Genomic DNA, 57671 nt, shown 5'->3' with positions numbered 1-57671 from the left:
GGGCATGACAGCGCACACTTCCGTCCTGTACCGAATCAACTTCTACTCGGTCGCCATGTTGCTGGTGGGCCTCGCCGTGCTCGCGCCGATGGGCGGCAGCGTCGGGGCTGCTGCTGCGGCATCGCTCGCCATTGCCGTGAACGGCGCGCTCGCGGCTTGGGCGGCGCACCGGCTGCTGGGCGTGTTGCCACTTGCGCTGCTCGGGCGATGTGCACTCGGGCGCGTGCCGGAACGCAGCGCGGAGCAAGACGGAAAACAGGACGCCTAGATCGTCGCGATTTCAACGGCGCCGGCTTCAACTGCTTGCGCCTGCAACGACTCATCGTTCCGGCGCGAATAAGCGTCGACGAGCGCAGGCGGCACGGCGATTGCGGAATTCATGGTCAGGCAGGCGGCGATCGTCTGCATCGATACCCAGTCTCAAGGAGGTACGGATCATGACCAAGGCAACCAGCACCCTTATCGCGGCCGCCGCCCTGTTCGCACTGTCGGGCGGTGCATATGCACAAACGGCGCCGGCGGGCGCAGGCATGGGCGGCAGCGGTTCATCGAACCCTGGCACGGCGCCCGGAGCGACGACGAACCAGATGAACGACACGTCGAGCGGCTACGGCATGCCTGGCGCCACGAACTCCGATAGCGGCATGGGTATGGCCCCGCCGAACTCACCCCAGCAGCAGGGCATGAACCCTGACGTGGCGCCTCACACCAGCGGGCCGAAGAGCAACAATTCGCTCGCGACCCCGAGCGTCGTGTCCCCGGCCGACCAGCAATAACGCAATATCGGCACGCCAGGACGACAGCGAGGCGCAAGCGAGCGCCGCGGCCCGCGACATGCTGCGCGCCCCAGAGGCGCGCAGCATTGCTGATATCATGAAAAGAACCCCCGACCCCTCTGGGCTAAAAACCGCTTTACGCCGATGGCGGGACGGTGCGGCGGGTGCGACGCGATGCGGTGCCACATTGCTCCTGGCAGCGCTGCATCATAATTGGGAAAACTAAGCGTTTCACTCGTCGCGAGGAGAAAAGCCGTCATGAAACGACGCTGCCTGCTGAAGGGGGTTGTCGCGTTGCCGTGCCTCACCGCCACCTCGAGTTTCGTCGGCGCGCAACCCGATGCGGCTCCTGCGGGCCGCATCCGGCCCGGCGATCCCGCGTGGCCGAAAGCGCCGGAATGGGAGGCGTTGAGCCAGGCAGTCGGCGGAAATTTGCTGCAACCCACCACGATCTGGCAGACCTGCGCGCAAGCGCCCCACGCGCCAGAGTGCCTCGCGAGAATCAAGGAAGCGCGCAATCCGTTCGCGCTCGGCGACGATCCCGGCGCCACCCAGATCTCCGGCTGGCTCGATGCATGGACGGCGCACGCAAGCGCGTACGCAGTGGCGGCCCGCTCGACCGCGGACGTCGTCGCGGGCGTCAATTTCGCGCGCCGACACAACTTGCGCCTGGTGGTAAAAGGCGGCGGCCACAGCTACCTTGGCGGCTCGAACGCGCCGGATTCCCTGCTGATCTGGACGCGCGGGATGAACCGCATCGCACTCCATGACACGTTCGTGCCGGCCGGCTGCCCGACGCCGCCACAGCCGGCTGTGACGGTGGACGCAGGCTGCATGTGGATCGACGTCTATACCGCCGTCACGACGCAGGCGGGACGCTATGTTCAGGGCGGCGGATGTACGACCGTGGGTGTCGCCGGCCTCGTTCTGGGCGGCGGCTTCGGGTCCTGGTCGAAGCGCTACGGACTCGCCGCCGCGAGTCTGCTCCAGGCGGAGATCGTCACCGCCGATGGCGTTGTCCGCACGGTCAACGCATGCCAGGAGCCCGATCTTTTCTGGGCGCTCAAAGGAGGCGGCGGCGGCAGTTTCGGTGTGGTGACGAGGCTCACGCTGCAGACCCATGACCTGCCCGACAACTTCGGCTGGGCCAGGTTCAAGGTCAAGACTTCATCGCCCGAGGCTTACCGGCGGCTCGCTGCGCGACTGGTCGATCACTACGCAGAGCATCTGTTCAACCCGGCATGGGGCGAGCGCTTCATCTTTCACAGCGACGAGATCGAGGTGGCGATGGTGTGCCAGGGCCTCGACGACCATCAGGTCAAGTCGGTCTGGGCGCCAGTCATCGATTGGGTGCGCGCCTCGCCGGCCGATTTCACTCTCAACGAGGGACCTCGCGTCGGCGCCGGTCCATCGCGCCGCTGGTGGGACGTCGAAGCCAACCCGGGACTCGTGCCCGACCCGCGCGCGGGCGCCACGCACAACCACGGCTGGTGGCAAGGCGATGGCGAGCAGGCCTCCGCCTTCCTGCACGCCTACGAATCGCAATGGCTGCCAGCGGCCCTTCTCGAACCGGCGCAGCGCGGCCGGCTCGTTGACGCCTTCGTGGCGGCGGCCCAGTTTCAGGCCGTCGAGCTGCATTTCAACAAGGGACTCGCGGGTGCGCCGCCGGAGGTGAACGAGCAGGCGCGCCAGTGCGCGACGAATCCGAAAGTCGCCGACGCCTTCGGCCTGATGATCGTCGCCACCGGCGGCCCGCCGCCGTTTCCCGGCCTGCCCATCCCCGCGCCTGACATGGCGCAGGCACATCGCAACGCCGAAAATATCGGCAGGGCCGCGACGATTCTCAAGGCGCTGTCGCCGCAAAGCGGCTCCTATATTTCGGAGACCGATTTTTTTCGCAACGATTGGCGCGAAGCGTTTTGGGGCGTCAACTACACGCGGCTGAAAACGATCAAGGATCGCTACGACCCGGAAGGTTTCTTTTACGTCCATCACGGCGTGGGCAGCGAGGACTGGAGTCCCGACGGCTTTACGCCCGCGCAATCGTGAACGTTGCGGCGGCGGGTGCGTATCTTCACGACACCCCGGCGGCCCCAAGCCAAACGCGGACCGCCGGCGCGCTCACGGCTACTGCTGCGAATTGCCGCCCGAGTCGTCGTCTCCCGTGGTCTGCAGGCCCGGAAGGACCTGGGTGCCTTCACGCTGAACGGCAACCAGCTTGTGCGGGTCGAGACCGAGCGCCTTCAGGATGGTCGGCGCCACCTGCATGTTGGTCACCGGCGTATTGACGACATTCTTCCGCAGCTTCGGGTTGGAGACCACCAGCAGCGTGTTCGTATCGTCGGTGTAGAGTCCGCCGTGCTCCGCCAGCTTCGCCGCGCTCTTGCTGTAGATCGTTCCGGGTATCGGCTGAATGATGAGGTCGGGCACCCGGCCCTGGGCAGGGTCGCCCCAGATCGCCTTCAGCGCTGCGTCGTGATAGAGCGTCTGGATGTGAGTGGAATTGCCGCTCGCCACGTCAGCGTCAAGGAGCGAGACCGCCTTTGCCGCATCGCCGTGGTTCTTGAGCCAGATGAGCGACACGTCGTCGGCCGTTTCCTGGGCGACCGGCACGCCACCATTGCCGAGCACGGTGGCGACATCGCTCACGTCAGCGGTGGCATACGCGTTCTTCGAACCGCTCAGCATGTGAAGCTTCTTCAGGTCGATCGGCGACTGGCCATGTTTGCCGCCGACGATGAACAGCGTCGAATGCAGGAGATGGCCCGCTTTGAGCGCGTCGTACATCTGGCCCAGCGAGGCATCGACGAAGTCGAGCGACTGTTCGAGCGGCACGGTCGGCGTCCCGGCGGCGTCGAGATAGCCGCCGCGCGTCGTGGTCGTGCCTTCCATCGCGGACGTGACCTTCTGCCCGACGCTCACCGCCTGGAAGTTCATGCCGAAGATTGCGGGGACGCCCACCTGCTTCGCGCCGGTCTGATCGAGCCCATGAATCCAGTTCAATACGACCTTGACCTTGAAGCCGTCATAAGCCCGGGTATATATCGGGTCGGCGGTCCAGTCGACAGTCGCGGGCGCGCTCGGGAAGCCATTGGCTTGCAGCGAGGTCGAGTTGATCTCGGGCGCGTAGAGTTCGTCGAGGCCCAGCCCCGAAGGCCCGTTCACGATCTCGTAGGCCGGGTGCTTGTCCGACCAGGCGGTGCGCATGCCGGCCTGATGAATGATCTCGAAGATCGTATTCGTGCCGTTCTTCATGTACAGATGCGGCCAGACCTGCACGCAGGCGCCGCCGGCCGTCTTGCGCAGTGGAAGCTTCGCGGGATTGATGTGCGGATTGCGCTTGTCGTACGCGGCCCCCGCAGGCGGCGATCCGCCGTCGAGCTGGGTGAGATCCCAGTCGAGCGCCTCGAAATTGGTCACCTCGGTGCCGGGCGTGCCCGTGCAATTGCTGCCCGGCGGGTACAGGGTCGCGTCGTAGGTGTCGTCATAGAAGACGCCGTGGCTCAGCGGGCTGCCGCCGGTTGCGAATGCAAGGAGCCCGGGATACGAGTCGGAGGGCCGGGACGTCGAGGCATGGGTGTACTCGACACCATGTTTGACGAGCTTCGCGAAGGTGGATTGCGGGTGCGTCTTGATGTAGTTTTCCAGGTCGGCCTCGTGCATCCCGTCCACACTGATCAGCAAAACGTGCGTGTATTGCTGGTTGTGATCGCCATCCTGATCCTGCGCTGCCGCGGCCATGCTCGCAAACGCCAGCACGCTCGCACTAACGATTGCCCTGACTCCAAACCATTTTCCGATCGCGTTCATTCTTCGCCTCTTGATATGAATTATGAATTGGGCGCGAAAGCGCCCAAGAGGAGATAAGTCGCGGAATGAGAAAATGCCGTGAAAGATTACTTTCGGTTGTCTTCCACAGGAGCGCGGGAGGCTTGAGGGCCGTGCGTTTGACTCAATGTAACAGGTTGTATCAGGGCAGCGCGGCTATTCCATGAGGTTGTGAATGCAGCGATCCCTTTCAACCGATTAATCCATTTCCGATGTCAATCTGGAATCTTGATGATAATATTTATCATTTATTGCGTTAATCGTCTAACCAGTCGAGTCCGCCCCGTTCAGATCGATGTCATTGCCCTTTTCACGCTCGAGCATGTCGAGCGCGAGCACACGCCCGACATCGCGCACGAACGCTTCCATGACCGCGAATGATTCCGGGCTGCCCGGCACACAGTCTTCGGGATTCCGCCTTCCCTGTGCCCGTCTGATCGCGCGGATGCTGGCTTCCAGCGCCCGTGCTTCTGCCCAGATCGGATCGTCTTGCGGTGGTTTGGGTTGTTCGTGCGCCATGCTGGGATTTTCGGCGGCCGGCACACAAACTTTAGCGTCTGGGCGTGACTCGTTGATCGGCTAGGGCGCGGCCTTCGCAATGAGATCCTGCAGCCGGGCCATCGAGCGCTGATCCAGCGGGTGCATCTCGCAACCCACGCGGCTCCACCCTCTGTCCTGATCCTCGGAGATCCAGCGAACATCGAGCGCGACGGCCAGGACGATCTCGTCTTCGTCGTCGATCGGCGCCGACTGCAGCCACCCCGAGACCGTCTCTCCGCGGAACAGCAGACCATTGCGCGCGTGCAGGAGCGCCCCGCGCGAGCTGAGGTCGGCGACCTGGGCGAGAGCCTTGCCGTCCTTGTTCAAAAGCAGCGGGGCGAACAACATCGGCGTACGGACCTCCCGACGCATATCCAGTCCACTTCGCATACGCATGGCACCTGTTTTCAACGTTTCATTTTTATTGAGCGTCGGGATTTTAACGTGACTGCGCACAATTAAGCGCCTGAACAGTTCGGCCGCTCTTCACGTGTCCCCAATCCGCCCTGGCGAAATAGCGATTGCCTGCCCTCAAGTTGCGCGGATCTTTGTCGATATGTCAATTGCATTGATTGTGGGCGCAGGGTGACGAGTATGCAGCGTGAGGACAGCAAGATGGCGGATAGCGCACGAAATCCGGCCGCGCGGCCGGCGCTCAGCGGGCTATGGCGCGTGCTGCACGTATGGCGCGCACATAAAACACGCCTGGTTGCGCCGCTGGCGCTCGTTGCAATCCTGTCGGCCATCGCCCTGAATACCGTCATCGCCCTGCGGCAATCTCATGAGCAGCGCTATGCGCTCGCGCAGCAGCGTGCCGTGGAATCGGCCAAGCGCGATCTCGACGAACTGCAGAACGCGCTTCTCGATGAGCATGAGCAGCTCTACACGGTCATCGGCACGCGGCCGTTCTACCGGCGCGCCGCCTACATTTATCCGCTTCCGGCGCTGATCGACAACGCCAACGCGGCGCAGCGGACCTGCGAAGGCCGCGAGCGCTGCATCGCCCTGCTCGACGAGTTGAAGGACATGATTCGCCATCTGGGCGCCCTGAGCAACCGGCTCGCGATGCTGTCCATGCTCAAGCCGGGCAGCGTGACGGTGGCTACGCCGTCGCTGGGCGAACTCGACGCGCGCTTTTTCCAGACGATGCAGAAGATCGGCGAGATCCGCATGGACGAAGACGCGCATCTCGACCGGTCGGTCACCAGGGCGTCGCGTGATTCGCAAATGGCCTCGGCGCTCCTGCTCGGCTCGGGACTGGCGGCGGCTTTCCTGCTCCTGGCCTTTCTGCGCCGCAACGCGCGCATCACGAAATCGTTGCGCAAAGCGCTCCAGACGGCGGACGTGAACCGCAAGAAGTACCAGCGCCTCTTTCAGCTCAACCCGCTGCCGATCTGGATCGTCGACGACGCGTCCATGCGGCTCGTCGCCGTCAACGACATGGCGGCAAAAGCCCTGGGCTATCGCGCGAGCGAGATGCTCTCGCTGACGCTTGCCGATCTGCGCATGAACAAGACCGCGCTGCACGGGGCCTCGTTCGCGCACGCGCGCGCCCAGGACGACGGCACGGCCATCTGGGAACATCGGACGAAAAGCGGCGAGCTGCGCTCGATGAACGTGTTCCAGCTGCAAACGGATTTCGACGGCCGCAGCGCGACCCTTTGCGTGATGGAGGACGTCACGACGCAACTCGCCGCCCAGGCCGAACTCAGGCACCGGGCCGAATACGACGCGCTCACCGGCCTCACGAACCGCAAGTATTTCGACGAGCGCGCGACCCGCGAGCTGCAACTGGCGAGCCGGACGGGCAAGACGCTGGCGATGATCTTCCTCGATCTCGACAATTTCAAGGAGGTCAACGACTCGCTCGGCCACCGCATCGGCGACGCGCTGCTGGCCCAGATCGCGCGGCGCATCGAGCGCGTCGTCGGCGAACGCGGGACGGTGGCGCGCTATGGCGGCGACGAGTTCATGGTCATCGCCGACGGCGCCGCCCCGTTGCTCGAACCGCTGCTCGACGCGCTGCTCGCCGCGATGACGGAACCGATCCGGGTGGCGGGCCACGAACTCTTCATCGAGGCCAGCATCGGCATCAGCCTCTACCCCGCAGACGGCGACGACGCCGACGCCCTGGTGCGCAACGCCGACGCCGCGATGTATCTGGCCAAGCAGAACGGCCGCAACCAGTACCAGTTCTATCGCCCGGAACTGAGCGAGGCCGCGACCTCGCGCTTGCGCATTTCGACGCGCCTGCGCCAGGCGTTCCGCAACGGCGCGTTGACCGTGCTGTATCAGCCGCAAATCGATATGGCGACAGGCACGATGATCGGCGCCGAGGCGCTGCTGCGCTGGACCGACGCGGAACTCGGCAGCGTGTCGCCGGCCGTGTTCATCCCGGTCGCCGAGGAAACCGGCCTGATTCGCGGCATCGGCGAATGGGTGCTGCGCGAAGCATGCCGGGAAGCGGCACGCTGGAATCTGGACCCGGCGCGGCCGATCCGCGTCTCCGTCAACGTCTCGCCGTTGCAGTTCGAGCATGGCGACCTGATGGGGCAGGTGCGGGAGGCACTGCGCGATTCGGGTCTGCCGCCGGCGCTGCTCGAACTCGAGGTGACCGAGGGCGCGCTCATGCGCACGCCCGATCTCGCCGCGCGCACGCTGGCCGGTCTGCGGGAGATGGGCGTGCGCGTCGCCATCGACGATTTCGGCACGGGTTATTCGAGCCTCGGGTATCTCAAGCGCTTTCGCGTCGATCGCCTCAAGATCGACCGCGAATTCGTGCGCGAGATCGGCCAGGACACGGAAACGGAAGCGATCACGCTCGCCGTCATCGCCGTGGCGAAGGCACTCCATTTCGAACTGATCGCGGAAGGCGTCGAAACCAGCGGACACCGCGATTTCCTGCTGCAAAACGGCTGCACGCATGCCCAGGGATTCCTGTACAGCCACGCCGTGAGCGCCGATGCAATTGCCGACATCGCGGCGAATGCGGCGGCACGTCCGGCGCCGCTGCCCGCGTGAACCGTGCTACGGCGCGCTCGCGCGGCGCGACGATTAGCCGCGTCACAAAAAATTCACTCAACGTTTCAGTCGATCCGCCGTAAAAAGACGCGCCGCCCTCGCGGCTGCCCGTTCATTTCCGATTGTTGCCCGCTCACTTCACTGGGCGCGCCCTCGCGAGTTTTTCATGCGCAAGCTCACTATCAAAGCCCGGCTCATTCTCTTGAGCACGGCGGTCGTTCTGGTTTCGCTGTGTATCGGCGCAGTGGGTCTGTTCGGCGTGTCGACGTCGATCGGCACGCTCCAGAACATGTTCGAGGGCCGCGTGCAGGCGCTCCAGGCGATCTCGACAATCGACGAACTGGTCACCGAAGCGAGCTTTTCGGTGAGCGACGCCATCCTCGATCCCTCCGCGCAAAAAACCCAGCTCGTGGTCGAAGGCACGACGAGCCGCATTGCGCGCATCGACGCGCTCATGCAAGCCTGGTTGTCGCACACGGATTCAGGCGACGGCCGCCGCCGCGCCGAGGCGTTTTCCGCGAACTGGAGCACGCTGCGCGACAAGGGGCTGCGCCCCGCCGTGCAACTGCTCGGGGCGAACAATCTCTCTGAAGCGCAGTGGGTGCAGACGCAGACCATCGATCCGCTCTCGAAGACCGTGAAAACACAGGGCGCGCAGCTGCGCGCGCTCGAACTCGCCGATGCGCACTCGGAATACGAACGCGCGCGCAAGACGGGGCAAGTGGTCGAATGGCTCGTGGTCGGGCTCATCGTCGTCGGGCTCGCCGGGGTCGCCGCCCTGTGCGCCTCGATGGCGCGCAGCCTGTTTCGCGACCTCGGCTCGGAGCCGTTCGTGGCCGCGCAGCTCGCCAATCGCGTCGCGGCGGGCGACCTCTCGGTCGAGGTCGTGGTCAAACCGGGCGACACGCGCAGCGTGCTCTACGCCATGAAGGCCATGCAGCAGCGGCTCGCCGCGATTATCGGCGGCATCCGCGATTCGGCTGAAACCATCGCGGAGGCGACCGCGCAACTCGCGTCGGGCAACGGCACGCTGGCCCAGCGCACCGAAGAACACGCGGCCAGCATTCAGCAGACCTCGTCGAGCATGGCGCAACTCTCCACCATGGTGCGCTCGAACGCGGGTCATGCGACGCAGGCCCGCACGCTCGCCGGCATCGCGTCGACCAAAGCCGGCGACGGCGACCGTGCCGCGCGCGACGCGGGTGAGCGCATGCGGGCGCTCGCGCAGCGCTCGGCGCGCATTCAGGAAATTACCTCGGTGATCGACGGCATCTCGTTCCAGACGAATCTGCTGGCGCTGAACGCCGCCGTGGAAGCGGCGCGCGCCGGAAGCCAGGGACGAGGCTTCGCGGTCGTCGCGCAGGAAGTGCGCGCGCTTGCGGAACGCAGCTCGGGCGCGGCCAAGGAAATCGACACGCTCATCAAGGAAATGACGGCGGAGGTGGATCAGAGCAATCACGCCGTCGAAGCCGCCGCCGCCACCATCGTCGATCTGCTTGGCGCGGTGCGAGGAGTCGCCCAGCTGGTCGATTCGATCGCCGATGCGTCAGAAGAACAAAGCACCGGCATCGAGCAGGTGAACGCGGCCGTCACGGTGATGGATCGTGTCACCCAGCAAAACGCCGCCTTCGTGCAGGACGGCGTTCAAGCAGCCGGCGCACTGCGGGCACAGGCAGAAACGTTGCGCTCGGCGGTGCGCGCATTTCAGCTGTGAGGCGCGACGGCGGACCCGGCTGAATGCGCGACTGGAAGCGGCGTTCGCGCGCCTACGCCATGATGTGAACGCCGCCGTCCACATAAAGCGTTTCGCCAGACAGGCGCCGCGCGTAGGGCGTCGCGAGGTACGCGCAGGTGAAGCCGACGTCCATGATGTCGACCAGTTCGCCGAGCGGCGCCCGCTCGGCCGCCTGGGTGAGCAGCACGTCGAAGTCCTTCAGGCCCGATGCCGCGCGTGTTTTCAGCGGCCCGGGCGATACGGCGTGCACGCGGATCTGCTGCGGACCCAGTTCATACGCCAGATAGCGTGCGCACGCTTCCAGCGCCGCCTTGACCGGACCCATGACGTTGTAGTTGGGGACCACCTTGTTCGCGCCGTAATAGCTCATCGCGAACATGGTGCCGCCCTGCTTCATCAGTGGCGCGGCGAGCCGGGCCATGCGCACGAACGAATGGCATGAAATGTCCATGGCCGCCGCAAAGCCCTCGGCGGAGCAGTTGAGCAGCCCGCCCTGCAAATCGTTCTTCGGCGCCCATGCGACGGAATGCACGAGGATGTCGAGTTCGCCCCATTCGCTCGCGATCCGCTCGAATAGCGCCTCCAGCTCCTCCTGCTTCGAGACGTTGAACGGCATGAATATTGGCGCTCCGAGGTCTTTTGCCAGCGGCTCCACGTATGGCCTGGCATTCTCGTCGGCATAGGTGATCGCGAGATCGGCGCCCACTTCATGGAACGCCTTCGCGCAGCCGTAGGCGATCGAATGCTCGTTGGCGATACCCGTCACCAACGCCTTTTTTCCGGTCAGCACCGGGTGTTGAACGCTCTGGCTCATCAGACTCTCCAAGGCAAGCGCGCAGATTCACGCAATGCCCGTCACGTCACGCGTGTGGCGGGCGATCATGAGTTCTTCGTTGGTCGGTATCACCCAGACCGAGACCTTGCTCGACGCCGTGCTGATGCAGAGACCGCCCGCTTCGTTCGCCCTGCCGTCGATTTCCACCCCGCACCAGCGAGCCTGTGCGCAGGCCCGCCGCCGGATCTCCGGCGAGTGCTCGCCGATGCCCGCCGTGAAAACCAGCGCGTCGAGCCCCTGCAGCGCGGCGGCGAGCGATCCCAGTTCGCGTCCGATGCGATACGCGTACAGCTCGACCGCGAAGGCCGCGCGCGCGTCGTGGCTCGCCAGCAGCGTACGCATGTCGCCCGAAATACCCGAGACCCCCAGCAGCCCCGAGCGGCGGTACAGCAGGTCTTCGACGCCGCGCGTATCCATCTTCAGTTCGTCGAGCAGATAAAGAATCGCGCCCGGATCGAGATTGCCGCTGCGCGTGCCCATCGGCAGCCCGTCGAGCGCGGTGAAGCCCATCGTGCTCGCCACACTCCTGCCCGCGTCCATCGCACACATGCTCGCGCCATTGCCGAGATGCGCGACGACGGTGCGGCCTTTCGCGGCGTCGGGAGCCACATCGGGCAGCGTGCTGGCGATGTACTCATAAGACAGGCCGTGGAAGCCGTAGCGCCGCACGCCTCGCTCCGTCAACGCTGCCGGCAGCGCGAACGTCGAGGCAAGCGCAGGCTGCGTCGCATGAAACGCCGTGTCGAAACACGCGACTTGCGGCAACTCCGGGTTGCGCTCGGCGATGACGCGAATCGGCTTCAGGTTGTGAGGCTGATGGAGCGGCGCGAGCGGCGTGAGCTTGTCGAGGTCGTCCAGCACAGCGCGCGTAACGGCCACGGGCTTCGAGAATCCCTGGCCGCCATGCACCACGCGATGCCCGACGGCGACCAGGCGGTTGCCGTCGCGATGACTGCGCAGGAACAGGGCGATGTGAGCAACGGCCTCATCATGCCCAAGGGGTTGAGTGCCCCAATCCTGACTCCCGGTCAGCACGCCTTTGCCATCGAACGCGACGAAACGCGGCGCCGACAGCAGCCCTTCGATCTGGCCGTGCATGATAAGCGGCAGATCGTCCGGCTGCGCATTGAACGCGCTGAACTTGATGCTCGACGAACCGGCATTGAGAACGAGGATGACGTCGGCCATGGTGCTACCCTGCCGCTCGCGCGCCGGCGAGCAACGACGGACCGCTGGCAAGCCGCTCAAACTTTTCGTGTTCGCGCTTCACGACGCCTCCTTGAGATCGGGTGCCACGCGGGTGGTCGGGGCCTCGGGGACTTGATGCATCGTTGCCGCGGACCGGACTGCCGGCGCACGTTCCAGCGGCAGGGACGAACGGATCTTGTCGAGCATGCTGAGCTGCGTGGCGGTCGGCCCGGCGTCCTGAACGCGCCGGTCCGCCAGCAGCTTTTCGGCCAGTCCGAGCAGTTTCTCCCGGTCCTTCGGGTCTTCCAGCAGATGCGGCAGCGTGGCGAGCGCCTGTTCCGGCTCGTAACGCACGATGATTTCCTGCTCGCCGCGCACGCGCCTCCACTGGTCGCCCGGAAGCTGGGGCAAATACGCGGCATAGTCCTTCGCGAGTTCGCTGCGCAGCGCAAGCCGCGCGAGCGGGAGCGGCTCGCCCCGGCGCGCGAGCAGGCAAGCGGCGCGAGCCAGCGCCTCCGTGTAGCCGCCTTCGGTCATCGACGCCAACGCGTCCCTCACGTAGGGCAGATCGCGGTGGTCTCCGGCCGCCGCAGCGGGTCGGGCTCGCGCCTCTTCGCCGTGTTCGACGGCGTACATGTTGCCGTAGAAGGAAAAGAACGCGCTCTCCGTCATGGCGTCGCGCATCGCGCGATAGAAGTCGAGCGACGCACTGATCATCTCCGAGCCATAGTGTTCGAATTCCCGCAACCGGGTGTCCTCACGGGCTTCGGCATGCCGCTTTGCCCGGACTGCCTCGGCAGCCGGCCCAAGCCATGCGAGCCACGGATTCAGGTCCGAAAGCGCCCAGCGTTGCGCGCGAAGCGGATGAAACTGCCGCTGCAGGTTCGCCGTCGTTTCGTTCGACCACGCCCGTACCCACGGCTGCAGGAATAGCTCGTACGCGCGCTGGTTCAACTCCGATACGCGCTTGACGGCCTCGAACGGTTGCTCATCGCTACGCTCGAACCGGTTCAGGCGCACGGCGATATCTTCGAGCCGGTACTCGCGGAACGACACGTCGTATTCCGTCTTACCGTCTTCGCCCCGGCGCTCGGCGATCTCCATGCCGTAGAGACCGGGCGGGAAGGCTTCGATCGCTTCGAGCACGGAGGCGATCTGCTGATGCTCCTTCTTCGCCACCTTGCCCGAAACGAAGATGCCGAGATGGCCGATGCTCTGGTGCACGAGCCCCACGATCACCTGACCGCGCGCCTTGATTTCCTCCGTGCTGCCGTAAATATCGGCGACCCAGTTGAATGCCTGCTGCGGCGGCGTGATGTTGTCGCCCAGTGACGCGAACAGGATGATCGGCGACTTGATTTCCCGCAGATCGAACGCCGTCCCGTCGAGACCCCGAACCTCGCCCGACCAGAGTGTGTTGCCGACGAACAGATTGCGCGTGATCCACTCGATCTCCTCGCGGTTCATCAGGTAGTAGCCGCCCCACCAGCGCTCGAAGTCGAGGAAGCGCGGCGGCTCGGTGTCGGCGTTGTCGAACAGGTGGTAGTACTTGTCCCACAGGCTGTTGGCGGGATTGAGGTTCTCGAAGTTCTGCACGAGATGGGCGCCGTCGAACTTGCCGTTGCCGAGATCGGCCGTCAGCGACGCGAGCCAGGTGCCGCCCAGCATGCCGCCCGAGTAGCGCATGGGATTGTCGCCCTCGCCTTCGCTCCACGCGCCGCTCCAGTACGACATCGGCGCGCCGTTGATGACGAGCGGCCCCGTATGGTCCGGATCGGAACTCGCGAGCATCATGGCGGCCCAGCCGCCCTGACAGTTGCCGACGATCGCCGGTTTCGGGCTGTCCGGGTGCAGTTCGCACACCTTCTTGACGAACTGCGCTTCCGCCGCACAGACATCGAGCAGGGTCTGGCCGGGCTCCGGATCGCGAAAGAAGATCACGAAATACACGGAGTGGCCGGCCTTGAGCGCAACGCCGGCCTGCGAATCGTCCTTGAACCCGCCGATGCCGGGACCGTGGCCCGCACGCGGGTCGATGATCACGTAAGGACGCTTGCTAACGTCGATGACCACACCGTCGGGCGGCAGCAGGCGCACGAGCGCGTAGTTGACCGGCCGCGCCAACTTGCGGCCGTCGATCACGAGTTCGTGGCCGAAATGGAGGACGGGTTGCAGACCGTTGCGCGCCTGCTCGACGAAACCATTGCCGCGCTGACGCAAGGTGTCCCAGAACAGCACGGAACGCTCGGCGACGTCCACCGCGTAGCGGTAACCGGCCCAGGGGTCCAGCGCAGTTGCCCATGCGGGGCTCGCCGAAGCGGGTTGCTCGCTCTCGCCCAGGCGCTCAGCCGCATCCGCTAAACGCTGACTGAATTGGGTTTGCGCGACTTGCGATCGCTTTGCGAGGACCCGGGCAACTTTGCCGCCTGTTTCCTGGCAACGCGCATATTGATTGGCTAGGTCGGTCATGGCATCACCTTCTGGTCCGCGAGCGGGTGGCTAACGCGACGTCCGCCGCCTCGATTGAATGAAAGGAATGCTTACGAATATGCCGGGCAGTCACGCGCGTAGCCCCGAAGGCGGACATGGCTGCTGTCTCTGTAGACACTGGCAGACGCACGTGACAGGTTCGTTACGGGCCGCGCCGGGCCGGCGACGATGTCGCCTGCACGAACTGAATCGTGCAACCGCTCGCGAGCTTTCTCTATAGGACCATCGGCCCATACCCTGCCGTTACGATTGCCCCCGGCCGCAGTAGGACCAAAGTCCGATTGACGCTTGATCCACAACATGGGATTCGTCAAATTTCCGCTTCGGCACGTTGAATGCAGTAGCCCACGGGAAGGCAGCGGTGAGACATTCGACGTCGATGTGCGTCGGTAGTGTTTCTGTTCCTGGAGGCCACAGCATCATGCGCGATCAGTCCGCGTCGCACCGCAAATCCAGCTTTCGTCTTCCCGTGCTCGAATGGGTACGCGACTACCGGACAGCGTGGATCAAACCCGACATCGTCGCGGGCGTCACGGCGGCGGCTGTCGTGTTGCCGAAAGCGATGGCTTACGCGACCGTTGCCGGACTGCCGGTCGAGACCGGGCTCTACACGGCGTTCGTGCCGATGGTGATCTACGCGCTCTTCGGTACGTCAAGGCCACTGAGCGTCAGCACCAGCGCGACGCTGGCCATCCTGAGCGCGGCCGCGCTCGGTCAGGTTGCGCCCGATGGCAACACCGCCCAACTGGTCGTCGCGACCGCCACGCTCACGCTGCTCGTCGGCCTCTTCCTCGCGCTCGCTGCCTTGCTCAGGCTGGGGTTTGTCGCGAACTTCATTTCCGAGCCGGTGCTGACGGGCTTCAAGGCCGGCATCGCCATCGTCATCGTGCTCGATCAACTGCCGAAACTGATTGGCATTCACGTCGTGAAAGGATCGTTCTTTCATAACGTGTATGCGCTCGCTGCAGGGCTTCCCCATGCGTCGATGGCGACGGTTGCCATGGGCGCGCTGACGATCGTCGTGCTGGTCGCGCTCGAACACTGGTATCCGAAGTCCCCGGCCCCGCTCATTGCGGTGGCGCTCGGGATTGCGTGCGTCGCTTTTGCCGGCGTGCAGCGGTACGGCGTGGAGGTCGTCGGCGAGATCCCGACCGGACTGCCGTCGTTCGTGATGCCGGATCTTTCGCTGATCGGCGCGCTCTGGCCGGCGGCGGTGGGCATTGCCTTGATGAGTTTTACCGAAACGATTGCTTCAGGGCGCGCATTCGCGCTCAGCGGGGAACCCGTTCCGCTGCCGAACCGCGAACTGCTGGCGACGGGCCTGGGCAATGCGCTGGGCGCGCTGTTCGGCTCGATGCCCGCGGGCGGCGGGACGACCCAGACGGCCGTCAACCGGCTGGCCGGTGCGCATTCGCAACTGGCCGAACTCGCCACCGCGGCCGTGACGCTCGGCACCATGGTGCTGCTCGCGCCCGTCATCGGCCTCATGCCGCACGCCACGCTCGCTGCCGTGGTGATCGTCTATTCGATCGGCCTGCTCAATCCGGCGGACTTCCGCGCGATCCTCGCCATCCGGCGGACCGAGTTCGTCTGGGCGGTCGTGGCGCTGGTGGGCGTCGTGCTGCTCGGCACGCTGCAAGGCATTCTGATCGCCATCGTCGTCTCACTCGTCGCACTCGCCCATCAGGTCTCCGATCCCCCTGTGTACGTGCTGCGGCGCAAGCCCGGCACGAACGTATTCCGCCCGGTATCGGACGAGCATCCAGACGACGAGGACTTTCCCGGACTGCTGCTCCTGCGTCCCGAGGGACGCATTTTCTTTCTCAACGCCGCCAACATCGTGCACAAGATCATGCCGCTGCTCGCCCAGACGCGCCCCAGGGTCATGGCGCTCGATATGCGGGCCGTTTTCGATGTGGAGTACACAGCATTGAAGATGCTGACCGAGGCCGAGAAGCAATGTCGCGAGAGCGGGATCGAAGTCTGGGTGGTGGGCCTCAATCCCGAAGTCTTCGCCGTGGTCGAGAAGGCGCCGCTCGGCAGCGTGCTTGGACACGAGCGCATGTTCCTCAATCTCGAACAGGCGCTAGCCGCGTGGTGGGAAGCGCAGCATGCCATTTCGCGCGATGGCATATCGTCTGCCAGTCGCCATCCCGAACAGAGAACGCCATGACCGCTCATCTCCTCCTGTACGAGGCCATATGAATACCGCTACCCCGACACAGCAGACCACGTCTGAAAAGCGCGAGCCCATACTCAATACGGTCGAGCGCGTGACCGAACTGTGCTTTGGCCTGTTCATGGCGTTGACGTTCGTCGGCGCGGTCAAGGCGGTCACGGCGGGCGAGGACGCCGGCAGCAAACTGTTCTTCGCCGCCCTCGGCTGCAATCTCGCCTGGGGCCTCGCCGACGCCGTGATGTATCTGGTCCGCACGCTCGCGGATCGCGGACAGCGCCTGACGCTCGCCCTGACCGTGAAGCGCGAATCGGACCGCGCCGCAGCCGTGCGGGCGTTGCGCGCCGCGTTGCCGAGGGCGCTGGAGCCGCTCGTCGACGACGATGAACTCGAGCTGATTCGTGCGCGCCTCGCTGCAGAGCCTACGCTGCCGCCTCGCGCGCATTTCAGGCGCGACGACTTTCTTGGGGCACTGGGCGTTTTTCTGCTCGTCGTCATATCGACGTTCCCCGTTGCGCTGCCGTTTATCCTCGTGAGGGATCACACAGTGGCGCTCGTCGTCTCCCGCGTACTCACGCTCGCGATGCTGTTCACTGCCGGTTTCGCGCTCGGACGCTACACCGGCGCGGGCGCGATGAAAGCGGGCTTCGCGATGACGCTGCTTGGGATCGTGCTGACGATGGCGATCATTGCGCTCGGCGGCTAGCCGTCAGGCAGCACGGATTCGTTATCCGCGGTCATCGGCAACCCGCACTGCGGTTGCCGATGACCGTCACCCCTGCTTTAGAAGTGGATTTCGGCCACGAACATCGGCACGGATGTCTGCGTCGTGCCCGGCTGTTCGGAAGCCGGCGTGCCGTACATGTTGTGCCAGTATTCGTAGCCAAGACCCATGTACGCCGTGCGCGGATGGCCGGCGAACGATCCGACGTCCGCCAGCAGATACGCGCGGGTCAGGAACTCCGTCGTGGTATCGACTCCGGCGCCATCCTTCCCTTTCGGCCCGGTGACGCTTGCGAAGCCCTTGAAGACCAGAGGCACAGGACCGATACGGAAGTTATAGAGCCAGGAACTCTCGAGGTGCACGGCGGGGTTGAAATGCACATCCACGTTCGTGATGCCGTCGTGATTGCTCTCGGTGCGAACGCCGAGCGTGATGTTCCAGAACCCGTTCGGTATGGCAAGGTCGATGGTGGGCCCGACAACCAGCATGCGGGCCCGTTGGCCAAAGGCATCGTTCTTGGTGCCGAATTCATAGCCGACCGTCAGGCCGAAGTCCCGCATGAAGCCATAGGAAAACGATCGGCCGAAAATCTTGCCGGCGCTGAAGGAGACACGGCCGACACTGTAGAGCTCCTGCGCGCCGCCCGGCCCCGGCGTGGGATAACCGTATTGATTGGTCGGACCCGCTTCGGGGTTCGCCATGCTCGATACGAGGTAATCGACGTTGAACGCGTAGCTGCCGAACCTGAAGCCGCCCGTGGTCGTCAGATAGCCGATGTTCTGCGTGATTTTGGCGGGTGCGCCGGCCTCGGTTCGCACACCGGGGTAGTAGAAATTGGTGCCGACGCGATAGCCGATATACGTGTCGTTCCACGAGGTCGGCGGCGTGTACAGTCCGGGCGGCGGCGAGAGCGGCGCAGTCACGGTGCTGGCCTGCGACAGCGTCAGCGGCGCGGCGGCCGAAACCGGCGTGGTGCTGGATGCCTTGCTGTCCGTCTGGGCAACCTGTGCCGGCTGAGCCCCGCCCTCTGCAGTCTGTGAGGGATCCGCTGCGTGTGCCGCACCGGCGAAGCAGCTGAGGACGGCAACACTTAACAGCGGCGTGCGGATAGCGATCGTTTTTTTCATGTCTCCTTCCATATTTTGTCGATATGCAAGATGCGGTCGATTGGCGACTCTCGATTTTTCGCACCGTCGGCAAAGCCTTGCGTTGGTCAACGTGGCAAAGCCTGCTGCGGTGGAGTGGAATGTATGCGATACCCGCGTGTATGCCTTTACACAAAAGTGATTTTCGCTGGCACTTTTTACTGAGAGCGGGTGAATATCCGGGTAAATCTCGACTCGCGCGGGACTCGAAAGTACCGGACATTGAATCGCGCGATTTCATTGATCAGTACTGCCATGCGAATCCTGGTTGCGAGCAGCCGCAATAAAAAAAGGCACCGCGCCTGAGCGCGGTGCCTTTGTCGATTAAACCTGCGGAGGGGCTTACTGTTTGGGAATATAAAGCGGCATCGAATCTTCCCAAAGCGTGTCGGTAATCGCACGCCGGTCGCTGCCGTCCGCATTCATCACCCAGTTCTGGCCGTCGGGCTGGAACGTGTCGTCGTAAAGCGATAGCTCGTCGCGGAAGCCGTACTCGCCTGAGCTGTACGCAATGCGGCCGTCCCATGTCCAGGTTGCGTGGGCCTGATTCGAACCCGGCGGCGTGACGCGCTGCACATCCGTGCCGTCCGGGTGGATCGTGTACACGTCATAGTGGAACTTGTTGGGGTCAGTCGGGTTGACCTCCTTGCGCGTGAACACGATGCGCTTGCCGTCCGGCGACCAGCCTGGCAGGTTGTCCGGCTCGGTGGTCAGCACGGTGGTCTTGTGCGTCTCCAGGTCGAGGACGCGCAGGCCCTTGTCCGTGTCGCTCCACACGCGGTAGACGACCCGGGTGCCGTCCGGCGAATAGCTCGGGAAGCCTGCGTTCTCTTTCCCGTCGGTCAGCACCTCCGGCTTGCCGTTCATGCTGCCATCGGCCTTGATGCGCATGATGCGGCCCGGCATGTGAGCGCGCGTGAAGAACCAGCCGCCCACGCCGAAGGCCACCCACTGCTTGTCCGGCGACCAGGTCGGCTCGAACGCGCCCGCCAGCCCCATCTTGATCATCTTCGGATCGAGGCCGCTGGTCGCGGGATCGTAGATATGGCGGGCGTCGGTGAAGTCGGCATTCGCAACGACGATCGACGAGCCGACCGCCTTCTCCGTGTACACGAGCGATTTGCCGTCGCGCGAGAGTTGCGGGAACACATCGACGAAACGGTAGTTCCATGCGGGATCGAAGCTGTAGAGCGGCGTGCCGTTTGGATGGAACGGCTTGTTGTACACCACCTTCTCGTAGACGACCTGCTTGCCGTCAGCCGAATAATGCGGCGAGCGGATGCCACTTCCCGCCGTCGCGCGCGATTGGCCGCCCGTCGTATAGAGCCCTTCCTGAGCGCCATTCTTGATGTGATACGCGACGTCGGTTGCACCCACGTATTGCGGGAACACCTTGAATCCCGGCGTGTTCGTCAGTTCCTTGCGCTCGCCCGTCGCCACGTCGACCTGAACGATCTGCGTGTCGACCTTGCCGATGGCCTCGGGACGGTGCGCGCCCCAGGTCGATTCGACCGGCGTCTCATAGAACACCACGTGCTTGCCGTCCGCCGACCACGACGGCGAGCCTTCGGCGAAGCCAGCGCGGGAGGTGATCTGCCTGAAGCCCGTGCCGTCCGGATGGATCTCGTAGATGCTGCTTTCCTGGGTACGCTCCCAGCCGACCGGCAGGTTGTGGCCGCGCCAGTCGCTGCCGATATCCGACGACAGCGCGATCCACTTGCCGTCCGGCGACCACGAAGGCCGGAAGAAGCTGTGCGGCTTGTCCGGGTCGAACTTGATATCGCCGGTCACGTTATGCAACGCACCCGTCTTGAGGTTGAGCGTCCAGATGTTCGTCGTGCCCCAGCTGTCCTTGCCGCGACGCGACGACACGAACGCGATCAGATCCGGATCGGCCGGGTTGTAGACCGCCGCGTCGCTCACCCCGATCCAGTCGGTCAGGCGCTGCAGGCCCGTGCCGTCCACGCGCACGCGATAGAGGCTGGCATGGCCGAGACCGTCGCGCTCCGAGCTGAACACGATCCATTTGCCGTCCGGCGAAAAGGAGCCGTGATAATCGAACCCGTCGGACTGGATCAGACGGTGTTCGTCGCTGCCGTCGGCATTGGCGACGTAGAGCTCCGAGGTGCTCGGGCCGATGCGGTAAATCAGCAAGTCGCCCTTGGTGGCCGTCGCGGCGTCCGCGCCCGGAACGAGCGCCGCAGCGGCGGCAAGGGCGAGGCACGTCAGGATTTCATTTTTCATCTGAAGCGAAGAACGCACAGTACTAGTCTCCATTTTTTATCAGCGTCACAGCCACCCGTAAACCGCTGGACATCGGATTCGCTGGCAGAAAGATAGGTCCTGGGCGCGAAGCTGTCCCTACACAATTTTCAGATTCGCTGGCACTTTTTGGGAGCCGGGCAGCCGTAGCGGAAGCCGGACGAAGCGATGGCCGAGGCCGCGGATGCTGGCGCTTGCGGCCTGGCAGGCGGGCGTGCCGTAGACATCGCCCGGATGGCAATTCAGGTTTTCGCCTGGTTCGCCGGGGGATAGACGATCGACCCATCAGGACGAACGACCGCCCCCGCCGTCAGTTGCGCGGGTTCGTGCCGTTGCGCACTCATGATGTGTAAAACCGTTTCACCGCGCGCGATCAGATAGTCGGCGATGATGCGTCGGTGACACCGCCACCAGACGGCTTCCGAGCACATCACGGCACAGCGCCTGGCGCGCCCCTGTTCGATCAGATGATCGATGCCCGCGTGAAACGCCTCGGAAAGCGCGTAATCGGCGTAATGATGGAAGCTGCTGTTGATCCAGAAGCCATTGACGTCCGCGGAGACGGTTCGCGATTTTCCGCGCAGACCGCCGAGAACGGATTCGTGCTCGTATGAGATCTCGCAGGCCGCAAGCGCTGCGGGCAAGGTTTCCTCGTTGAATTGCGGGTTGGTTCTCGACCTCGGCATTTTTCTGACGTCGACGAGCATGCCGATGTCCGCACCCCTCAACAGCCCGATAAATTCATCGAGGGTGCGGTCGGAATGGCCGATCGTGAAGAATGGGAGATTCACTTCCCGCCTGCGCGTGAACAATAGCTGGATGACTCGCCGAGCGCTTATTATGCGCCTCCACGAAAGAGGCGCACGCTCGTGATTCCGCTCGCTGTGCAGCGGCTAGCCCTTCGTCGCTCGTCATGCGTGGGCGCTAGCCGTGCGAACCTTGCTCGGCCGGTCGCGCAGCAGCAATGGCATCAACCGCCGGTTGGCGGTCTGCGCCGCCCACTCGCAGTATGCCGCGCTACCGAGCACCCAGCCTTCGAGCGTCGCCCGCATCAGGTTGTTGACCTCGGCTTCGTCCAGAGGCTGCACGCCCAGATCGCGGTAGGACTCGTGGCGCTCGAACGGCGTATCGCCGAGCGCCCGGTAGAGCGGATGGTCCTTGATGAACCTGTCGACACGCAACCCGACGTGGTGCGTGTAGCTCGACCACGGATAGTTGCCCGGCTCGGCCACGAGGTGGTTGCGCACCGGCGCATGATCGATGACCTGGCTCGCGAGCAGAAAATAGCGGTCGGGTTCGATCACGGTTGCCCGGTACTCGCCACGCCACATCGCACCGCGGCGGCCATGGCGGCGGTTGAAAGTCTCGACATAGCGACGGCAAACCGCCTGCATCGCCATGGCCACGCTCGACTCGTAGGAAGGCGTGACGAGGAACTGCACCGCGTCGGGCATGAGCACCCACGCGTGGACTGCCAGATCGGCGACGCGCGCGGCGTCCGCGAGGCAGGCGAGGAAGTAGAGGTAGTCTCCTTCGTCGAGGAATGCGGGCCCTTTGAGCCCCTGCAAGATAACGTGCTGCGGTTGTTCTGGGACGTAGTGCCGTGCAAGCCGTGTCATGCTGAATTAACCGGAAATCCGATGTGGGGAAGCGATCCGACAGGTATCGATCGCCTGACGCTGCGTGAGTGGATCTACGCTCAAATTCTATGGGGCGCGCGCGTGCGTCTGCGTCGCGAACAGGCCTTTTTTATGGCCTCAATTCGCTGATTTGCCGATTTGAGCGCATGCTTTTTTATGCCGCCGCTGAATAGCCGTCGCGTCGCGATCCGGCACCACAAAGGCGTCGCAACATGAGGGTACGATGGTCGAAGCGGCTGCGGTTGCCGAATGTTGTTTGCAGGAGTCCGAACGATAACGGCAAGCCGAAGCCCGAGACTCCGGCGAACCGAAACCCGGACTAACCCGACCGGTTCAGTCGGCGCGCGATGCCGCCGCCACGAACGCTTCGGCCTGCAGCGCGACGCGCCACGGCGTCCACGTCATGTCAAACGCCTGTTCCGCGCGGCGCGCGTCGAGCCGGATGTCCTGTTGCCACAGCCGCGCGAGCGAAGGCGGCATCGGCGGCGGCACCTTCACGCCACCCAGTTTCCGTCCGGCGATCCCGGCAATCTTCAGTGCGGGCGCCCACAGCTTCGTTTCGAGCGCAAGACGCCGCGCACCGATCCGCTCCACCGGCGTCGCCCCCAGAATGCGTGCGTATGCGACGAAGTACTCGTTCCAGCGCGGCGCCTGGGCCATCGCCAGGTTGTAGGCCTGAGCGCCCGAAGCCGGCGTGCGCAGCGCGGCCAGCGCCGCCCGCACGACGTCATCGATGTGAACGAGATTGCTGCAACCGTCGCCGGCAGCGCCGAGGTCGCCCAGGCGCCGCGCGCGCAGCAGTTGCGCAATGCGCGCCGACCACTGCGGACTGCCGCCTCCGTAGATGCACCCCGGGCGCAATATCGTCAGCGCGGGCAGCGAAGCGAGCAGTCGTTCCGACTCGACCTTCGCATGGCCATAGGGGCTCACGGCGTCGAGCGCCGCCGCTTCGTCGATACGGCCTTCGGCGGCGCCGTACACCGCCATCGAACTGAAGTGGACCACTGGCAGCGGCGCACCGCGTGACGCCAGCGCGGCAGCCAGCGCGCGCGCATTCGCGACGATCGTCGCCGGCGCACCCGCCACGCAGTTGACCACGCCGTCCACGTCGGCCAGCGCGGCGGCGAGCGACGCGGGGTCCGCGGCATCGACACGGCGCAGGCCGCTTCCTTGCCGGCGCGAGGCGGCCACCGGCTCGGCCCACCCGGTACTGTTCAACGCTTTCACCAGATGGCGGCCGACGAAGCCGGTCGCGCCGAGAACGAGAATACGGGCTTTCATCACGCGGGTTCGGATTGGTTTGCGATGGGAACGGGCAGCGCGCCGAGATCGGCGGCGCCCTTGAGGTGTTCGGCGAGCCGCAGGGCGAGCGCGACGATGGTCAAGGTCGGATTCGCCTGGCCCGAAGTCGGGAACACGGCGGCGCCCGCCACATAGACGTTGTCCGCTTCGTGCAGCCGGCAGTCGGCATCGACCACGCTCGTGCGCGCGTCGCGCCCCATGCGCGCCGTGCCGATGTGATGGCCGCCATAGGCGCCGTAGCGCGTCATTTCGGCTTCGACCTGCGCGGGGTCGTAGCTGAAGCGGCCCACGCCCGCGCGCTCGACCTCGTGCGCGAGCGCGGCGAGCGCGCGGCTCACGGTCTCGACGTCCTGTTGCGTATACCGCCAGTCCACATGAATGCGGCGCAGGCCGAGCGCATCGGTGTCGTCGCCGAGCGTCACGCGGCTCGCCGGATTGGGCTCCTGCTCCGCATGGAAGTCGAGCGAGAAGCGCAGATTCGCGGGCCGCACGATCACCGAGGGGAACTTGCGCGCGGCCAGCGTGCGCCGCCGCAGCCAGTGCCACAGGAAACGCGCCGTGTTCGGCGCGTCGGCGACGGCGTTCTTTGCGTGCGCGAGCGTGGAGCCCGCATAGCCTTCGGGCGCGCCGTCGTAGAGGCGCTTCGCGTATTCGTAGGGCACGATGCCGCGCGCGAGATACAGCGCGGAGAGGATGCCGTTGCCGTGCCCGGCGTCCGGAATGCGCGGATGATGCAGGCGCGCAATGAAGTTGCCCGCGCGCAGCGCGGCTTGCTGTTCCGGGCGCAGTGCGAGGCGGCGACGGCAATAGATGCCCTCTTCCGTCACCTCGTAGCCGTGCCAGACGGACTGTGCCGCCGCGAGATCGAGCGTGCCGATCGTGCCCGCGAGATGGCTCATGTAATAGCGGCCCACCACGTCGTGGGCGTTGCCGAGCCCCCGGCCGCTCGGCCCGGGGCTGTTGAGCAACAGACGCGGCACTTCGAGGCCGCCAGCCGCGAGCACGTAGGCGCGCGCGGCCACCTCGAACGTCGCGCCGCCCGTCGCGTCCTTTGTATTGAGCACGCGCACCTGGGCCGCGCCGACGCGCCGCGTCGAACCCGCCAGCATCGGCAGGCGGCACAGGTTCGCATGCTGTAGCACGCGCACGGAGCCCTTCGCGAGGCGCGCCCGGTAACGCTGACCGAAATCGGTCGGGCAGCTGAAGCGCTCGAGCGTGTGCGTCGAAAACACGTCGCTGGCAAAGCCGCCGATCATCGGACGCGGCGGCACGGCGAACGCGCCTTCGGCCGTATAGGCGAATTCGCCCGCTTCGCACAGCGCGTTGGCTTGCGGGTAGTGGCGCAGCACATCGGCGAAGGCGATCGGCCAGCCGCTGTGCGCGACGTAGGCGCGCGTCTCGAAGTCGAGCGCGTCGAGCGGCATGCAGCGGCCGCCCCACAGCGTGGTCGAGCCGCCGAAGCGGCGCACGCGGTAGTGGTCGGGCGGCGGATGCAGCGCCGCGTTCGCCACCGTGCCCGCGTACAGCTGCTGGGTGGCGGGCTCGGGCGCATCGCCGCCGCTCTCCAGCACGATCACGTCGAGCCCGCTCTCTTCCAGCGCGAGCGCGAGCGCAATGCCGGCGGCGCCGGCGCCCACGATGCACAGGTCCGCGTGCAGCGTCGTGCCGGCGGGAATCTCACGGGCGTCGGTGATCATCGTCTGTTACGTATGGGAAAGGGAAAACGGGCCGCGGCGATCGTAACCGATCGCCCGCGTGCAACCACCGGCGCCACCAGAGAAATTTCAGACGCATCCCGATTTTTGTCTCTAAAAAAACACTGTCGTATTACCCGACGCACCGACACAGCAGTAAGATTCTGTCTGAAGTCCAAAACGCCTTGGCAAAAGCCAGGAGACCAGAAAAAAACATAACGTACGTCGCATGACGGGGTGGCACGACGCCGGTTCAACGGGCGCCGTGCGTGGCTCTCGTCGTGTGCGCACGTCGGGGTCACAAAAACAAGATGAGCACGCCTTACATAACAGCGGCGCCGCAGGCGGCCGCACGGGGTGTCTTCAAGCCGAGCATTCCCTTGTTCGGTCTCAATATCGCCGCCGTGTCGTTCGACACCGCGCTCGACGTGCTTTGCACCGCCGCCTTGCAGCGCGACGGCCGGGCGCAGGTGGCGGTCACGCCGAACGTCGACCACGTGGTGCGTCTCGACACGCAGCCCGATCTGCAACGCCTTTACCGCACCGCCGACTTCCTGTTCGCGGACGGCATGCCCGTGGTCTGGGCGAGCCGCCTGTTCGGCGCGCCGCTGCCGGAACGCGTGACCGGCTCGGACCTGTTGCCCGCACTGTGCGAGCGCGCCCACGCAGCCGGCTGGAAAGTGGTGGTGGTGGGCGGCCGCCCGGGGCACGAAGCCACGCTCGTGGATGGCTTCGCGCAGCACTATCCGGGCCTCGACGTCGAGGTGATCGCGCCTTCCATGACGTTCGACCCGACCGGCCCCGAGGGCGATGCGGTGGCCGAACGCGTGCGCGCGGCCGCGCCCGATATCGTGTTCGTGTGCCTCGGCATGCCCAAGCAGGAACGCTGGGCCCTCCATCACGCGGGCAAGCTGCCGGGCGGCCTCATGCTGTGCGCGGGGGCGGCCGTCGAGTTCGCCGTCGGCCTGCAGCAACGCGCCCCCGTGTGGATGCAGCGCTGCGGTCTCGAATGGTGCTGGCGCATCAAACAGGACCCCGCACGCCTGTGGCGCCGCTACCTCGTGGACGACCGCCGCTTCTTCGCCATCCTGTGGCGTCACTGGCGCATGGCGCGCGCGCAGCAGCGCGCGGCGTAACGCCGCCGATGCGAGCGCGGCCGGCTCACGTCCGGCCTCGTCTCGCGCGGCGCACGCTTCACACCGCATTGCGGCCCGAGACGATCGACGGGATCGTCTTCAGCAGGATCTGCAGGTCGAGCCACAGCGACCAGTGCGTGATGTAGTAGCGGTCGTACTCCACGCGGCGCTGCATCTTGTCGGGCGTGTCGGTCAAGCCGCGCAGCCCGTTGATCTGCGCCCAGCCGGTAATGCCCGGCTTCACGCTATGGCGCAGCATGTAGCCGGGAATCAGTTGCCGGTACTCTTCGTTGTGCTCCGCAGCGTGCGGACGCGGACCCACGAGACTCATCGAACCGCCCAGCACGTTGAAGAGCTGCGGCAACTCATCGAGCGAAGTCCGGCGCAGATAGCGCCCCACGCCCGTGATCCGGTCGTCGCCGCTGCGGGCCTGGCGCACACCCTGCTCTTCTGCGTCGCCCTCGTTGTACGCCGCGACGCGCATCGAGCGGAATTTGTGCACGACGATCGCCCGGCCGTGCTCGCCGTTGCGGCGCTGTTTGAACATCACCGGGCCCGGCGAATCGAGCCGGATCGCCAGCGCGATCGCGAGCATGACTGGCCACAGCAGCGCGAGCAGCAACGCGGCGCCGGCAAGGTCGACCGCGCGCTTGAGCATGCGCGAAAGGCCCAGAATCGGCACGTCGTGGAGCGCCAGCAGCGGCACTCCGGCGAGGTCTGCGCCGGTCGTCGCGACGTCTTCGAGGTAGCGCAACTCGGGCACGAGATAGATCGCGGCCGTCGAATCGTAGAGGCGCGTCACGATGTCGGCCGTGATGTCCTTCACTTCCGTTGCGTCGGCGCGCGCCATTGCGGCCTGGTTCATCGCGAGGAACACGATCTCGTAGTCGTTCGCGTGGATGCGCGCGGCCGCGTCTTCATAGCGGCCGAGATAAGGCGGCAGCGCTTCGCCGTCACGCGGCACGGCGGGTGCGTCGTTGTAATAGCCCGTCACGTGAATGCCGAGAATCGGCGAACGCCGCAGGCGCAGGTTAAGCTTGCGCGCCTCGCTACCCATGCCGAAGAACACCGCACGGCGCAGGTTGCCGGGCGCGTTGTTGACGCTGTGGGCCACGCCGCGCAAAACGGCCAGCCCGACGAGCTGCAGCGGCAGCGCGATGGCGGCCCACTGCACGACCAGCGAGCGCAGGGCCGTCGTGCCGCTGTCGCCATGCGTCACGAACAGCAGCACCATGAGCGCGACCGGCAGCCGGCACCAGCGCCATGCGCCGCGGCCCAGCATCCACCAGAGATGACGCGCGCTGGCGATCAGGTGAAAGCGCGCAAACACGACGAACGCGGCCACGGCGAACGCGCCGGTCAACGCACGCGTGTACGGCGTGTCGCCGGTCTGTCCGCGCAGCAACAACAGCGCGACGAGCGCGCCCGTATTGAGCGCCGCGCTGATGACACCGACCAGCGCCATAAAGAGGCGATGATGGTGGGTCGACTGGGTGGACATGACGGGTTCGGCCGGTATGTGCGACTGTTCGATACGCCTGATTGGCATGACGGCGGGATTAGACCGCGGGGGGGAATGACCGTCTGCGCAAGGCGCAACAGCGGCAAGCGGCGCCAGACGATTCGCCGGAACGGCGAAACGCGAGACTCAAACGCTTGCGATTGAACACACGATCCGAACGTACGCGCTTTTTTTAAACATCGCGCGCGATTCGTAGTGCAAGACGGCCGCTCCCCGTCGGCCTGATGGCGCGGACTCCTGTTCCGGTGGCGCGAGTGGTCTGGGTTCGCGCCAATAGCCCGGAATGGAGAGCGGCCATCCCAATTCGCGCGTATCTTACCAGCGCATTATGAATTTGCGTGATCCGGAAAGATGACGCCGTAAAAACACGCGATATTGTGGTGAATTTGCCAATGCGGCTGATTTAACGCCGCCGTTATTAATGGGGCAGGTTCGCAGCTTTAATAAAAATGAATAACGCTTTTTTACGCGCGAATGGGGCGAATTACGTCCGCGCAAACGTTTGATCAAGCGAATCGAAATGCGCGGCGGCGCCCGGCGTTATCGCCGGGGCTGCTGCGCCGCGCTCGAGCACTCAGCGGCTCGCGCATTGACCCGCGCATTGACCCGCGCAGTGGCCCGCTCAGTGGCCCGCATAAATCGACCGCTCGCCGACGCTCGCCACGACCGGCGCACCCGCGTCCGAGCTGCCCGTCATCGCCACACCGCCGACCGCCGTGCTGCCGGGCGCGGCCTGCTGGGTCTTTTGCGCCTGCTCCTGCGCCACGATCGCCTCCGCGTGCTGAATGTCATCCGGGTAGTTGACGTCCTTGGCCACAGGACGATACCCCGCCTGCTCCACCCGCACGAGATCGGCGATCACCTGGGCGCGTGTGACCGGCGCGTTGGCGGGGTCGGCGGGGGTGGCGCTCTGTGCGAAAGCGGCAACCGGAGCGGCCAGGGCGCAGGCAACGAGCAATGTGCAAACGAGTGCTTTCATGATGTTCATCTCTCAAAGAATGGCCGCTGCATCGGGGAGATGCCGCCTCAGCCGCCCTCGGCAATATCGCGAAGGTTGACTGCATTCTGGTCGTGCGGCGCTGACCCAAAGCTGACCTGCTGATTACGAGTTCGTTATCTGGGCGCTACGCGCCCACGGCGGCCAACGTCCCCGCGCGGCAAAGATGACAAATCCGTAATGTCGAGGTCAGCACCGGGTAAGCGCGCCCTCCCGATACTTGCGCCACTCCTGCCTCAACCCGGACCCCGTCATGTGGATCGTAAAACTGGCGCTCAGACGGCCTTACACGTTCATCGTGCTGGCCGTACTGCTCTTTATCCTCGGGCCGCTCGCCATCATGCGCACGCCCACGGACATTTTTCCGAACATCAATATCCCGGTGGTCAGCATCGTCTGGACCTACAACGGCTTCTCCGCCGAGGACATGGCGCACCGCATCACCTCGAACTACGAGCGCGCGCTGACTTCGGACGTGGACGACATCGAGCACATCGAATCCCAGTCGCTCAACGGCGTGTCGGTCGTGAAGGTGTTCTTCCATCCGGGCGCCGACATCAACCGCGCGATTGCCGAAGCGGCGTCGAACTCCGCCTCGATCCTGCGCGTGCTGCCGCCCGGCACGCTGCCGCCGAACATCATCACGTACAACGCCTCCACGGTGCCAGTGCTGCAACTGGGCCTGTCCAGCGCGACCTTGCCCGAGCAGTCGCTTTACGACCTCGGCAACAGCTTCATCCGCACGCAGCTCGCGACCGTCCAGGGCGCGGCCGTGCCGTTGCCCTATGGCGGCAAGATTCGCCAGATCATGGTGCAGCTCGATCCGAAAGCGTTGCAGGCCAAAGGTCTCGCACCCGCGGACGTCGTCAACGCCGTGAACGCGCAGAACCTCATCCTGCCCGGCGGCACCGCGAAGATCGGCTCGCGCGAATACAACGTGGAAATGAACGGCAGCACGCAAACCGTCGCGGCGCTCAACGACCTGCCCATCAAGACCGTGAATGGCAGCGTGGTGTATGTGCGCGACGTCGCGCACGTGATCGACGGTTACGCCCCGCAAACGAATATCGTGCGCGCGGACGGCAAACGCGCTGCACTCCTTACGGTCGAAAAGACCGGCAGCGCCTCGACGCTCACGATCATCCAGCAGGTGAAGGCCATGCTGCCGACGATCGCCGCGGGCCTGCCGAGTGCGCTCAAGATCACCCCGCTCTCCGATCAGTCCGTGTTCGTGAAGTCGGCGATCTCGGGCGTGGTGCGCGAGGCGCTCATTGCGGCCTGCCTCACCGCCGCGATGATCCTGCTCTTTCTCGGCAGCTGGCGCGCCACGCTGATCATCGCCGTGACGATTCCGCTCGCCGTGCTCACGTCGCTCATCGCGCTCGCGGCGCTCGGCGAGACCATCAACATCATGACGCTCGGCGGGCTCGCGCTTGCGGTCGGCATCCTCGTCGACGACGCCACCGTCGCCATCGAAAACATCACGCATCACCTGGAGCGCGGCGCGGCGCTGCACGATGCCATTCTCAACGGTTCCGGCGAAATCGCCGTGCCGACGTTCGTCTCGACGCTCTCCATCTGCATCGTGTTCGTGCCGATGTTCCTGCTTTCGGGCGTGGCGCGCTATCTGTTCGTGCCGCTCGCCGAGGCCGTGGTGTTCGCGATGTGCGCGTCGTACTTTTTCTCGCGCACGCTGATTCCCACGCTCGCCATGTATCTGCTGCGCGCACGCGCGCCTGACGCTGCACCCAGGCGCGGCATCGCGGGTATGTTGACGCGCTTTCAGGCGGGCTTCGAGCACCGCTTCGAAGCCGTGCGCAACCGCTATCGCGCGCTGCTTCAGGCCGCGATTGCGCAGCGCCGCCGTTTCGTCGTGCTGTGGGTCGCGCTCTGCCTCGGCTCGCTCGTGCTCGTGCCGTTCACCGGACGCGACTTCTTTCCCGCTGTCGATACCGGCGAAATCCGCCTGCATCTGCGCGCGCCCACCGGCACGCGCATCGAGGAAACGGCCCGCCTCACCGACGAAGTCGAAGCGAAGATCCGCAGCGTGATTCCGCCCGCCGAACAAGCCGCGGTGCTCGACAACATCGGCGTGCCGGTGAGCGGCATCAACCTCACATATGACTCGTCGGACCCCATCGGCCCCGAAGATGCGGACATCCTCGTTACGCTCGCGCCGAAGCACAAACCCACCGCGCAATACGTGGCGAAGCTGCGCAACGTGCTCAACGCCGCGTTTCCGGGCGTGACCTTCGCGTTCCTGCCCGCCGACATCGTGAGCCAGATCCTCAACTTCGGCCTGCCCGCGCCCATCGACGTGCAGATCGTCGGCAACAAGCTCGCGCAGAATCGCGTCGTGGCGAACCGCCTGCTCGACCAGATGCGCGGCGTGCGCGGTCTCGTCGACGCACGCATCCAGCAGCCCGGCGACGAGCCCACCATCAACGTCGACGTGGATCGCACGAAGGCCTTGCAAGCAGGCCTCACGCAGCACGACGTGGCGCAGAACCTGCTCATCGCGCTCTCGGGCAGCTCGCAGACCACGCCCAATTTCTGGCTCGATCCGAAGAACGGCGTGAGCTATCCGCTCGTGACCGAGGTGCCGCAATACGATATTCATTCGCTGCAAACGCTCGCCAATATTCCGCTGACGACGTCGCAATCGGTCACGTTCTCGCCGCAAAACCAGCTCGGCACGCTCGGCACGGTTTCGCGCAGCTCGCAGGAAGCCGTGGTCTCGCACTACAACGTGCAGCCCGTGCTCGACATCTTCGCGTCGACACAGGGACGCGACCTGGGCGGCGTCGCCTCCGACGTGAACCGCCTCGTGAACGCCGCGCGCGCGCAACTGCCGCCGGGCTCGTCGATCGTGATGCGCGGCCAGGTGCAGTCGATGAACGCCTCGTTCAGCGGCCTCGCAGCGGGCCTCGTGTTCGCCATCGCGCTCGTGTACCTGCTGATGGTCGTGAACTTCCAGTCGTGGCTCGATCCGCTCATCATCGTGAGCGGCCTGCCGGCCTCGCTCGCCGGCATCGCGTGGATGCTGTTCGTCACGCAAACCACGCTCAGCGTGCCGGCGCTCACGGGCACGATTCTCTGCATGGGTATCGCCACGGCCAACAGCATTCTCGTCATCAACACGGCGCGCGAGTCGCTCGCCGCGGGCATGGAGCCGCTCGCCGCCGCGCTCGACGCGGGCTTCAACCGCTTTCGCCCCGTGCTCATGACGGCGCTCGCCATGCTGATCGGCATGCTGCCGATGGCGCTCGGTCTCGGCGACGGCGGCGAACAGAACGCACCGCTCGGGCGCGCCGTGATCGGCGGCCTCGCGATCGGCACGCTCTCCACGCTCGTGTTCGTGCCGGTCGTGTTCGGCATGGTGCATGGCTGGCTCGCGCAACGCCGCGCCGCGCGCGATGCCAGCAACGATGCGCAAGCCAGTGCAACCACTCACGTTTAATAAGGATTCCAGATGAAATCGCAGACACCGCACGAAGAACGCGATGCCGCGGCGCCAACCGCAACGCGAGGTCGCTCGGCTGTCGTCGTCGGCCTGACCTGCCTCGCCATCGCCGCGACGCTCCTCACGGCGGGCATCGTGCCGCGCCTCGAGGCGCGCACGGCGCAAGCCCGGCAGGTCGCGGCACAGCGCGAGCTGATCGTCTCCACGCTCACGCCCACGCGCGCACCCGCCACGCAAGACCTGTTGCTGCCCGGCTCGGTGATGTCCTGGGCCGACGCCTCGATCTACGCGCGCACGAGCGGGTACGTGCAGCACTGGTACACGGATATCGGCGCGCATGTGAAGGCGGGCCAGACGCTCGCGCAGATCGACACGCCCGAACTCGACGCGCAGCTCCAGCAGGCACGCGCCGACGAAGCCACCGCACAGGCCAACTATCGCTTCGCCAGCAGCACGGCGCAGCGCTGGCAGACGATGCTGCAGACGCAATCGGTTTCCGAGCAGGACGCCCAGGCGAAAACGAGCGACGCCGCCGCGAAACTGGCCACGCTCCAGGCGGCGCAGGCCAACGTGGCGCGGCTGCAGGAGCTGGTTTCCTATCAGAACGTCACGGCGCCTTTCGACGGCGTCATTACGGCGCGCAACGTGCAAGTGGGCGCGCTCGTCACCGCGGGCGGCACGCCCGGCCTCGCCACGATGCCAGGCGAGTTGTTCCATATCTCCCAGACCGACCGGCTGCGCGTGTACGTGGACGTGCCCCAGGACGACGCGAGCCTCGTCACGCCGGGCACGACCGTCTGGCTGACGACGCAGCAATATCCGGGGCGCCGCTTCGAGGCGAGCGTGGCGCGCAGTGCGAACGTGATCGATCCCGTGAGCCGCACGTTGCGCGTGGAAGTCGATGTCGACAACCACGACGGCGCGCTGATGCCCGGCGCCTACGCGCAGGTGCATCTTGCGCTTACGGCGGCCGCGCCCGCGCTCGAACTGCCCGTGAGCGCGCTGCTGTTCCGCCCCGACGGCGTGACCGTCGCGGTGGTGGATGCAAAGAATACGGTGCAATTGCGCAAGGTGACTATCGGCCGGGATTTCGGGACTTACGTGGAAATCGCCACCGGACTCACGCCGACCGATCGCGTCATCAACAATCCCGGCGACGCCATTGCGAGCGGCCAGAGCGTGCGCGTGGTCGCGGCTTCGACGGCTACGCAAGCGAACGCGTAAGTGAGGCTCATCATGTTCGAACACCATCTTCCATCGCTTCGCCGGATCGTCGTCGCCTGCACGGTGGCATCGCTCGCGGCGTGCACTACGCTGCCGCATTACAGCACGCCCTCGGCGGACGTACCCGAGCACTACGCCACACAAGCAGTGCAACCCGCAGCGGCGCCCGGCTGGAGCGTCGCCGCGCCCGCCGACGCCAAATCGCGCGGCCCATGGTGGACGCTCTTCGGCGACGACGACCTCGACCAGCTCGAAGCCCGCGTCGACGTGTCGAACCAGACCGTGCGCCAGGCCGTCGCCAATCTCGAAGCCGCGCGCGCGATGCTCGACTATCAGCGCGCGGGCTATGCGCCGACCGTCACGGCAGGCGTGGCGGCGCAGCGTTACCGGACCTCGCAGAATCTCGTCGACCATTCGCTCGCGGGCAAGACGATTCCCGATTATTCGACGGGCCTCACGGCAAGCTGGGAACCCGACCTGTTCGGGCGCGTCAAGGACGCGACCACCCAGGCGCACGCCAACGCCCAGGCCACGCAAGCCGACCTCGAATCGGTGCGCCTTTCGGTGACGAGCCAGCTGGCTGCGGACTACTTCGATCTGCGCTCGCTCGATCGCCAGAAGAAGCTGCTCGACGACACGGTGACCGCCTACACTGCCGCGCTTCGCATCGTGCAGCAGCAGCTCGCCGATGGCGCGATCGACGCCTCCGCCGTCGCCCAGGCGCAAACCCAGCTCGAAAGCGCGCGCACGGCGGACAGCGACATCGACGTGCAGCGCGCGCAGCTTCAGCACGCCATCGCCACGCTGACCGGCGTGCCCGCTTCGACGTTCAGCCTGCCGCCGCGTGTCGATCCTGCCGTCGTGCCGTCGATTCCCGCGGGTGTGCCCTCCGCGCTGCTCGAACGGCGTCCCGACATCGCGGCGGCCGAGCGGCGCGTGGCCGCGGCCAATGCCGGAATCGGCGTAGCGCGTGCGGCCTTCTATCCCGACCTCACGCTCTCCGCGACGGCGGGCCTCGAAAGCACGTTCTTCGCGCCGTGGCTCAGCGCGCCGAGCCTGTTCTGGTCGCTCGGCTCGCAACTGGCGGGCACGCTCTTCGACGGCGGACGGCGCGACGCCACGCTCAAGGGCGCGAACGCACAATACGACGCGGCCGTGGCCGGCTACCGGCAAACCGTGCTGACGGCGTTCCAGCAAGTCGAAGACAACCTGAGCGCGCTCGACACGCTGGCGAGCGAAGCGCAAAGCCAGCAGCGCGCCACCGCCGCCGCGCAACTCTCGCTCAAGCTCACCACCAACCGCTACCAGGCGGGCGCGGTGAACTATCTCGATGTCGTGACGGCGCAGACCATCGCGCTCTCGAACGAACGCAACGAAGAGCAGATCGCGGCAAGAAGGCTCGATGCGAGCGTGCATCTGCTGGAGGCGCTCGGTGGCGGCTGGGACCGCGCGGCGCTGAGCGACCTGAGCGCTAAGAGCGGGCGAACGTCAGGATGAACCGCGTGCTCGCCGCATCGCTTTCGGCGCGCGCCGAGCCGCCGTGCAGCGCCATGATCGTGCGCACGATCGCGAGCCCCAGACCCGCCGAAGCTCCCGCGCGCGCCTCGCGGTGGCGCGACGCATCCGCGCGATAGAAGCGGTCGAAAATGCGCTCCAGCAACACGGCCTCGATGGGCGGGCCCGGATTGGCTACCGTGATCTCGACGGCCGTTGGCGTCTGCGCGACGCTCAGCGTGATCGCCGCGCCACGCGGCGTATAGCGCAGCGCATTGGCGAGCAGGTTGCCCACGGCGCGCCGGAACAGCTCCTTGTCCGCGCGCAGGCGGCCCTCGCCCTGCACGCGGATTTGCACGCCGGCCTCGTCGGCGAGACCTTCGAAGTAGTCGGCAATCTGCGTGAGCGCTTCGTGCACGTCGAACTCCGCGAGCGTCGTCATGAACTGCGGGTGCTCCGCGCGTGCGAGAAAGATCACGCTTTCGATCATGCGCGAAAGCCGTTCGCATTCCTCGAGATTCGATTCGAGCAATGCCTCGTATTCGGCCGTGGTGCGCTCTCGCGCGAGCGCCACTTCGTTCGCGCCGCGCAGGTTGCCGAGCGGCGTGCGCATGTCGTGCGCGAGATCCGCCGTGTATTGCGACATCCGCTCGAAGCCGCCGTGCAAACGGTCGAGCATGGCGTTGAGCGACTTCGTGAGCGCTTCGAGCTCGCTCGGCGCGCGTTCGACTTCGATGGGGGTATCGAGCCGGTCGACCGTGACCGTGGCCGCGCGCGCCGCCATCTCGCGCAGCGGGCGCAGCGACTCGCGCACGAGCAGCCAGCTCATGAGGAACGCGAGCAGCATGCCCGCCAGGCCGAAGCCGTAGAGCCGCTCGCGATAGTGGTCGAGCAGCCGCCAGCGGTCGGTCATGTCGCGCGCGATGACGATGGTGACGGGCGTGCCGTCCGCCAGCGCGGCGTCGGTGGCGAGTCCGCGCACGGGTACGCCGCGCGCGTTGCGCCACGCCACCACGTCGCCTTCGGTAATGCGTTGCGTCGGCGGGAGGCGCCGTGCGAGCGCCGCTTCCGGAAACGCCGCGTCCGCGATGCCCGCCGTGTTGTGCTCGACGAGTTGCGCACCGCCGATGCCGAGTATTTCCATGGAAAGCGCGGGGTTGCCGAGCACCTGGCTCGTGAGGCGCTCCGCATGGTCGCGCACGTCGTGCTCGTTGTGCAGCTCCTGCGCGAGGCGGCGCGTGTGCCGCGAAATCAGCACGATATCGAGGTCGTCCTGCTGCTTCACTTCGCGGTCGAGCGTGAAATAGAGCGTGCTGCCCACGAGCGCGAATACCGCGAGCGTGGTACCCGCGAAACTCAGCGCGAGCCCGGTGGCGAGCGAGCGCACAGCCATGCGCGGCATCAGGCGTTCCCTTTGATTTCAGCGACGTAGCCCACGCCGCGCACCGTGTGGATCAGCTTGACGTCGAACGCGTCGTCCACCTTCGCGCGCAGGCGGCGAATGGCAACTTCCACGACGTTGGTGTCGCTGTCGAAGTTCATGTCCCACACGTAGGAGGCGATTTGCGTGCGCGTGAGCACTTCGCCCTGGCGGCGCACGAGCAGTTGCAGCAGCGAGAACTCCTTCGGCGTGAGGTCGATGCGCGTGGCACCGCGCTTCACGCGCCGGCGCGTGACGTCCACTTCGAGGTCGCCGAGCAGCAGCACGTCGCTCTCGCGCGGTGGGCCGCGGCGGGCCAGCGTGCGCACGCGCGCGAGCAGTTCGACGAAGGCGAACGGCTTGACGAGGTAGTCGTCCGCGCCCAGCTCGAGGCCCTTCACGCGGTCGCTGATATCGTCGCGCGCGGTGAGGAACAGCACCGGCGTGGTGTGTGTGGCGCGCAGCGTCTTGAGCACCGTCCAGCCGTCCATTTCGGGCAGCATGACGTCGAGCACGATGACGTCGTACGCGGCCTCTTTCGCGAGAATCAGGCCTTCCGCGCCGTCCACGGCCACGTCCACGGCATAGCCGGATTCCTCGAAGCCCTTCTTCAGATACGCGCCGGTCTTCGGCTCGTCTTCGATCACAAGAATGCGCATCGCCGTTCAGTTCTGAGTGGGTCCGGGTCAATTGTATGCGTTGTGCCGGTTGGTGCGCGTGGGCGTGACACCTGGCAGTGTGCGTCCCCGTGCGATACCGGCCCGTGGCTTCGTCGAGCGCCGGTTCCAGCGCGGCCAGCGCATGACTATCATCCATCAGTGCAGAGACTTCATCGGTGCTCCGAGTCGATTTCCAGCGTGCGCTCCGCTGCCACCAGCCTCACCGGGTCGGTCTTCTTCCACTGCGATTTCGGCACCAGTACGGACCATTCGGTGTTCGCTGTGTCGCGAAAGAACGCCGCTACGGCTACGTAGTTCGCCGCTTCGCCAATCGGCTTCGACACCTTCAGCGTCTGCCCCGGTCCCAGCGTCACGTCCCGGCTCCAGAGCGTTGAGGCCTTCAGCGCATCGTTACCCTCCAGCAGCTGCGCATAGGTCGCCGTCGCAAAGGGCTGGTCATCCTTGAGCTGATAGATCCGCAGCACGACCGGCAGCGAAGCGCCGCGCACGTCCTGGTTCAGCGCGCCGCGCGCCGTGATGACAAGATTCATCTGTTCGACCTTCGTCTCGAACACCGCACGCGCGGCATGCACGGTTCCGTCCTTGACTGACTGCCACATACCGCACGCCGAAACCGACAGCGCGAGACCTGTGACGAGCGCACCCCGCACGATTCCGGTATGGATCCCAGCACGCATCAGAATGGTGCCCCCTTAAAGTCGGCGCGTGGATACACCGTCTCCTTGCCGTCGATGGTGAGTACCACTTGCACGGAACATTGCGCGCTCGCGTAACGTCCCAGGAAGTGGTTCAGCACGTCGCCGAACAGGACAGCGTCGCCCGGCCCGTCGAAGCCGCCCGCGTCGAGGTCGACGTGGATGCGCACGATCCGCAGTACGTAGCCACGCTGCAGGATCTCCTGGTCCTCCGAGAAATGCACGGTCCGGATCGCGTCGATGCGCTGCGGTACCGCCTCGTCAGGCGTCCAGTCGTAGAGTTCGAGGATCTCGCGCAGTACCGGCGCGCCTTCCATCAGCATCCGGTTGAATTCATTCGCACCATTCGCGGCGTAGTGCCCAAGCACGCGCCAGTCGTAACCCGGGTAGTAGCGCGGCGGATACTGCGGCAGGCTCGGCGCCGTCACATTGTGCACCAATGCGATGCCGGTAAAGCCCGTGACCGTTTCCGTGATCGTTGCCTCCGCAAGCGCCATGCGCGGCAGGCGTCCGTTGTTCGCGAGCGCGCGCACCGTGACATGGCGGTCGAGCCGTGGACGCGCTTCATCGTCCGGTGCGTGGCGGTACGTCCCGGCCCAGAGCTGCCCTGAGAGGGTCACCCGCAGCTCCTGCCCCACCACGCCATAGCGCGTCGAGGTACGGAAGTACCGTTCCGGCTTCTCGTAGTGCAGCATCCATCCGCGATGCCTGAAACTGCTGAACGGCCTGTAAGCGTACCGTGCGCTGCCCTCCGGGTCTGCGGCGGTCACCTCAAGCAGGTCGTAGGGCTCGACGTGGCGCTCCACGGCGGGCTGCACTCGCACGCGGTGCTCCCTGTCATGCCAGTCGGCGGGCTGCAGCGGCCGTGCATCGACCTCGAACAGGTTGATCACGGGCGTGCAGAAGAGGCGAAAGCTCTCGCGCCCTACCGGCTGGTCGCCAGGCATACGCCCGTCCAGTTCGATCTCGAGGATCATGCGCGTTTCGCCCGCCGGCACCATCGTGCTGTCGAAACCGCACAGGTCGACGAAGTGGAACTTCTGCGGGAAGACGAAATACTCCAGCAGCGTCTGCTCGCGGTCCACCACCTCGTTGCGCGCGGGGTCCGTGATCGGCCACAACCGCGTCGACGGGCCGAACCCCACCGGCTTGAAACGCACCCCGTCGAGCGGCAGCAGCGAGCCGTCGCGCACCGACGGCAGGCGCAGTCCGACCGATGCGACCCGGCGAGTGAGCGCCGCATACAGCGCGGCGGCGGCAGGACGGTCGCCATGCAGGTACAGGCGGATGCGCGACAGGTCGACAGGCTCTCGCTGGTCTCCGAACCAGAGGCCGAACGCCAGGCGTATGACCGTGCGCCCGTCGGCGCGTACTGCCACCGCAGCATCCTCGACCGAGAGCGGCAGCAGCTCGACTGCCTGCGTCGTGCGGAACGGGCACTGCACCTGATCCGGACCGACCGGTGCCGGGCGCACCACGGCCCCGGCGGGAATCTGTGCCACCTTTGCGCCCCGGTTCAGGGGCGCGCACTCGATGATCGACAGCGATGGAATCGCCCGCGCCATGTGCTCGAACATGTTATCGAGCAACGGATCGGTCAGTTCCTGCATGCCGTCGTCGAGTTTCATGCGCAATCGCGCCATCACGAATGCAAAGGCTTCGTTGACCGCGCGGACCTGGTCGTTCTCCTGGCCATACTGCATGCCCAGGCGCCGCGCGGCCTCGGGCTGGTTGTGCGCAAACTCGCGACCGGTTTCGCGCAGGTAGCGCATCTCCGCGTCGAAATATCTCAGGAACGGGTTTGCGCCTTCCTGTTGCGTGGCTTTCCATGGTGCCGTCATGGCTGCGACTCCGGGGGTAAGGGCGGCAATGCGGGCAATCCGGAGATCACACCGGCGCGGCCCGTCACGAAGATGCGCTCGGGCATGCGCATGCCTCGCAGTTTCAGCAGCTCTAGCGGTCCGGATCCCGCTTGCGCGCGCAATACGTAGCGCAACGGCGCCACCTTGCCGTCCGTACCGTCACCGGACGTCGCGGAAGCGGCCTTCGCGGCATCACCACCCGCCCCGGCATTCCAGACGAGTTCGTAGCGCGTATCGTCGAGCGGCTTGACCTGGGCCTTTTCGAGCATCCGCAGAAAGGCCCAGTCGCCTGTCGCATCGAAGTCGATCCGCACTCCTGCGTTGAGCGTCTGCCAGTTCAACGCCGCATGGCCGTTCAGACCGTTGCCCGGCCATGCCAGCGGCGTCCACGTTTCGCGCTGGTTGAAATAGACGATCTGCTGGCCGTCCACCGTCAGCTCCGTGCGTGTTACGTCCGGCGTCGGCTGCGGCATGATCTCGAAGTGATAACCCGCCTCGCCCCGCGCATAGAGACGTGCGCCGAGCGGACCCATCAGCCGGAGCATGGCGAGAAACTTCGGATCGAACTGGAGCGACTGCGGCGCGAGTTCGTTCGGCACCCACTGGTCGCCCTGGCGCTTGAGCACACCGGACAGCTCAAGCTCGATAAAGCGGTTGATCAGCCCCGTCTCGGGCCGCACGTAACGGCCAAACTCGGCGAAGGACGCGTCGGCGCTCGCCGGCGAGAACGGATAGCGCGCGGCGAACGACGAGGCGAAGGGGGCCGCGACGCCCGCTCGCCATGCCTCGTTCAGGCTCGCAGCGGCGGGCTGCAGGACCGCCTGCCAGGCCGCGTCGAGCGGCTGCACAAACATCGTCTGGCCGAAGCCCGCCCACTGTGCGCCCAGGCTCGCGGCGGTCAGCGCCGCGTCGTCGCGCGTCTGCGACAGATCCGAGAGCTTGCCCTGGAATACCGCCTGCGCGAGACTCCGCGCCATGGCCTGCGCGTCCGGACTCGCCTGGATCTGCTGGAGTTTCAGCCGCACGGTCGTATCGGCGGTCAGCACGCGCGAGAGGCTGACGCCGTTGAACGCGGCGGCATTTGCCGCCGGAGCGTGACCCGCATTGCCGCTCGCCGCTGGCGGATTCGTGTCGCCCATCAGCGCGAGCAGCGGGCCGAACGAGCGGTCGAGCGGGTTCACGATGGGGGCCTGCGTCTGGTTGCTATCGCTCCCACCGAGCAACCCCTGCGCCTTGCGCACGAGCGTATCGGTCAGCGCCTGCGAAGGACGCCCCGCCTCGCCCTGGTACTGCACCGACTTCATGACCGCGAGCAGCGGCGAGGTCTGCGCATCGGTCAGGCGCGTGAGCTGGTCGATCACGCCCGAGAAGCTGGTCGCCGGGAGCCACTGGAAGCTGTTGAGCATCGTCGCCCAGGCTGCCGTGTAGTCCGTGAAATACCGGTCGCACAGGCGCTTTCTCAGCGCGTCGGCGGCCTTCCTTGCTTCGGCTGCAGCCTGCGCCGCGTCAACCGCACCCTCGACGGCAGTGGTGCTGATCCGGGCGTTCGGCTGGTCACCGGTCAGCACCCAGTCACCCTCGACGTGCTGCCCGTTCACCGCATCGTCGATGGCTTTCTCGACGACGCCCTCCCACGCTGCGCGCGTGAAGATGCCCGGCACCGTCTGTGTGGTCGTGAAAAGGCCGTGCGAATCCGCGCCCGCGAGTAGCGTCGCGAGCGCAATGTCTGCGTACCTGCCGCGCGCCGTGTCGATGACGCGCTGATAGAGCACGTCGTCGCTCGCCGCGAGGCCGATCTGGTTGACGAGCGTCGAGCGCATCTGTGTGACCAGCGGTTGAGACGGATTGATCCGCCAGTCGGGATGTGCCTTCAGATGATCGGACCAGAAGCCCGCGAGTTGCTGTGAAACGTCGAGCCATTCGCCCGCACGCATGCCGGTGGGTGCAGGCCAGACGTCGAGCAGTTGTTTCCTGAGAAAGGTTGCGTCGGTGCGCGCCGGGGTAGCGAGCATCAGGTACGCCTTCAGGCGGTTGTAGGCCTGCTGCTGCGCATCGTGACTCTGCTGTTCATCCGCGCGAACCTGCGAGAACCGGGCGAGTTGCCCTTCGAGCGCCCGCGCGACTGGCTGGCGCAGGTTGCGCATAGCCACGGCCTGATAGGGCCGCCAGAGCGCGTCGAGCAGTTCATCGTTGTGCGAGAGACCTGCGCGCAGATACCACGGTACGCCATGGTCCCGCCGGTATTCGAGCGTCTTGATCTGCTGCTGCAGGGCGAGTTGCGCGCGCATCGCCTGCGGCGAACCTGGCGTGGCCTCCAGGGCAACCACAGCAGTTATTTCGGCATCCTTGACAAGTACCTGGTTGCCCAGACCCGAAATCACCAGCAGCACAATCCATGCGATCGCCCCGGCCAGCACGCACCACGCGAGCACGTCCAGCCAGTACAGCCCCGCGCGGCGACCACGATACGGGGGTGCGCAGGCCGCAATCTGCTGCCACACAGGCAGCATGGCGCGCGGCTGCTCGCGCATGACCATTTCCACGGGCACCGCCGTCTCAGGCTCGCCGGGCGCGCCGTCCCCTTCGCCCCCGCTCGCAACCGGCACCGGCACGACGGTCGCCCCCGGGAAAACCGGCGCGAACATGACGCCCGCGAGCGGCGCGCGCAGCCAGTTCGACGCGGCGAGCGCGCCCAGGCTCGCAGCGATCCGCGCGGCATGGTCGCCGACATACTTCGAGACTTCCATCAGCCAGGTTGCCTTCTCCTGGGTATAAAGGCGCACGCCCGAGTCTGCCGTCCACCGCTCGACCTCGTTGAATCGCTCCGGTAGTGTTGCGGCGGATTCCTGCGCCTTCCTGCGCGGCTCGTTGGGCATGAAGGCGCCGACCGCGTCGAAGCTTTCGGACGGCCTGCCCTTTGCCTCGACCGGATGCAGGAACGTGACAGGCGCGGCCCAGCCGAGCGCGGTCGCGATCATCGAGAGCGCGCGTGGCAGGCCCGCATCGGTCTCGTCGGCGCGTGCGACATGGACCAGACCATCGACCGGGCGCCGACTGCGCAATTCGCGGATCTGGCCGAGCCACTTCTGGGCCTCGATACCGTCTGGCGCGGCGTGGACGAGGACGGTTTCGCCGATGTGCATAACGCCAGCCTGCTTGAGCCCGGGCGCGACCTGATCGACCCGCTCGTCGCTGCCGTGGACCATCAAGCGCAGACGGTAGCGCCAGAACCAGCCATGAGCGACGCGTAGTTCCTCGGCCATGCGTTGCAGCCGGGCGTCGCGCTTGAGCGGCTTTGCTGCCTTCGTGCGGTCTCCGGTTTCCGAGCGGAACAGTCTGGCGGCCCAGCCACATGCACCCGTCGATACCGCGAACAGATGCGCGATCACGACGAAAACCAGCACGATCGGGATGCCGACCAGTAGCCGCGCGCGAGGTGCGCCATCGGCGATACCAAGACGGTCATTCCCGAACCAGACCAACAGGAGTGCGGCAATGGCGAGGACGAGCGCTGCGAGGGGCATGCCCCAGATCGCCGCGCGGCTCAGAGTCGGATTGCTGGCCACGGCTTCGGGCTCCATGTTCTTGAGGTTATTTTGAGTCGTCATGTGTGGAGGCGTTGGGTTGTTCTGCTGGTATGACGTGGAGGATGGCTGACTGCAAGCCGTCGACAACCAGTTGCGGGCCGTCTGCAGCGCCAGCCTCGATGGCGGCCGCAATCGCCAGCAAGCCGTTTGCGGTACCCACGTTGCCGACAATACGATCGAGCCGGTACTGTGCGGCGTCCTTCGACGCGGCCTGAAAACCAGCGGCAGCGAGGGCGCGGTCGCTGTGCTCTACCGGGCGCGTGATCCACGCGCGCGTTACCTCTGCGGCCTTAGCCTTGCCCCAGATAGCGGCATTCGCAAAACCGTACCCGGCCTCACCATCGATTGCCTGGACTGGACGGTGCAGCGCAGCCTTGTGGCAGACTTCCGGCGGGAGCCTGAAGTAACCGGGATCGAGCAGCACGGCGGCACAACCTTCGCCACAGCCTTCGTCGATGGCATCGTCGTACCATGCTGCGGCGACCGCAAGCAGCGGACGGTGATCGTGGGCGTCGAGCCAGCCGTCGGCTACCAGCAGACCATCGGTCGCGGGGACGGCCTGAACATCAAGTGGCGGCAGCGCCGCCAGCCGCAACGCTTCCCGAACCTGCGTCAGGCGCAGGGTCGCAGTCTCCGGCCCCGCCAGCACGCGTACCTGCGGCCAGTACGGTTTTTCGTATCGCGTCAACGCCTGGAGATTGCCGACTAAAGGTTCGAGCGCAACACGGATCATCTGAACAGCGGGGGCGACCTCCAGCAGCACGCCGGCGTCGTCGCCCTCGCTTTCCTCTTCTCCCGCCACCGGCAGCCCGGCCAGCAACGGGTCACAGGCCTCGAAACGATTGCACGAGACCTTGCCCGAGCCATGTCGGGCACTCTGCATCTTGAGGAGCGAGCGCTTGCCTGCAAGAGCTTCGGTAAGGGACTTACCCGCCAGCGGTAGGCAATACCCGGTACCAACTACGTGCAGCGGACGCTGCGCGAACCGGATCCTCTCCTTGAGCCAGCGGTCGCGATGATGGTTGTGCCAGTACGCGCGATACCACAGGACCTCGTAACCTGCCCGGGCGAAACCGACCAGAACCAGGAACACGCCGTTCGGTGCGCCGACCATCCAGTTCCAGAACTCGAGGCCACGCGCCGGCTCACCCTTCGGCCAAGAAAACAACACGAATAGCGAACCGAGCACGTTACACATGAACCACGTCACCGCCCATGGCCAGAAACGCATCCTGGACGGATATCCGCTGGGGCGTCCGGCGGGAGAAAGATCGACCGGCATTACTCGATGTTGAAATTCATGAGCGACGAGAGCAGACGGCAGCCGCACGCGCAGCGGTAATGATGGAAGGCAACCTCCTTGCCGTCGCGATCGGGAAATTTTGCGCAGCCCTCGTCAATGGTGGTTGGCCCATGCTGCTCGCAGATCGCTTCGTCGCCCTTCCGGGCGAGCGGGCGACCCATAACCTCGAACCACGGTGAGCCGCCTGTGACTTCGCCGCCGTGTTCGAGTTTGTCGCCTGTACGGATAGGAGATTGCATATACTAGTTAAATAATTGATTTCGACTATTGTTACTGCGCCGGCATAGCAGCGCATTTAAATTGAACACTTCGCAAGAGAGTAGGGAGAAAACCATCCTTCGAGTTTCCTTCGCTCTGAATATCCGCCCCCCGCCAGACACACCAATCAAAACGTTCTTGCCTTTGACGAAACAAAATCGCGATCCTTGAATCCCATCTTTCGATTCAATGTCGACAACAAACCCATTTGCGCCGGGCACATCGATATTTCCAAAATTCACCACCCCACTCTTCCGAAGCGGACTCCATTTCTTCCCGTCAAAATCTGCTGGACACCTCAATGAGTTAGCGCTCATAATATCCTGCATCTCTTGAGAAATATCGGTTTGTGCATTATCGGGAGACCACTTAAAATCTGCAGTGTTTTCGCACATAAAGCCAATCCACGGCACATGTGCAGTCCCGCGTTTCTCAAACCACCAGTCATACCCAGAATACATTTGCGCCTGCTGAAGGAATGGAAGTTCCCGATCAGGCAGCGGAGCGTCTGCGCGATAAATTATGAGATCTGGATCGTTGTATTTAATATGCTCGCCCTTTTTCAGAGTCATCGAAAACTTGCAGTCGCCCATTTTTACTTGCACCGATGTTGGTCCATCTGCCGTGAGTGTGCTTGTGCCCACCCCCAACGTCCTCACGCCATCATCGGCTAATGCTTCACCAGAAAAGCATGCAACAGCGAGCCAACCAGCCACAAAGATTGTTATGTAATGCTTCACGATTCCTCCACGCGCCCGAAACCAACCGGGAAAATAGATGTACTCCCGTCCGGCTGCGGGAAGCTAGTTACATCGAATAGTATTATTTGTGCGTTAGCGAATGACAAAAACCGAGACTGTATGTCCCACACCGAATTATAGTTACTACTTGGCTTGCCAGTGTTTATTGTGGCTGCGACCTTACCAAACGCCCCGTTTATGTAGAAGTATTTTATTCCGTGGTCCGTTGAGAGCGGACTGTATTCACTGGATTGATTAGTCCAGTACTCGTCTGCGCAACATGCTGCACCCGACCAAGCCCAATAACAGCCCGCGCTATCCGCTGCTTCAAATGGGTTCGCCATCGCCTCTCTTTTTTCGATAAGGTCGGCCGGAATATGCGTAGATGTATCTCTAAGGTAATGCATCGAATCGTACATCCCCTTATGACCATTGGGCAATGTTCTGCTTTGGCCAGCCATCTGGGTATGCTGCTTCAGGACGTCCTCCACCGTTGCACTTACTGCAATCCCTTTGAATTTCCAATATTTAATATAATTTGTGGCGTGTGTGAGCTGAAGCATTCCTCGCCCATCCCATGGAGCGTACCAAAATGGTGATCCCTCATGGTATTTTTGGAACCATTGCGTCTCCTCTGTTGCATTTCCAAAGAAAGACGCCATACGCGCGGGCGATTGAATCCCGTATTTGCGGATCGCGTTGTTGAGTTCCAAGCGCCTCTTAATGGCATTCGGATTATCTGCTGCCAACATGGAAGCAGCCCAACTAAGGTGTACCGTTTGCCACTTCCACGGCGTGGCTTTTTGTACAACATTTTTTGGAAGCAGGTGCTGAAGTTCCTGGCGACTTAGCCACCCACACTTTCTGAAGTGGCGAATAAACGCAAGCGGATGGAAGAACCAGAATTGCTGCCCGGCAAGGGGCGTCTTGTCCAGAAACTGGAACTTGCTCAGGAAGTCCGTGAAGTTTTTGTACCCGTCGGGATTGGTATCCTTCTGCTTGCCAAAGAAACCATACGGATCGTTCAGGTCCTTGTAGCGTTCCTCGTTGTTGGACGGATCCCACTCGCTACGCGCCTTGAACACCATCCCCCGAAGCTTTTCGTCCACGCCATCCGTGTTCTGCACGTAGCTGGCAAGCTGCAGGTTGACGTCATTGTTGTTGTTCGGATCGACTTCGAGCGGTTGCGCCGACGGCAGCGAATCCTGAATGCCCGTCAACCCGCAAAGCGTCGCGTAATCACATCGCCCGGCGTCGTTGAACGGCGTGTTGTCATCATCCACCTTTTGCCAACCCGTAAAGAACGGGAAATCCGCGTCGGACAGCTTCTTGATGGCGTCCGGCGCGATGTTGACATAGCCCAGCGTGCCATTCTCGTCGAATGGCACTGCGATCCAGGTTGCACAAGCCGCCTGCGTCAGCGTTGAATGTTCCGATAGAATGCGTCCAAACCGCAGCATCTCATAGCCATCGCTCGGACATGCCGGATAGAGGGCCATCGCGCGTTCATACAGGTCGTATTCGTAATGCTTTTGGGCGTTGTCGTACGGATCCGCAACGGGGTCGGGCGTAAGCAAGGCCACGATGCCACTGCCACCCCTATCGATCCACGCGCGCGTAAAACGCTGCCCCTTGTCGAACCATGCCTCGACATAGAGCGTATCGCCTGCACCAAGTGAGCCGCCCGGCACGCGCGGAAACCAGGTCTCATCCATGCCCGCAGGCTGCGGATAGAACTCCTGCGGGCCGGAAATGACGAAATAGCTGTGCCCCCAATAGTCACTCGTGGTTGGCTGAGCCGGTTTTTTCAGCCCGATCTGTACCGTGTCGAACCAGGCCGTGAAATTGCCGTCTTCCATGAAGATTTCGAAGTGAAGATGCGCCACGCCCTGATGCTGGCCGACGTAGCCGAGCATGTCCCTGCGGTACACCCTCTTCGTGCCGCCCATCTGGACCATCCCATCCTTGCCCCCTGCCGTATCGAGCAGCCATTTGGGTAGCGCGTTCGCCGAGCCGGTCTCCGGCGGATCGTTGGGTTGGGGAACAATATCCTCCTGGCTGGTCATGTCCAGCAGGTGCATGTAGAGCGAGTAATACGCGAGCGTGCGTCCCTCGCCCGTGTCGGTCGTGTGCCGCAGCAGAACGAAGCCGGCATTCGAGTTCAGCAAAGGCTGCCCGGTCTTCGAATCGGTCGCGCCGTCCGAGATGCCGTTCTTGCAGACCCGGTAGGCGACAACTTCCCCATCGGCGATCGCGCGCACCGGCTCTGCGTGGCCCGCGCCCTGCGTGCCAGGATGCAGATGGATAGCGCAATGAGAACGCCGGTCGAAGGTGACCGGCCAGACCCCGTGATGGCCAATCTCGAATTGGTCGATGAGATCCATCATGGGGTCCGGTTTCGACGCGTCGCTGGCCGTCTGGCCCGACGCCGGAAGAAAGGGAGGGCTGATGATCATGGCTTCAGTGGGATGACGAATACGGTTCGGAAATCTTCAGGCTGCTTTTCGGCAGGGACGGCAGCTGGGTCGGCACGTTGTCGGGTCCAACGAACGTGAACGAGCCTGCCTTGATGGTGAACGCGCCAGGGCAATGGAAGGTCATGTTGCCGTTCTCGATCACGAGCGAGGCCCCGCCGCTGTTGAGCGTGATTTTCGACTTCGCTGCGACCTGGACGTCCGCGCTCTCGCTCGCGATGCGGAGCTGCTTCTGCGCGAACAGGTCCATGCCGTCGGTGAGCGCCACCGCCGTAAACTTCCCCTTCGCGGCGGTCAGGTTGATACCGAGCTTGTGCGCGCATAGCGAAATCAGTTCGCCTGCCGCCATCCGTAGCCGCCTGACGATGCTGACGTCCAGATGCTGGCCCGCCGTAACGATCATGTTTTCGCCAGCCGAGTGCTGGGCCGAGCGAGGCGTCACGAAGGCCATGCCTGCCGGGGCGCTCGCGAGCAACCCCGCGTCACGAAGCTGGTTCAGCCCGTCGAGCAGCGCCGATTGCGTCGCGCGGTCGGCAGGATCAGCTCCCGCCTGCGTCGTCGCCGCCGCGAGGTCCGTTACGCGCTGCAGCGCCGCCTTGAGTTGCGCGACGGCGGCAGGCATCTCAAGGTGCGGCGTATCCGGTCCGGCCGCCGCGTCCGCCGAGAAGAACAGCCCCCTCGCCGCGCGCATCGTGCCCCACGACTTCGAGGTAAATTCGTACCCTTCCCCGCGAAGGAGCTTTTTGCTGTTGAGCAGGTAGCCCTGGTTGATCGCAGACTGGCTGTAGACAGTCGCGATACGCGCGCTTTCCTTGCCCTTCAGGTCATTGAAAACGATCTCGGCCCCGAGGAGCGGCGAGCGCCAGATTGCATAGCTAAAAAGCGCGTCGGTGCTTCGTACCACATCAGGGTGCGAAAAATCGTGCAGGGCGCCAGCTATATGGAGACGATCGATATCGCCGTGGGCCCCGTCGAGCAAAACCTCGGTGGCGGGAAGCAGCGGCGAATGGAAGCCGCCCGGTAGGACGATGACGGACGCAGCAGGCGCAGGTTCAACAGCTTGTTACTGGTGTTCCCCGAGCCCTGCAGGAACTTCGGTACAACGGGATAACGCCCGTATTCGTCGACGTATGCGTAGGGGGCCGAGTCCAGGGTAGTGACCACGCCGACGACAGGCCCCGTCAGAAATCGCCAGTCCCGCTCGTAGTCAAACGCCGGCCGGTACGTCAGATGCGCGGGCATCGCCTTGAAGCGGGTATAAGCGGGTTTTGTACGGCTCCCCTTCATCTTGAACGAAGTCACCACGAAGCCGTATTCGGCGCTGGGCATCTTCGTATTGGTCAGCTTGATCACCACGCCCGGTGCAATGCCCTTCGCGTCGCTCGCGCCAGCGAGCGTCACCTGACGCGCGACTTGCTCGTCGCGTCGAGTCTGCGCGAGTGTCTCGCCCTGCTGCTGCGTCAGATGGAACTCTGCGCTGCGGCTGATCTGCCCGTATACCGAGCAGTCGTCCGTCTCCCCGGAGACGCTTGCTGTGGCCCGTAGCGGTTCCTCAGGCGTGCGGTAGTTGCGCTCCCACACCTCGATCGTCGCAGGCACCAGCGTGTGCTGTTCGTGGACCGCCTGCGCCGCCTCGTGCGAGTTGCTCTGCAGTCCCGCGCTGGCCAGCAACGGCAAGTTGACTGAGCGGATATAGGCACGAGGATTGTCCGCGAACACGAGGATGTCCAGCAGCCCGTTCTCGCCGCGCTCCTGCCGGTAGAACCAGAAAATGCCCTTGCGCTTCGCATGGCGCGCGATGAAGTGCCAAACCGACTCCTCGTACATCACGATCTGCTGCATCTTTTCCTGCGGCCCTTCGAGATGAAACTCGACATCGAAGGCGTCGAAGTTTTGCCCGTCGACCAGCTTCTTCCTGACCATCTCCTCGAACGTGACATCGGCGAGCACATCGGAGTGGACCATGCGCTTGCCGAGCGCAGCAAAGCGCGGTTCGATGCGGACCTCGTAGGCCGCCTCGTCGCGGCTTGTGCGGATCCGTCTCCAGCGCGTCACCACCCCATTGAAAGTGGCCGCCGCATGATCGGCAGGCGTCGTCCAGTTCGCCGAGGGCACCGCGGCGCGCTCGTCGACCTGCAGGCCCGCGCGCCGCCCGACGTAGTCCTTGCCGTCGATGTCGAGGCGCGCAGACGTGACCGTGACAATGACGACGTAGTCCTTGCAGAATCCGCCGCGCACCTTGAAGTCGAGCACATCGAGATCATTCTCCTGCTTGCCGATCCACAGCCTGAAATGCTGGGACAGGCGCACGCTCGGGTGTCGCAGCGCATCGGTGAAATTCTTCGAGAGAGCATTCATTCCACGCTTTCCTGTGCGGTTGAAAGGAACGAAAACAAAATCGTTGCGTCCGCAGCTATCGCGCGAAAAATCTAGGGCTGCAAGCACTGTCCGTCAATCACCAGGCAGCGGCCTTTCCTGGAATCTTCAACAACCCTGTTAAATGACAATAAATCGTAGTCCTTCTATTTTTTAAGACAGAATTTCGCGGTAGCCGATCAAGCGGAACCTCGTTGCGCAAAAGCAGCCCGAGCTTCGTTTGTAACCGCAGGGCGCCGAACCCCAGCGTCGGGCCGCCAATTAGAGAATGGGCGCGCAGCCTGCGGAGCAGGCAAGCGAGTTCTGCGATCCACGCGGCCAAGCCTGGATCACGGCTGGACGCAATGCGAATTGCATTTGCACCAGATCTCGCCGGGTTCTAGCTCGAGCTAGCGAAACTGGACTCGTATCACGTCTGCTCTCAACTGACGTGACGCAGTGGAGGAGACCGGGCTACGCCACGTCATTCGGAATGTGCCGTCTCCGTCGACTTTTGGCGTTTCGAACGGTCCGTATCGAATCTGCTTTGGGAGACTTGCGAAGAACTTATCGGGTGCTATGCCTGCCAGCACGCGCATAAACTCGTTGCGCACGCCACCTTTTCGCCCGCGATCCTTATGCCGCGGGCGTTTCAGCCCCAGCACCCCGGCCCACGCCCCAACGCTCCGCTCCATTTATCGCGCTCCTCCGCCGCGGCAACGTTTTTTGCCCTCGAGCCGCCCCATTCATGATCGAAAACACCCGCCGATAAGCATCGGACAGCGGGACAACCCAATCAAAAAGCGACGGAGACCACGAGTGCACACCGAATCATCGACCCGACCCAACCAGCAGGGAGAAGCCGCTCTCCCACAGCGGCCTTTCCCGCGAAGCCCTGATCGGGCAGCCTCATAACGTCGTGCGCCACGCCGACATGCCCACCGAGGTGTATCGCGACATGTGGGCCACGCTGAAAAAGCGCGAGCCATGGGTCGGCGTGCTGAAGAACCGCTTCAGCAAGGGGCGGCATTGCTGGGTGCAAACCGGCGTCACGCCCATCATCGAAGGGCAGTATGTCGTTGCGTACCGGGCCGTTCACACCGCCGCTTCGCGCGATCAGGTTCGCGCTGCCGAGGCGCTGTATGCGACCTTGCTCGCGGAGCAAAGAGCCGGCCGGCAGGCGCACCATCTGCAGGCAGGCGCAATCGTGCGCAAGGACATGGTGGGGCGGCTTGCGCGCTTCGTGCATCCCACCATGAAGACGCAGACCTACCTGCTCAGATGCAGGCGGTGTAGTGTACCGGGGCCAAGCGTCTTCTCCGGGTCGACTTCAGCCGACAGTACACTGCGCGTGCGCCTGCTCGGGGCTACGCATCGCAGGTGGCCACCCTGGCTTGCGTCGCCAGACCGTGGGCTGAAAAAGACCTGCTCACCTTACCAGATGAGCAGGTTGGTGCAGAGTTTAATTAACGGTGTGGGATCCACACGAAACCATGGCACGTCGTCTGTGTGGGGTCGCAGAAGTTGCCCGCGACCGCCCCCGGGTCGTTGATCGCGAACGGGAAAGTAAAGCTTGATCCTGGCGGGTCAATGGTGGCAATCGTTCCCTGGTGCGAGCGGACAAAACCGTGCAGCGCAGAGAAGTCTGAGAGGAGGGACCACCCAGTGGTGTCACCCGCGGCATTTATCGCGTCTGGCCCGGTCAATATATTGTCGCCAGGCGCCGCGAAAACCGTCATCGTTCCGTCGTTTGCGCGCAGGAACCCGAGGGCCACGTCACACAGTGCGTCATTGCAAAAACTTCCCGTTACCGTGCCCTGAGCATTGATCGCAATCGTTGGGGCGGTGTTGAGGAATCCGCCGTTCGGGGCATTAAACGGGGTGAAGCTCCCATTTGTTGTCCGAAGGAATCCGATAACCAGGCCCGGGTCGGCCTCAAGGTAATACCCGACGATCGAGCCCGATGAACTGATATCGGTCGGCCAGGTGTAGACCGAGCTTGGCGGATCGAATGTCGTGTAGATCCCGTTAGCTTGTCTCAGGAATCCGTGAAACAGCCCACCACTGCCGGTATAAACCCCGGTGACCGAACCTGCTGCGTTGATACCTTGTGGATCGGTACTGTTGTTCGAGCCGGGAACGTCGAACTTCTGAAACTGTCCGTCCGGCGTGCGCAGATAGCCATGTCCTCCCGTCAAGTCCACGTAAGAGCCCATGACCACGCCGCCTGGTGTGATGCCAATGGCCGTGCTGCAAAACGCTCCCGGCGTGCACGCTGTGCCTGGCGGATCGAAGGTTGTGATCGTGCCATCAGGCGCCCGCAGGAAGCTGTGTTCCGCGAAGCCAGCATCCAGGTAGTAGCCGGCGACGGCGCCAGCATTATTGATGGCGGCGGGAACCGGCCCATACGAGGTGTCCTCGCCCGGTACGTCGAAGATGACGAACCTACCGTCAGCAGCAGGCGCCGCGGCCGACGCGGCAGCTGCGGGTGAAAGCGCTGCAAGCTGAGAACGGCAGGTCTTTAGGGCCCCGCGAAGCCCTTTCATCACAGAGGGCGCATTTGGATTTCCGACCGGCATCGACTGATAAATCGCACTGAGCGCAGCGCAGGCGTTGCCTGCCCAGGCCGGGCTGCTGAGACAGAGAAGGGTGACTGCTGCTGCAGGAAGATATAGGTGTTTATTCTTCATTTCGTACCTCTTCACAATAAGCGATTTAAGTAAGCACGATCCACCTTTAACGTTTGGGAATAAACTAAAAAAGCCACTCCGCAATGCCGACGATTTACCGTGTCGTACGGGAATAACCGGTGCGGAAAACGAGCGCAGCCACTACGGTGTGGTGGGCGCCTGGAATTTCACTGATGAGCTGGGCAGTATTCACGTCGTCGGGCGTAGCAGTCACGCTCCGCGGGGCGATCGCATGCTCTCAAGTAGGCAGACATGCCGTTGCGGAGCAAACCTTGGCGAGTCCAGAGAACGACTGAGGTTGGCGCCGAATTCAGTATAGGCGGCGCGAAGATAATCGCCGGACAAAAAAAGCTAACGCTGAACACAATTTTGGCGGCCGCAAAAGACTCGTGAGCCTCGATGAACCAAGTAGAAGCTCACCTCACCGGCCTCTCGGACAATCCTCTTGCACGAAGTCATCGACGAAGATCTGGCGCATTTCCCCGCCTAGTTCAATGAATCTGCGGATGCGGCTGGGATGATAGTCCTTCAGGGAGCCTGATCCTTCCCGACTCCACTGGCCGACGGCAAACTAACGAAGGAACATGACGAGACGCCGCGAGTTGCCCGGACAGCCGAAGCCAGCTTCGCTGAACAGCCTATAGCGGTAGTTGAGTTGATGACCGGGACCAACGACCGCACGGAGTCGACTAACGCCGATTGCGCCAGACGATAGTCGGCCAATAGCGGTCGGCCACGTGCGTCAGCTTCGGAGCAGTTGAAATGCGAAGTATGCCTCTTGCGTGGCGCCATTGCCGTTCTGGCACATCGTAGGTGAGCGTCTGGGCGCCGCTATTTCTGCTGCGACGTCCGGAAGGAACGAGGACCATCAACGTAGTATGGAGCGGCGAGCTTCTCCCAGGGCACGATGACCGGCGCCTGCAGGAAGGTAGCAACCCGACCGAACGCGCGACGGCGCTGAGTGCGCTGGGAACGTTGCCCAGAAGCGGTCGGGCGAGGCGTGCGGGGAAGCGCTCCAAAGCCAATGAAACGGTATACGTACGAGAACATTGGCCGGGGTTACATCACGTCAGCAGGACGGGTGTGTCTGTGCCCGGCAAGGAGCCGGCGATCAGTTCATCGGCGCGTGCCACGAAGCGCTGGAGCAACGGCGAGGGATTCGTCTTCGCGTAGCCCAGCATCAGGTCGATCATCGGTGCGGTACCGGACAACGGGCGCGCGACGACGGTCGGGATCAGTGCGTTACGTACGTACTGCGGCAGCAGGGTGAAGCCCCCGGTCGATGCCACCAGCGACATGCCCCCAGACAAGGTCTCGGCATCGTAGGTCTGCCTAAGCGTGATGCCGATCTCGGCCGCGTAGGCGTCGATCACGCCCTTCAGCACCGGCGCGATTCGTGCCGTACTGACGAACGCCTCGGCCGCGAGGTCCTGCGGCCGAACAGCTTTGCGCGCGGCGAGGCGATGGTGCTTCGGCAGGATCACTACCAACGGCTCCTTCACTAGGTGCTTAAATACGAGGCCGGCGGTCAGCGCCTCGTGCCGCAGAAGTGCGACGTCAAGCTCGCCCCGCATTAGGGCGTTAGCGAGCTCCGGCGACGACTTGGTCACGAGTGTGATCTCGACATCGCACTCCTCCTCGCGGAGGATGCGCAATGCCTCACGCAGCCAGACCGCTTCCTGCCCGAGCAGGAAGCCGATGACGAAACCCTGCTTCCTGGGCCCTTCGCAACGGCGCGCCGCTTCGCAGGCGACCTCGATCTGCGCCAATGCGAGCCGCACGTGATCGAGGAATACAAGCCCCGCGGGCGTGAGCGCGACGCCGCGAGCATGACGTTCCATCAGCCGGGCACCGACTTCGGCCTCCAGGTCCCGCATCTGCCGGCTAAGTGACGGCTGCGCGGTATGCAGCCGGCGCTCGGCCGCGCTTGACAGACTGCCCTCTTCGGCGATGGCCACGAAAAAGTGGAGATGACGAAGGTCCATCCGAGCCTCCCATGCCTCAACGGTATGCTTGCAGCATCAAAAGTATTTCCTGCATGGCCCGCCTGCGTATAGGCTGATTTTGTCGGTATCGCTAGTCAAAGATTGCTTCGACCGAGGAACGCCACCATGCGCACGCCAAGCAAAGTCGGCATCGTCTTCATTCACGGCATCTGGGCAGATGGACCGTGCTTCGCCAAAGTCATTCCGATCCTGCGTGCCGAAGGATACGAGGTGATCGCGGCGCAGTACGGCTCCAAAAAGCACGCCGGCGACGTCCTCGCGCGGCGCAGCGCACTCGACCGGCGAGTCGGCCCGGTGCCCCTCATCTTCCATTCGTACGGCTGCACTCGGCGACATGTTTCGCGCGATCCCGGATGCTGAAGCCGCCGCAACTGTTTGCGCGGTGCGGAGCCAATCGTAAATGAACAAGTACCTCTGACGAGTTCTGGTACGACTCGTCGCCAGTTGCTTGTCGCCGGCACCAGCCTGGAGGCAGGCATCGCTTTTCCATTGAAAGGAGTAAGCAAAGTGAACGCATCGCACAAGCCAAGCATCGTGTTTTGCCACGGCATCTGGGCCGACGGCTCGTGTTTCAACAAGCTGATCCCGGCGCTGCGGGCGGATGGCCACGAAGTGATGGCAGCGCAGTACGGCCTCGACTCGGTGAAAGGCGACGTGGAGGCAACCATTCGCACATTCGGCCGCGTTAGCGAGCCGATCCTTCTCGTCGGCCACTCCTACGGCGGCGCCGTGATCACCTACGCCGGCATGGACCCCCGCGTTGCCGCGCTAGTCTACATCGCGGCGCTATGCCCGGACGAGACGGAGACCGCGCAGCAACAACAGGAGAAGTTTCCGACGACGGACATCTTCACTCACGTCGAAGTCGCCGATGGCCGAGTCTGGCTGAAACCCGACGGGCCCGCGGCTTTCGCTGGTGACCTGTCCGCAGAAGAACAAGGGGTCGTCTATGCGACCCACTTCGCGCCGGCGGCGGACCTGTTCACCCACAAGCTGAACGGAAACGCCTGGAAGTCGAAGCCTTCCACGTATATCCTCGCAACCGAGGATCACACCGTCCATCCCGAGTTGCAGCGCACCTACGCGAAGCGCATGGGCGCCACGATCGTGGAAGTCAAGAGCAGTCACGTCCCGATGCTCTCGTGCCCCAACGAGGTGCTCGCAGCAATTCGCAAGGCCGCCGCCGAGGTTGCTGCGAAACGGGGATAGGCGTCCTGTACGCGCCGCGAAGCTCGGAAGCATTGGCGAGGCAGTCAACCTCCATCACGCCCTTGTCGAACGGTGCCTTGTGGCCCGAGAAGTCATCGCAGGCGAGCGTGCCGCGTCAGCGCCAGGCGAACGCTTGTAGATGGCTTCTGAATTGCTGAGCAACCAGTCCGTCATTCCGATCTCGCTGCGCGATCCAGCTCAATTGCGACGTTGAACGCCGCTACGGGGCGCCGAATCCGGCGGCCCCGACGACCGCAACCGGTCAGCGTCCACCGGCCGACGCGCACACTGGATCTCCCTCCAACTTTGGAAGGAGATTGTCATGGAGACGGAGAAACGCGCCGCCGGCGCCCGAGTGCCATGGAACAAGGGCAAGCTTACTGGGCAGAGACCGCCTTTGAAGCTTCCGGAAATCTGGGCGATTCGCACGAGACTGCAGATGTCTTCGAACATCCGCGAGTTGGCAATGTTCAATCTTGCGATTGATAGCAAGCTTCGGGCGTGTGACCTGACGCGACTGCTCGTGCAAGAGATCTGCCAGGGTAGCCACGTCGGATCGCGAGCAATTGTCATGCAGCAAAAGACGCAACGTCCGGTCCAGTTCGAGATCGCAGAGCAGACTCGCCAGAGCATCGAAGCCTGGATAAAGGCGCGGAGATTGAAACCAGACGACTATCTATTTCCGAGTCGGCTGCACGCGTCGCCGCATATCTCGACGCGGCAATATGCTCGGCTGGTCCACCGATGGATCGGCTCGATCGGACTCGACGATACAGCGTACGGCACCCATACCATGCGCCGCACGAAGGCTTCCTTGATCTACCGGCGAACGAAGAACCTTCGGGCTGTGCAGTTGTTGCTCGGCCACACCAAGCTCGACTATGTCCCGCCCCGAACTATGTCCCGCCCCGAACTATGTCCAGCTCAGATCGAAGGTCCTCGCTTTTCGTGAAGATGCCACCTCGGTGCTAGACATTGGCATGCTTCCTTGCAGGCACTCTCGCCTGAAAGGAGACGACCGTGGAGCATTCGTATGTAAGCGCCAAGACGATGGTCTGCACTGTTGGAGGCCTGACATCTGAGCACCTTATCGCATTCGTCGAGTGGCTGGCCGAGCAACAATATTCGGGGAGTTATGCATTTCTGATTGCCCGGCAGGCGCTTGCATTTGGGCGATGGTGTAACGATAGGCGGCTTTCG

General features: G+C 64.3%; 44 protein-coding genes and 1 pseudogene (1 of these 45 running past the window's edge). 17 read left to right on the top strand and 28 right to left on the bottom strand.

What is annotated here, in order from left to right; translation table 11 throughout:
- Positions 1 to 268, top strand: partial view of a lipopolysaccharide biosynthesis protein gene (locus tag AB4Y42_RS23775; RefSeq protein WP_368695526.1) — the 3' end only. The gene continues 1115 nt to the left of window position 1, outside the view; only the last 268 of its 1383 coding nucleotides appear in the window; the start codon falls outside the window, past its left edge; the stop codon is at positions 266 to 268.
- On the opposite strand, the gene AB4Y42_RS23770 is transcribed toward AB4Y42_RS23775, so the two are convergent.
- On the bottom strand, positions 265 to 408 hold the full coding sequence (locus AB4Y42_RS23770; RefSeq protein WP_368690622.1) for a hypothetical protein: 144 nt from the start codon (positions 406 to 408) through the stop codon (positions 265 to 267). The two genes, AB4Y42_RS23775 and AB4Y42_RS23770, sit on opposite strands and share 4 nt — an antisense overlap.
- A gap of 29 nt (positions 409 to 437) precedes the next feature.
- Here AB4Y42_RS23770 and AB4Y42_RS23765 point away from each other — a divergent pair, with 29 nt between their 5' ends.
- Together AB4Y42_RS23765 and AB4Y42_RS23760 are read left to right on the top strand one after the other, a co-directional pair.
- Positions 438 to 776 (top strand): hypothetical protein, encoded by a 339-nt coding sequence (locus tag AB4Y42_RS23765; RefSeq protein WP_368695525.1) that lies wholly within the window; start codon positions 438 to 440, stop codon positions 774 to 776.
- Positions 777 to 1034: 258 nt separating this feature from the next.
- On the top strand, positions 1035 to 2825 hold the full coding sequence (locus AB4Y42_RS23760; RefSeq protein ID WP_368695524.1) for an FAD-binding protein: 1791 nt from the start codon (positions 1035 to 1037) through the stop codon (positions 2823 to 2825).
- 78 nt (positions 2826 to 2903) lie between these two features.
- Here the strand turns inward: AB4Y42_RS23760 and AB4Y42_RS23755 are convergent, their stop codons facing one another.
- The 3 genes from AB4Y42_RS23755 to AB4Y42_RS23745 form a co-directional block, all read right to left on the bottom strand.
- Positions 2904 to 4586, bottom strand: coding sequence for an alkaline phosphatase family protein (locus AB4Y42_RS23755; RefSeq protein WP_368695523.1), 1683 nt, complete (start codon positions 4584 to 4586; stop codon positions 2904 to 2906).
- A 282-nt stretch (positions 4587 to 4868) separates the two neighbouring features.
- Complete coding sequence (locus tag AB4Y42_RS23750; protein ID WP_368690618.1) at positions 4869 to 5123, bottom strand: hypothetical protein; 255 nt, start codon at positions 5121 to 5123, stop codon at positions 4869 to 4871.
- 60 nt (positions 5124 to 5183) lie between these two features.
- Positions 5184 to 5516 (bottom strand): PilZ domain-containing protein, encoded by a 333-nt coding sequence (locus AB4Y42_RS23745; RefSeq protein WP_368690811.1) that lies wholly within the window; start codon positions 5514 to 5516, stop codon positions 5184 to 5186.
- 243 nt (positions 5517 to 5759) lie between these two features.
- Here AB4Y42_RS23745 and AB4Y42_RS23740 point away from each other — a divergent pair, with 243 nt between their 5' ends.
- Both AB4Y42_RS23740 and AB4Y42_RS23735 read left to right on the top strand, forming a co-directional pair.
- On the top strand, positions 5760 to 8165 hold the full coding sequence (locus tag AB4Y42_RS23740; protein WP_368695522.1) for a putative bifunctional diguanylate cyclase/phosphodiesterase: 2406 nt from the start codon (positions 5760 to 5762) through the stop codon (positions 8163 to 8165).
- Between the two features lie 166 nt (positions 8166 to 8331).
- Positions 8332 to 9879, top strand: a complete 1548-nt coding sequence (locus AB4Y42_RS23735) for a methyl-accepting chemotaxis protein (RefSeq protein ID WP_368695521.1) — start codon at positions 8332 to 8334, stop codon at positions 9877 to 9879.
- A 52-nt stretch (positions 9880 to 9931) separates the two neighbouring features.
- Here the strand turns inward: AB4Y42_RS23735 and fabI are convergent, their stop codons facing one another.
- The 3 genes from fabI to AB4Y42_RS23720 form a co-directional block, all read right to left on the bottom strand.
- A complete protein-coding gene (fabI, locus tag AB4Y42_RS23730; RefSeq protein WP_368695520.1) occupies positions 9932 to 10714 on the bottom strand; it encodes an enoyl-ACP reductase FabI in 783 nt (260 codons plus the stop codon).
- A gap of 27 nt (positions 10715 to 10741) precedes the next feature.
- Positions 10742 to 11923, bottom strand: coding sequence for an acetate/propionate family kinase (locus AB4Y42_RS23725; RefSeq protein WP_368695519.1), 1182 nt, complete (start codon positions 11921 to 11923; stop codon positions 10742 to 10744).
- Positions 11924 to 12001: 78 nt separating this feature from the next.
- Positions 12002 to 14392 (bottom strand): DUF3141 domain-containing protein, encoded by a 2391-nt coding sequence (locus tag AB4Y42_RS23720; protein ID WP_368695518.1) that lies wholly within the window; start codon positions 14390 to 14392, stop codon positions 12002 to 12004.
- A gap of 442 nt (positions 14393 to 14834) precedes the next feature.
- Between AB4Y42_RS23720 and AB4Y42_RS23715 the strand changes: the two genes are divergently transcribed.
- Together AB4Y42_RS23715 and AB4Y42_RS23710 are read left to right on the top strand one after the other, a co-directional pair.
- A complete protein-coding gene (locus tag AB4Y42_RS23715) occupies positions 14835 to 16586 on the top strand; it encodes a SulP family inorganic anion transporter (RefSeq protein WP_368690613.1) in 1752 nt (583 codons plus the stop codon).
- Between the two features lie 28 nt (positions 16587 to 16614).
- Positions 16615 to 17295, top strand: coding sequence for a VIT1/CCC1 transporter family protein (locus tag AB4Y42_RS23710; RefSeq protein WP_368690612.1), 681 nt, complete (start codon positions 16615 to 16617; stop codon positions 17293 to 17295).
- Positions 17296 to 17372: 77 nt separating this feature from the next.
- Here the strand turns inward: AB4Y42_RS23710 and AB4Y42_RS23705 are convergent, their stop codons facing one another.
- From AB4Y42_RS23705 to AB4Y42_RS23690, 4 genes are all read right to left on the bottom strand, one after another.
- The gene (locus AB4Y42_RS23705) at positions 17373 to 18440 is read right to left on the bottom strand and encodes a hypothetical protein (protein ID WP_368695517.1); all 1068 of its coding nucleotides are present in this window, start codon (positions 18438 to 18440) and stop codon (positions 17373 to 17375) included.
- A gap of 360 nt (positions 18441 to 18800) precedes the next feature.
- The gene (locus AB4Y42_RS23700) at positions 18801 to 20720 is read right to left on the bottom strand and encodes a hypothetical protein (RefSeq protein ID WP_368695516.1); all 1920 of its coding nucleotides are present in this window, start codon (positions 20718 to 20720) and stop codon (positions 18801 to 18803) included.
- Positions 20721 to 20962: 242 nt separating this feature from the next.
- Complete coding sequence (locus AB4Y42_RS23695; protein WP_368690810.1) at positions 20963 to 21511, bottom strand: DUF488 family protein; 549 nt, start codon at positions 21509 to 21511, stop codon at positions 20963 to 20965.
- Positions 21512 to 21631: 120 nt separating this feature from the next.
- On the bottom strand, positions 21632 to 22339 hold the full coding sequence (locus tag AB4Y42_RS23690; RefSeq protein WP_368695515.1) for a transposase: 708 nt from the start codon (positions 22337 to 22339) through the stop codon (positions 21632 to 21634).
- A gap of 21 nt (positions 22340 to 22360) precedes the next feature.
- Here AB4Y42_RS23690 and AB4Y42_RS23685 point away from each other — a divergent pair, with 21 nt between their 5' ends.
- A complete protein-coding gene (locus tag AB4Y42_RS23685) occupies positions 22361 to 22489 on the top strand; it encodes a hypothetical protein (RefSeq protein WP_342923091.1) in 129 nt (42 codons plus the stop codon).
- Positions 22490 to 22693: 204 nt separating this feature from the next.
- On the opposite strand, the gene AB4Y42_RS23680 is transcribed toward AB4Y42_RS23685, so the two are convergent.
- Together AB4Y42_RS23680 and AB4Y42_RS23675 are read right to left on the bottom strand one after the other, a co-directional pair.
- Positions 22694 to 23641, bottom strand: a complete 948-nt coding sequence (locus AB4Y42_RS23680; protein WP_368695514.1) for an NAD-dependent epimerase/dehydratase family protein — start codon at positions 23639 to 23641, stop codon at positions 22694 to 22696.
- A complete protein-coding gene (locus AB4Y42_RS23675; RefSeq protein ID WP_368695513.1) occupies positions 23641 to 25359 on the bottom strand; it encodes an FAD-dependent oxidoreductase in 1719 nt (572 codons plus the stop codon). Before AB4Y42_RS23675 ends, AB4Y42_RS23680 begins: the two co-directional genes overlap by 1 nt.
- 308 nt (positions 25360 to 25667) lie before the next feature.
- On the opposite strand from AB4Y42_RS23675, the gene AB4Y42_RS23670 reads away from it, so the two are divergent.
- Positions 25668 to 26492 (top strand): WecB/TagA/CpsF family glycosyltransferase, encoded by an 825-nt coding sequence (locus AB4Y42_RS23670; RefSeq protein ID WP_368695512.1) that lies wholly within the window; start codon positions 25668 to 25670, stop codon positions 26490 to 26492.
- 58 nt (positions 26493 to 26550) lie between these two features.
- On the opposite strand, the gene AB4Y42_RS23665 is transcribed toward AB4Y42_RS23670, so the two are convergent.
- Together AB4Y42_RS23665 and AB4Y42_RS23660 are read right to left on the bottom strand one after the other, a co-directional pair.
- Positions 26551 to 27993 (bottom strand): undecaprenyl-phosphate glucose phosphotransferase, encoded by a 1443-nt coding sequence (locus AB4Y42_RS23665; protein ID WP_368695511.1) that lies wholly within the window; start codon positions 27991 to 27993, stop codon positions 26551 to 26553.
- Positions 27994 to 28636: 643 nt separating this feature from the next.
- Complete coding sequence (locus AB4Y42_RS23660) at positions 28637 to 28993, bottom strand: DUF4148 domain-containing protein (RefSeq protein ID WP_368690603.1); 357 nt, start codon at positions 28991 to 28993, stop codon at positions 28637 to 28639.
- 271 nt (positions 28994 to 29264) lie between these two features.
- On the opposite strand from AB4Y42_RS23660, the gene AB4Y42_RS23655 reads away from it, so the two are divergent.
- Genes AB4Y42_RS23655 through AB4Y42_RS23645 form a run of 3 tightly spaced genes read left to right on the top strand, consistent with a single transcriptional unit; the run spans position 29265 to position 35195 of the window.
- Complete coding sequence (locus AB4Y42_RS23655) at positions 29265 to 32471, top strand: efflux RND transporter permease subunit (protein WP_368695510.1); 3207 nt, start codon at positions 29265 to 29267, stop codon at positions 32469 to 32471.
- A gap of 12 nt (positions 32472 to 32483) precedes the next feature.
- Positions 32484 to 33698, top strand: a complete 1215-nt coding sequence (locus AB4Y42_RS23650) for an efflux RND transporter periplasmic adaptor subunit (protein WP_368695509.1) — start codon at positions 32484 to 32486, stop codon at positions 33696 to 33698.
- Between the two features lie 12 nt (positions 33699 to 33710).
- Positions 33711 to 35195, top strand: a complete 1485-nt coding sequence (locus AB4Y42_RS23645; RefSeq protein ID WP_368695508.1) for an efflux transporter outer membrane subunit — start codon at positions 33711 to 33713, stop codon at positions 35193 to 35195.
- Here AB4Y42_RS23645 and AB4Y42_RS23640 read toward each other — a convergent pair.
- The 11 genes from AB4Y42_RS23640 to AB4Y42_RS23590 all read right to left on the bottom strand — a co-directional run bounded on the left by AB4Y42_RS23640 (position 35170) and on the right by AB4Y42_RS23590 (position 50569).
- The gene (locus tag AB4Y42_RS23640) at positions 35170 to 36585 is read right to left on the bottom strand and encodes a heavy metal sensor histidine kinase (RefSeq protein WP_368695658.1); all 1416 of its coding nucleotides are present in this window, start codon (positions 36583 to 36585) and stop codon (positions 35170 to 35172) included. The genes AB4Y42_RS23645 and AB4Y42_RS23640 overlap by 26 nt on opposite strands.
- Before the next feature lie 8 nt (positions 36586 to 36593).
- The gene (locus AB4Y42_RS23635) at positions 36594 to 37271 is read right to left on the bottom strand and encodes a heavy metal response regulator transcription factor (protein WP_368690599.1); all 678 of its coding nucleotides are present in this window, start codon (positions 37269 to 37271) and stop codon (positions 36594 to 36596) included.
- Between the two features lie 170 nt (positions 37272 to 37441).
- Positions 37442 to 37969: a type VI secretion system lipoprotein TssJ gene (gene tssJ, locus AB4Y42_RS23630; RefSeq protein ID WP_368695507.1), complete on the bottom strand. Its 528-nt coding sequence runs from the start codon at positions 37967 to 37969 to the stop codon at positions 37442 to 37444.
- Positions 37969 to 39828 carry a type VI secretion system baseplate subunit TssF gene (gene tssF, locus AB4Y42_RS23625; protein WP_368695506.1) on the bottom strand — a complete coding sequence of 620 codons (1860 nt, stop codon included), beginning with the start codon at positions 39826 to 39828 and terminating at the stop codon, positions 37969 to 37971. The genes tssJ and tssF overlap by 1 nt, the downstream gene beginning before the upstream one ends.
- Complete coding sequence (locus AB4Y42_RS23620; protein WP_368695505.1) at positions 39825 to 43457, bottom strand: ImcF-related family protein; 3633 nt, start codon at positions 43455 to 43457, stop codon at positions 39825 to 39827. The genes tssF and AB4Y42_RS23620 overlap by 4 nt, the downstream gene beginning before the upstream one ends.
- Positions 43441 to 44634: a hypothetical protein gene (locus AB4Y42_RS23615; protein WP_368695657.1), complete on the bottom strand. Its 1194-nt coding sequence runs from the start codon at positions 44632 to 44634 to the stop codon at positions 43441 to 43443. The genes AB4Y42_RS23620 and AB4Y42_RS23615 overlap by 17 nt, the downstream gene beginning before the upstream one ends.
- 83 nt (positions 44635 to 44717) lie before the next feature.
- Complete coding sequence (locus AB4Y42_RS23610; protein ID WP_368692743.1) at positions 44718 to 44978, bottom strand: PAAR domain-containing protein; 261 nt, start codon at positions 44976 to 44978, stop codon at positions 44718 to 44720.
- A 3-nt stretch (positions 44979 to 44981) separates the two neighbouring features.
- Positions 44982 to 45737 carry a hypothetical protein gene (locus tag AB4Y42_RS23605; RefSeq protein ID WP_368695504.1) on the bottom strand — a complete coding sequence of 252 codons (756 nt, stop codon included), beginning with the start codon at positions 45735 to 45737 and terminating at the stop codon, positions 44982 to 44984.
- Complete coding sequence (locus AB4Y42_RS23600) at positions 45734 to 48193, bottom strand: hypothetical protein (RefSeq protein ID WP_368695503.1); 2460 nt, start codon at positions 48191 to 48193, stop codon at positions 45734 to 45736. Before AB4Y42_RS23600 ends, AB4Y42_RS23605 begins: the two co-directional genes overlap by 4 nt.
- Positions 48194 to 48197: 4 nt before the next feature.
- A complete protein-coding gene (locus AB4Y42_RS23595; protein ID WP_368695502.1) occupies positions 48198 to 49115 on the bottom strand; it encodes a DUF2345 domain-containing protein in 918 nt (305 codons plus the stop codon).
- Positions 49116 to 49147: 32 nt separating this feature from the next.
- Positions 49148 to 50569 carry a type VI secretion system Vgr family protein gene (locus AB4Y42_RS23590; RefSeq protein WP_368695501.1) on the bottom strand — a complete coding sequence of 474 codons (1422 nt, stop codon included), beginning with the start codon at positions 50567 to 50569 and terminating at the stop codon, positions 49148 to 49150.
- An 880-nt stretch (positions 50570 to 51449) separates the two neighbouring features.
- On the opposite strand from AB4Y42_RS23590, the pseudogene AB4Y42_RS23585 reads away from it, so the two are divergent.
- A pseudogene (locus AB4Y42_RS23585) lies at positions 51450 to 52118 on the top strand (PAS domain-containing protein); the annotation flags it as partial.
- Here the strand turns inward: AB4Y42_RS23585 and AB4Y42_RS23580 are convergent.
- Both AB4Y42_RS23580 and AB4Y42_RS23575 read right to left on the bottom strand, forming a co-directional pair.
- Complete coding sequence (locus AB4Y42_RS23580; protein WP_368695500.1) at positions 52033 to 53256, bottom strand: hypothetical protein; 1224 nt, start codon at positions 53254 to 53256, stop codon at positions 52033 to 52035. The pseudogene AB4Y42_RS23585 and the gene AB4Y42_RS23580 overlap by 86 nt on opposite strands.
- A gap of 1064 nt (positions 53257 to 54320) precedes the next feature.
- On the bottom strand, positions 54321 to 55241 hold the full coding sequence (locus AB4Y42_RS23575) for a LysR family transcriptional regulator (RefSeq protein WP_368692751.1): 921 nt from the start codon (positions 55239 to 55241) through the stop codon (positions 54321 to 54323).
- Between the two features lie 126 nt (positions 55242 to 55367).
- Here AB4Y42_RS23575 and AB4Y42_RS23570 point away from each other — a divergent pair, with 126 nt between their 5' ends.
- The 4 genes from AB4Y42_RS23570 to AB4Y42_RS23555 all read left to right on the top strand — a co-directional run.
- A complete protein-coding gene (locus tag AB4Y42_RS23570; protein WP_368695499.1) occupies positions 55368 to 55622 on the top strand; it encodes a hypothetical protein in 255 nt (84 codons plus the stop codon).
- Between the two features lie 147 nt (positions 55623 to 55769).
- Positions 55770 to 56471 carry an alpha/beta fold hydrolase gene (locus AB4Y42_RS23565; RefSeq protein ID WP_368695498.1) on the top strand — a complete coding sequence of 234 codons (702 nt, stop codon included), beginning with the start codon at positions 55770 to 55772 and terminating at the stop codon, positions 56469 to 56471.
- 322 nt (positions 56472 to 56793) lie between these two features.
- Positions 56794 to 57423: a tyrosine-type recombinase/integrase gene (locus AB4Y42_RS23560; RefSeq protein WP_368695497.1), complete on the top strand. Its 630-nt coding sequence runs from the start codon at positions 56794 to 56796 to the stop codon at positions 57421 to 57423.
- A gap of 68 nt (positions 57424 to 57491) precedes the next feature.
- The coding region (locus AB4Y42_RS23555) for a hypothetical protein (RefSeq protein WP_368695496.1) at positions 57492 to 57671 on the top strand (180 nt) is incomplete at its 3' end.

It is taken from the genome of Paraburkholderia sp. EG286B (assembly GCF_040965655.1).
Classification (GTDB): Bacteria; Pseudomonadota; Gammaproteobacteria; order Burkholderiales; family Burkholderiaceae; genus Paraburkholderia.
This window is presented reverse-complemented; position numbering and strand designations above follow the sequence as displayed.

What these genes read in the sequence shown, in the direction of transcription:
- AB4Y42_RS23725 (WP_368695519.1), bottom strand. Translation starts at nt 11,923, where the DNA reads ATGGCCGACGTCATCCTCGTTCTCAATGCCGGTTCGTCGAGCATCAAG.
- AB4Y42_RS23705 (WP_368695517.1), bottom strand. Translation starts at nt 18,440, where the DNA reads ATGAAAAAAACGATCGCTATCCGCACGCCGCTGTTAAGTGTTGCCGTC.
- AB4Y42_RS23635 (WP_368690599.1), bottom strand. Translation starts at nt 37,271, where the DNA reads ATGCGCATTCTTGTGATCGAAGACGAGCCGAAGACCGGCGCGTATCTG.
- AB4Y42_RS23570 (WP_368695499.1), top strand. Translation starts at nt 55,368, where the DNA reads ATGCGCACGCCAAGCAAAGTCGGCATCGTCTTCATTCACGGCATCTGG.
- AB4Y42_RS23670 (WP_368695512.1), top strand. Translation starts at nt 25,668, where the DNA reads ATGAGCACGCCTTACATAACAGCGGCGCCGCAGGCGGCCGCACGGGGT.
- AB4Y42_RS23655 (WP_368695510.1), top strand. Translation starts at nt 29,265, where the DNA reads ATGTGGATCGTAAAACTGGCGCTCAGACGGCCTTACACGTTCATCGTG.
- AB4Y42_RS23665 (WP_368695511.1), bottom strand. Translation starts at nt 27,993, where the DNA reads ATGTCCACCCAGTCGACCCACCATCATCGCCTCTTTATGGCGCTGGTC.
- AB4Y42_RS23675 (WP_368695513.1), bottom strand. Translation starts at nt 25,359, where the DNA reads ATGATCACCGACGCCCGTGAGATTCCCGCCGGCACGACGCTGCACGCG.
- AB4Y42_RS23680 (WP_368695514.1), bottom strand. Translation starts at nt 23,641, where the DNA reads ATGAAAGCCCGTATTCTCGTTCTCGGCGCGACCGGCTTCGTCGGCCGC.
- AB4Y42_RS23560 (WP_368695497.1), top strand. Translation starts at nt 56,794, where the DNA reads ATGGAGACGGAGAAACGCGCCGCCGGCGCCCGAGTGCCATGGAACAAG.
- AB4Y42_RS23645 (WP_368695508.1), top strand. Translation starts at nt 33,711, where the DNA reads ATGTTCGAACACCATCTTCCATCGCTTCGCCGGATCGTCGTCGCCTGC.
- AB4Y42_RS23735 (WP_368695521.1), top strand. Translation starts at nt 8,332, where the DNA reads ATGCGCAAGCTCACTATCAAAGCCCGGCTCATTCTCTTGAGCACGGCG.
- AB4Y42_RS23750 (WP_368690618.1), bottom strand. Translation starts at nt 5,123, where the DNA reads ATGGCGCACGAACAACCCAAACCACCGCAAGACGATCCGATCTGGGCA.
- tssJ (WP_368695507.1), bottom strand. Translation starts at nt 37,969, where the DNA reads ATGCGTGCTGGGATCCATACCGGAATCGTGCGGGGTGCGCTCGTCACA.
- AB4Y42_RS23580 (WP_368695500.1), bottom strand. Translation starts at nt 53,256, where the DNA reads ATGAAGAATAAACACCTATATCTTCCTGCAGCAGCAGTCACCCTTCTC.
- AB4Y42_RS23575 (WP_368692751.1), bottom strand. Translation starts at nt 55,241, where the DNA reads ATGGACCTTCGTCATCTCCACTTTTTCGTGGCCATCGCCGAAGAGGGC.
- AB4Y42_RS23590 (WP_368695501.1), bottom strand. Translation starts at nt 50,569, where the DNA reads ATGAATGCTCTCTCGAAGAATTTCACCGATGCGCTGCGACACCCGAGC.
- AB4Y42_RS23660 (WP_368690603.1), bottom strand. Translation starts at nt 28,993, where the DNA reads ATGAAAGCACTCGTTTGCACATTGCTCGTTGCCTGCGCCCTGGCCGCT.
- AB4Y42_RS23740 (WP_368695522.1), top strand. Translation starts at nt 5,760, where the DNA reads ATGGCGGATAGCGCACGAAATCCGGCCGCGCGGCCGGCGCTCAGCGGG.
- AB4Y42_RS23710 (WP_368690612.1), top strand. Translation starts at nt 16,615, where the DNA reads ATGAATACCGCTACCCCGACACAGCAGACCACGTCTGAAAAGCGCGAG.
- AB4Y42_RS23640 (WP_368695658.1), bottom strand. Translation starts at nt 36,585, where the DNA reads ATGGCTGTGCGCTCGCTCGCCACCGGGCTCGCGCTGAGTTTCGCGGGT.
- AB4Y42_RS23720 (WP_368695518.1), bottom strand. Translation starts at nt 14,392, where the DNA reads ATGACCGACCTAGCCAATCAATATGCGCGTTGCCAGGAAACAGGCGGC.
- AB4Y42_RS23610 (WP_368692743.1), bottom strand. Translation starts at nt 44,978, where the DNA reads ATGCAATCTCCTATCCGTACAGGCGACAAACTCGAACACGGCGGCGAA.
- fabI (WP_368695520.1), bottom strand. Translation starts at nt 10,714, where the DNA reads ATGAGCCAGAGCGTTCAACACCCGGTGCTGACCGGAAAAAAGGCGTTG.
- AB4Y42_RS23770 (WP_368690622.1), bottom strand. Translation starts at nt 408, where the DNA reads ATGCAGACGATCGCCGCCTGCCTGACCATGAATTCCGCAATCGCCGTG.
- AB4Y42_RS23620 (WP_368695505.1), bottom strand. Translation starts at nt 43,457, where the DNA reads ATGACGACTCAAAATAACCTCAAGAACATGGAGCCCGAAGCCGTGGCC.
- AB4Y42_RS23600 (WP_368695503.1), bottom strand. Translation starts at nt 48,193, where the DNA reads ATGATCATCAGCCCTCCCTTTCTTCCGGCGTCGGGCCAGACGGCCAGC.
- AB4Y42_RS23715 (WP_368690613.1), top strand. Translation starts at nt 14,835, where the DNA reads ATGCGCGATCAGTCCGCGTCGCACCGCAAATCCAGCTTTCGTCTTCCC.
- tssF (WP_368695506.1), bottom strand. Translation starts at nt 39,828, where the DNA reads ATGACGGCACCATGGAAAGCCACGCAACAGGAAGGCGCAAACCCGTTC.
- AB4Y42_RS23755 (WP_368695523.1), bottom strand. Translation starts at nt 4,586, where the DNA reads ATGAACGCGATCGGAAAATGGTTTGGAGTCAGGGCAATCGTTAGTGCG.
- AB4Y42_RS23760 (WP_368695524.1), top strand. Translation starts at nt 1,035, where the DNA reads ATGAAACGACGCTGCCTGCTGAAGGGGGTTGTCGCGTTGCCGTGCCTC.
- AB4Y42_RS23745 (WP_368690811.1), bottom strand. Translation starts at nt 5,516, where the DNA reads ATGCGTCGGGAGGTCCGTACGCCGATGTTGTTCGCCCCGCTGCTTTTG.
- AB4Y42_RS23690 (WP_368695515.1), bottom strand. Translation starts at nt 22,339, where the DNA reads ATGACACGGCTTGCACGGCACTACGTCCCAGAACAACCGCAGCACGTT.
- AB4Y42_RS23650 (WP_368695509.1), top strand. Translation starts at nt 32,484, where the DNA reads ATGAAATCGCAGACACCGCACGAAGAACGCGATGCCGCGGCGCCAACC.
- AB4Y42_RS23685 (WP_342923091.1), top strand. Translation starts at nt 22,361, where the DNA reads ATGTGGGGAAGCGATCCGACAGGTATCGATCGCCTGACGCTGCGTGAG.
- AB4Y42_RS23765 (WP_368695525.1), top strand. Translation starts at nt 438, where the DNA reads ATGACCAAGGCAACCAGCACCCTTATCGCGGCCGCCGCCCTGTTCGCA.
- AB4Y42_RS23615 (WP_368695657.1), bottom strand. Translation starts at nt 44,634, where the DNA reads ATGTGTAACGTGCTCGGTTCGCTATTCGTGTTGTTTTCTTGGCCGAAG.